The organism is Bradyrhizobium sp. CCBAU 051011, assembly GCF_009930815.1.
Classification (GTDB): domain Bacteria; phylum Pseudomonadota; class Alphaproteobacteria; order Rhizobiales; family Xanthobacteraceae; genus Bradyrhizobium.
Window position 1 is genome coordinate 568,472 of the sequence record NZ_CP022222.1, and the last position, 55,290, is coordinate 623,761.

At 63.1% G+C, this 55,290-nt stretch carries 57 protein-coding genes (1 of these 57 running past the window's edge); 21 read left to right on the forward strand and 36 right to left on the reverse strand.

Annotation, left to right across the window (positions count from 1 at the left end; translation table 11 throughout):
* The 9 genes from ACH79_RS02730 to ACH79_RS02770 all read right to left on the reverse strand — a co-directional run.
* On the reverse strand, positions 1 to 648 hold the 5' portion of the coding sequence (locus ACH79_RS02730) for a phosphoserine transaminase (protein WP_161856177.1). Its footprint begins 525 nt before the window's first position; 648 of the gene's 1,173 nt are visible here — the first part of the coding sequence; its start codon is at positions 646 to 648; its stop codon lies beyond the left edge, outside the window.
* A 79-nt stretch (positions 649 to 727) separates the two neighbouring features.
* Entirely contained in the window at positions 728 to 922 is a 195-nt protein-coding gene (locus tag ACH79_RS02735) for a hypothetical protein (RefSeq protein ID WP_161849649.1), read from the reverse strand.
* A gap of 255 nt (positions 923 to 1,177) precedes the next feature.
* Positions 1,178 to 1,648 (reverse strand): GNAT family N-acetyltransferase, encoded by a 471-nt coding sequence (locus ACH79_RS02740; RefSeq protein WP_161849650.1) that lies wholly within the window; start codon positions 1,646 to 1,648, stop codon positions 1,178 to 1,180.
* A 17-nt stretch (positions 1,649 to 1,665) separates the two neighbouring features.
* Positions 1,666 to 2,256, reverse strand: coding sequence for a glutathione S-transferase family protein (locus ACH79_RS02745; RefSeq protein ID WP_161849651.1), 591 nt, complete (start codon positions 2,254 to 2,256; stop codon positions 1,666 to 1,668).
* 82 nt (positions 2,257 to 2,338) lie between these two features.
* A complete protein-coding gene (locus ACH79_RS02750; RefSeq protein ID WP_161849652.1) occupies positions 2,339 to 3,166 on the reverse strand; it encodes an outer membrane protein in 828 nt (275 codons plus the stop codon).
* Positions 3,167 to 3,380: 214 nt separating this feature from the next.
* On the reverse strand, positions 3,381 to 4,205 hold the full coding sequence (locus ACH79_RS02755; protein WP_161849653.1) for an outer membrane protein: 825 nt from the start codon (positions 4,203 to 4,205) through the stop codon (positions 3,381 to 3,383).
* A gap of 344 nt (positions 4,206 to 4,549) precedes the next feature.
* Positions 4,550 to 5,809, reverse strand: coding sequence for an MFS transporter (locus tag ACH79_RS02760; RefSeq protein WP_161849654.1), 1,260 nt, complete (start codon positions 5,807 to 5,809; stop codon positions 4,550 to 4,552).
* Positions 5,810 to 5,958: 149 nt separating this feature from the next.
* Positions 5,959 to 7,305 carry a phosphoglucosamine mutase gene (glmM, locus tag ACH79_RS02765; RefSeq protein WP_161849655.1) on the reverse strand — a complete coding sequence of 449 codons (1,347 nt, stop codon included), beginning with the start codon at positions 7,303 to 7,305 and terminating at the stop codon, positions 5,959 to 5,961.
* A 219-nt stretch (positions 7,306 to 7,524) separates the two neighbouring features.
* Entirely contained in the window at positions 7,525 to 7,704 is a 180-nt protein-coding gene (locus tag ACH79_RS02770) for a hypothetical protein (RefSeq protein WP_161849656.1), read from the reverse strand.
* A gap of 108 nt (positions 7,705 to 7,812) precedes the next feature.
* Between ACH79_RS02770 and ACH79_RS02775 the strand changes: the two genes are divergently transcribed.
* On the forward strand, positions 7,813 to 8,949 hold the full coding sequence (locus ACH79_RS02775; protein ID WP_161849657.1) for an alpha-hydroxy acid oxidase: 1,137 nt from the start codon (positions 7,813 to 7,815) through the stop codon (positions 8,947 to 8,949).
* Positions 8,950 to 9,202: 253 nt separating this feature from the next.
* Here ACH79_RS02775 and ACH79_RS02780 read toward each other — a convergent pair whose 3' ends face one another.
* From ACH79_RS02780 to ACH79_RS02805, 6 genes are all read right to left on the reverse strand, one after another.
* The gene (locus ACH79_RS02780) at positions 9,203 to 9,643 is read right to left on the reverse strand and encodes a nuclear transport factor 2 family protein (RefSeq protein ID WP_161849658.1); all 441 of its coding nucleotides are present in this window, start codon (positions 9,641 to 9,643) and stop codon (positions 9,203 to 9,205) included.
* A gap of 773 nt (positions 9,644 to 10,416) precedes the next feature.
* Positions 10,417 to 11,043: a hypothetical protein gene (locus ACH79_RS02785; protein ID WP_161849659.1), complete on the reverse strand. Its 627-nt coding sequence runs from the start codon at positions 11,041 to 11,043 to the stop codon at positions 10,417 to 10,419.
* A gap of 77 nt (positions 11,044 to 11,120) precedes the next feature.
* A complete protein-coding gene (locus ACH79_RS02790) occupies positions 11,121 to 11,699 on the reverse strand; it encodes a hypothetical protein (protein ID WP_161856178.1) in 579 nt (192 codons plus the stop codon).
* A 134-nt stretch (positions 11,700 to 11,833) separates the two neighbouring features.
* A complete protein-coding gene (locus ACH79_RS02795; RefSeq protein WP_161849660.1) occupies positions 11,834 to 12,667 on the reverse strand; it encodes a shikimate dehydrogenase in 834 nt (277 codons plus the stop codon).
* 134 nt (positions 12,668 to 12,801) lie between these two features.
* On the reverse strand, positions 12,802 to 14,850 hold the full coding sequence (locus tag ACH79_RS02800) for an elongation factor G (protein WP_161849661.1): 2,049 nt from the start codon (positions 14,848 to 14,850) through the stop codon (positions 12,802 to 12,804).
* A gap of 416 nt (positions 14,851 to 15,266) precedes the next feature.
* A complete protein-coding gene (locus ACH79_RS02805; protein WP_161849662.1) occupies positions 15,267 to 15,749 on the reverse strand; it encodes a DUF992 domain-containing protein in 483 nt (160 codons plus the stop codon).
* A 279-nt stretch (positions 15,750 to 16,028) separates the two neighbouring features.
* Here ACH79_RS02805 and ACH79_RS02810 point away from each other — a divergent pair, with 279 nt between their 5' ends.
* Positions 16,029 to 16,400, forward strand: a complete 372-nt coding sequence (locus ACH79_RS02810; RefSeq protein WP_161849663.1) for a type II toxin-antitoxin system RelE/ParE family toxin — start codon at positions 16,029 to 16,031, stop codon at positions 16,398 to 16,400.
* The gene (locus tag ACH79_RS02815; protein ID WP_161849664.1) at positions 16,400 to 16,738 is read left to right on the forward strand and encodes a helix-turn-helix domain-containing protein; all 339 of its coding nucleotides are present in this window, start codon (positions 16,400 to 16,402) and stop codon (positions 16,736 to 16,738) included. Before ACH79_RS02810 ends, ACH79_RS02815 begins: the two co-directional genes overlap by 1 nt.
* A 73-nt stretch (positions 16,739 to 16,811) precedes the next feature.
* Here ACH79_RS02815 and ACH79_RS02820 read toward each other — a convergent pair whose 3' ends face one another.
* The gene (locus ACH79_RS02820) at positions 16,812 to 17,327 is read right to left on the reverse strand and encodes a DUF992 domain-containing protein (protein WP_161849665.1); all 516 of its coding nucleotides are present in this window, start codon (positions 17,325 to 17,327) and stop codon (positions 16,812 to 16,814) included.
* Between the two features lie 233 nt (positions 17,328 to 17,560).
* Complete coding sequence (locus tag ACH79_RS02825; RefSeq protein ID WP_161849666.1) at positions 17,561 to 18,763, reverse strand: pyridoxal phosphate-dependent aminotransferase; 1,203 nt, start codon at positions 18,761 to 18,763, stop codon at positions 17,561 to 17,563.
* Positions 18,764 to 18,953: 190 nt separating this feature from the next.
* Between ACH79_RS02825 and ACH79_RS02830 the strand changes: the two genes are divergently transcribed.
* From ACH79_RS02830 to ACH79_RS02840, 4 genes are all read left to right on the forward strand, one after another.
* Positions 18,954 to 20,207 (forward strand): glycosyltransferase family 87 protein, encoded by a 1,254-nt coding sequence (locus tag ACH79_RS02830; protein ID WP_161849667.1) that lies wholly within the window; start codon positions 18,954 to 18,956, stop codon positions 20,205 to 20,207.
* A gap of 201 nt (positions 20,208 to 20,408) precedes the next feature.
* A complete protein-coding gene (locus ACH79_RS02835; RefSeq protein ID WP_161856179.1) occupies positions 20,409 to 21,062 on the forward strand; it encodes a glutathione S-transferase family protein in 654 nt (217 codons plus the stop codon).
* Between the two features lie 183 nt (positions 21,063 to 21,245).
* The gene (locus ACH79_RS42840) at positions 21,246 to 21,422 is read left to right on the forward strand and encodes a hypothetical protein (RefSeq protein WP_202639168.1); all 177 of its coding nucleotides are present in this window, start codon (positions 21,246 to 21,248) and stop codon (positions 21,420 to 21,422) included.
* A gap of 75 nt (positions 21,423 to 21,497) precedes the next feature.
* Entirely contained in the window at positions 21,498 to 22,658 is a 1,161-nt protein-coding gene (locus ACH79_RS02840) for a PQQ-dependent sugar dehydrogenase (protein ID WP_161849668.1), read from the forward strand.
* Positions 22,659 to 22,698: 40 nt separating this feature from the next.
* Here the strand turns inward: ACH79_RS02840 and ACH79_RS02845 are convergent, their stop codons facing one another.
* The 3 genes from ACH79_RS02845 to ACH79_RS02850 form a co-directional block, all read right to left on the reverse strand.
* Entirely contained in the window at positions 22,699 to 23,634 is a 936-nt protein-coding gene (locus tag ACH79_RS02845; RefSeq protein ID WP_246738399.1) for a glutamate carboxypeptidase, read from the reverse strand.
* Positions 23,628 to 23,984, reverse strand: coding sequence for a hypothetical protein (locus ACH79_RS43660; RefSeq protein WP_246738400.1), 357 nt, complete (start codon positions 23,982 to 23,984; stop codon positions 23,628 to 23,630). The genes ACH79_RS02845 and ACH79_RS43660 overlap by 7 nt, the downstream gene beginning before the upstream one ends.
* Positions 23,985 to 24,103: 119 nt before the next feature.
* Entirely contained in the window at positions 24,104 to 24,457 is a 354-nt protein-coding gene (locus ACH79_RS02850) for a DMT family protein (protein ID WP_161849669.1), read from the reverse strand.
* Positions 24,458 to 24,657: 200 nt separating this feature from the next.
* Here ACH79_RS02850 and ACH79_RS02855 point away from each other — a divergent pair, with 200 nt between their 5' ends.
* On the forward strand, positions 24,658 to 25,470 hold the full coding sequence (locus tag ACH79_RS02855; RefSeq protein WP_161849670.1) for a PAS-domain containing protein: 813 nt from the start codon (positions 24,658 to 24,660) through the stop codon (positions 25,468 to 25,470).
* Between the two features lie 106 nt (positions 25,471 to 25,576).
* Here the strand turns inward: ACH79_RS02855 and ACH79_RS02860 are convergent, their stop codons facing one another.
* Positions 25,577 to 26,518 (reverse strand): IS110 family transposase, encoded by a 942-nt coding sequence (locus ACH79_RS02860; RefSeq protein WP_161849671.1) that lies wholly within the window; start codon positions 26,516 to 26,518, stop codon positions 25,577 to 25,579.
* Positions 26,519 to 26,916: 398 nt separating this feature from the next.
* Between ACH79_RS02860 and ACH79_RS02865 the strand changes: the two genes are divergently transcribed.
* Positions 26,917 to 27,378 (forward strand): GNAT family N-acetyltransferase, encoded by a 462-nt coding sequence (locus tag ACH79_RS02865; RefSeq protein ID WP_161849672.1) that lies wholly within the window; start codon positions 26,917 to 26,919, stop codon positions 27,376 to 27,378.
* Between the two features lie 31 nt (positions 27,379 to 27,409).
* On the opposite strand, the gene ACH79_RS02870 is transcribed toward ACH79_RS02865, so the two are convergent.
* Positions 27,410 to 28,768 carry an amidohydrolase family protein gene (locus ACH79_RS02870; RefSeq protein ID WP_161849673.1) on the reverse strand — a complete coding sequence of 453 codons (1,359 nt, stop codon included), beginning with the start codon at positions 28,766 to 28,768 and terminating at the stop codon, positions 27,410 to 27,412.
* Between the two features lie 461 nt (positions 28,769 to 29,229).
* Between ACH79_RS02870 and ACH79_RS02875 the strand changes: the two genes are divergently transcribed.
* Entirely contained in the window at positions 29,230 to 30,168 is a 939-nt protein-coding gene (locus tag ACH79_RS02875; protein WP_161849674.1) for an aldo/keto reductase, read from the forward strand.
* 104 nt (positions 30,169 to 30,272) lie between these two features.
* Here ACH79_RS02875 and ACH79_RS02880 read toward each other — a convergent pair whose 3' ends face one another.
* From ACH79_RS02880 to ACH79_RS02890, 3 genes are all read right to left on the reverse strand, one after another.
* The gene (locus tag ACH79_RS02880; RefSeq protein WP_161849675.1) at positions 30,273 to 30,683 is read right to left on the reverse strand and encodes an endonuclease domain-containing protein; all 411 of its coding nucleotides are present in this window, start codon (positions 30,681 to 30,683) and stop codon (positions 30,273 to 30,275) included.
* Positions 30,684 to 30,747: 64 nt separating this feature from the next.
* Positions 30,748 to 31,989 carry a DUF1501 domain-containing protein gene (locus ACH79_RS02885; RefSeq protein WP_246738401.1) on the reverse strand — a complete coding sequence of 414 codons (1,242 nt, stop codon included), beginning with the start codon at positions 31,987 to 31,989 and terminating at the stop codon, positions 30,748 to 30,750.
* Positions 31,989 to 33,554, reverse strand: a complete 1,566-nt coding sequence (locus ACH79_RS02890; protein ID WP_161849676.1) for a DUF1800 family protein — start codon at positions 33,552 to 33,554, stop codon at positions 31,989 to 31,991. The genes ACH79_RS02885 and ACH79_RS02890 overlap by 1 nt, the downstream gene beginning before the upstream one ends.
* 110 nt (positions 33,555 to 33,664) lie before the next feature.
* Between ACH79_RS02890 and ACH79_RS02895 the strand changes: the two genes are divergently transcribed.
* A complete protein-coding gene (locus ACH79_RS02895; RefSeq protein WP_246738402.1) occupies positions 33,665 to 33,859 on the forward strand; it encodes a cysteine-rich CWC family protein in 195 nt (64 codons plus the stop codon).
* Complete coding sequence (locus ACH79_RS02900) at positions 33,856 to 34,545, forward strand: HAD family phosphatase (RefSeq protein WP_161849678.1); 690 nt, start codon at positions 33,856 to 33,858, stop codon at positions 34,543 to 34,545. The genes ACH79_RS02895 and ACH79_RS02900 overlap by 4 nt, the downstream gene beginning before the upstream one ends.
* Before the next feature lie 286 nt (positions 34,546 to 34,831).
* Here the strand turns inward: ACH79_RS02900 and ACH79_RS02905 are convergent, their stop codons facing one another.
* The 4 genes from ACH79_RS02905 to ACH79_RS02920 all read right to left on the reverse strand — a co-directional run bounded on the left by ACH79_RS02905 (position 34,832) and on the right by ACH79_RS02920 (position 38,326).
* Entirely contained in the window at positions 34,832 to 35,044 is a 213-nt protein-coding gene (locus ACH79_RS02905; protein WP_246738403.1) for a glyoxalase/bleomycin resistance/extradiol dioxygenase family protein, read from the reverse strand.
* Between the two features lie 355 nt (positions 35,045 to 35,399).
* On the reverse strand, positions 35,400 to 36,944 hold the full coding sequence (locus ACH79_RS02910; protein WP_161849679.1) for a heme peroxidase family protein: 1,545 nt from the start codon (positions 36,942 to 36,944) through the stop codon (positions 35,400 to 35,402).
* 186 nt (positions 36,945 to 37,130) lie between these two features.
* Positions 37,131 to 37,409 (reverse strand): hypothetical protein, encoded by a 279-nt coding sequence (locus ACH79_RS02915; RefSeq protein ID WP_161849680.1) that lies wholly within the window; start codon positions 37,407 to 37,409, stop codon positions 37,131 to 37,133.
* 209 nt (positions 37,410 to 37,618) lie between these two features.
* Positions 37,619 to 38,326, reverse strand: coding sequence for a glutathione binding-like protein (locus tag ACH79_RS02920; RefSeq protein WP_161849681.1), 708 nt, complete (start codon positions 38,324 to 38,326; stop codon positions 37,619 to 37,621).
* A 300-nt stretch (positions 38,327 to 38,626) separates the two neighbouring features.
* Between ACH79_RS02920 and ACH79_RS02925 the strand changes: the two genes are divergently transcribed.
* A complete protein-coding gene (locus ACH79_RS02925; RefSeq protein WP_161849682.1) occupies positions 38,627 to 39,430 on the forward strand; it encodes a tetratricopeptide repeat protein in 804 nt (267 codons plus the stop codon).
* Positions 39,431 to 39,525: 95 nt separating this feature from the next.
* Here ACH79_RS02925 and ACH79_RS02930 read toward each other — a convergent pair whose 3' ends face one another.
* From ACH79_RS02930 to ACH79_RS02940, 3 genes are all read right to left on the reverse strand, one after another.
* Positions 39,526 to 41,241: a hypothetical protein gene (locus ACH79_RS02930; RefSeq protein WP_161849683.1), complete on the reverse strand. Its 1,716-nt coding sequence runs from the start codon at positions 41,239 to 41,241 to the stop codon at positions 39,526 to 39,528.
* A 177-nt stretch (positions 41,242 to 41,418) separates the two neighbouring features.
* Positions 41,419 to 41,655, reverse strand: a complete 237-nt coding sequence (locus tag ACH79_RS02935; protein WP_161849684.1) for a hypothetical protein — start codon at positions 41,653 to 41,655, stop codon at positions 41,419 to 41,421.
* 29 nt (positions 41,656 to 41,684) lie between these two features.
* The gene (locus ACH79_RS02940) at positions 41,685 to 42,446 is read right to left on the reverse strand and encodes a sulfite exporter TauE/SafE family protein (protein WP_161849685.1); all 762 of its coding nucleotides are present in this window, start codon (positions 42,444 to 42,446) and stop codon (positions 41,685 to 41,687) included.
* Between the two features lie 304 nt (positions 42,447 to 42,750).
* Here ACH79_RS02940 and ACH79_RS02945 point away from each other — a divergent pair, with 304 nt between their 5' ends.
* The 5 genes from ACH79_RS02945 (at position 42,751) to uvrB (ending at position 48,531) form a co-directional block, all read left to right on the forward strand.
* A complete protein-coding gene (locus ACH79_RS02945; RefSeq protein ID WP_161849686.1) occupies positions 42,751 to 43,656 on the forward strand; it encodes a LysR substrate-binding domain-containing protein in 906 nt (301 codons plus the stop codon).
* Entirely contained in the window at positions 43,646 to 44,866 is a 1,221-nt protein-coding gene (locus tag ACH79_RS02950; protein WP_161849687.1) for an NAD(P)-binding domain-containing protein, read from the forward strand. The genes ACH79_RS02945 and ACH79_RS02950 overlap by 11 nt, the downstream gene beginning before the upstream one ends.
* Before the next feature lie 156 nt (positions 44,867 to 45,022).
* Positions 45,023 to 45,262, forward strand: a complete 240-nt coding sequence (locus ACH79_RS02955; RefSeq protein ID WP_161849688.1) for a hypothetical protein — start codon at positions 45,023 to 45,025, stop codon at positions 45,260 to 45,262.
* Positions 45,263 to 45,318: 56 nt separating this feature from the next.
* Entirely contained in the window at positions 45,319 to 45,489 is a 171-nt protein-coding gene (locus ACH79_RS02960; protein ID WP_371419354.1) for a hypothetical protein, read from the forward strand.
* Positions 45,490 to 45,597: 108 nt separating this feature from the next.
* Positions 45,598 to 48,531, forward strand: a complete 2,934-nt coding sequence (uvrB, locus tag ACH79_RS02965; protein WP_161849689.1) for an excinuclease ABC subunit UvrB — start codon at positions 45,598 to 45,600, stop codon at positions 48,529 to 48,531.
* A gap of 41 nt (positions 48,532 to 48,572) precedes the next feature.
* Here the strand turns inward: uvrB and ACH79_RS02970 are convergent, their stop codons facing one another.
* Positions 48,573 to 49,559, reverse strand: a complete 987-nt coding sequence (locus ACH79_RS02970) for an integrase core domain-containing protein (RefSeq protein WP_161849690.1) — start codon at positions 49,557 to 49,559, stop codon at positions 48,573 to 48,575.
* Between the two features lie 142 nt (positions 49,560 to 49,701).
* Entirely contained in the window at positions 49,702 to 50,130 is a 429-nt protein-coding gene (locus ACH79_RS02975; RefSeq protein ID WP_161849691.1) for a hypothetical protein, read from the reverse strand.
* A gap of 331 nt (positions 50,131 to 50,461) precedes the next feature.
* On the opposite strand from ACH79_RS02975, the gene ACH79_RS02980 reads away from it, so the two are divergent.
* On the forward strand, positions 50,462 to 50,887 hold the full coding sequence (locus ACH79_RS02980; RefSeq protein ID WP_161849692.1) for an SgcJ/EcaC family oxidoreductase: 426 nt from the start codon (positions 50,462 to 50,464) through the stop codon (positions 50,885 to 50,887).
* A gap of 116 nt (positions 50,888 to 51,003) precedes the next feature.
* On the opposite strand, the gene ACH79_RS02985 is transcribed toward ACH79_RS02980, so the two are convergent.
* A complete protein-coding gene (locus ACH79_RS02985) occupies positions 51,004 to 51,492 on the reverse strand; it encodes a MarR family winged helix-turn-helix transcriptional regulator (protein WP_246738404.1) in 489 nt (162 codons plus the stop codon).
* A gap of 185 nt (positions 51,493 to 51,677) precedes the next feature.
* Between ACH79_RS02985 and ACH79_RS02990 the strand changes: the two genes are divergently transcribed.
* Both ACH79_RS02990 and ACH79_RS02995 read left to right on the forward strand, forming a co-directional pair.
* Positions 51,678 to 52,592, forward strand: a complete 915-nt coding sequence (locus ACH79_RS02990; protein ID WP_161849693.1) for an alpha/beta fold hydrolase — start codon at positions 51,678 to 51,680, stop codon at positions 52,590 to 52,592.
* A 40-nt stretch (positions 52,593 to 52,632) separates the two neighbouring features.
* Positions 52,633 to 53,847: an ABC transporter substrate-binding protein gene (locus ACH79_RS02995; protein WP_161849694.1), complete on the forward strand. Its 1,215-nt coding sequence runs from the start codon at positions 52,633 to 52,635 to the stop codon at positions 53,845 to 53,847.
* Positions 53,848 to 53,907: 60 nt separating this feature from the next.
* Here ACH79_RS02995 and ACH79_RS03000 read toward each other — a convergent pair whose 3' ends face one another.
* Entirely contained in the window at positions 53,908 to 54,879 is a 972-nt protein-coding gene (locus tag ACH79_RS03000; protein WP_161849695.1) for a tripartite tricarboxylate transporter substrate binding protein, read from the reverse strand.
* Positions 54,880 to 55,290 lie beyond the last annotated feature (411 nt).

Genomic DNA, 55,290 nt, shown 5'->3' on the forward strand with positions numbered 1-55,290 from the left:
GGTCTCGAGCCGCTCCACCGCGCGCGGCGAGAGGATCAGCATGCCATGCGCGGCCTCGCCGCCCAGCGCCTTCTGCCAGGAGAAGGTGACCACATCGAGCTTTGCGAAATCGAGCGGCTGCGCGAAAGCGGCCGAGGTCGCATCGCAAATCGTGAGGCCTTCACGCTTCGCGCTGATCCAGTCGGCGTTCGGCACGCGCACGCCCGAGGTGGTGCCGTTCCAGGTGAAGACGATGTCGGAAGCCTGATCGACCTTGCTCAGGTCGGGAAGATCGCCATACCCGGCATGCAGCTTGGTGACGTCCTTCAGTTTCAATTCCTTGACGATGTCGCTGACCCAGCCCTCGCCGAAGGATTCCCAGGCGATGGTGGTGACGGGCCGCGCGCCGAGCAGCGACCACAGCGCCATTTCGACCGCGCCGGTATCCGACGCCGGCACGATGCCGATCTTGTAATCGGCCGGCACCTCAAGCACTTCGCGCGTCAGTTCGATCGCGAGCTTGAGCTTGCTCTTGCCGATCTTCGCACGATGCGAGCGGCCGAGGGCTGCGTCCTTGAGATTTTGGGGGTTCCAGCCGGGGCGCTTGGCACAGGGGCCGGAAGAAAAATGCGGCACGTTCGGCCGCGAAGCGGGCTTCGCTACGGTCATCATCTATCCTTCCAGATAGTAAGCCTCCCGTTGGGGGGAGGTGTCCCGCCGCGGTCATTAGGGGAATCGGACCCGATCGTCAAGGAACTTCGGGATCTTCACGCTCGATTGATGTGGGCTCGTCCGCGCCGGGAGCCGGTTCGTGCTGCAAAAGTTCAGCCGCATCGGTGACCAGTTTGGCGGCCTCCCGCCTGCTCGAAACCTTCAAAATACTGGTCTCTCCGGCCTGCACGACGTACTCGCTTCCAATCCGTACAATCGAATATTTTTTCATCGGAAATCCCCAAGCTGCCCAAGCCCCATGGGAGACGTCGGCATAGCGGAGACGTTCCGGTCCGTAAAATCACGGACGCACGCGTAGTTTATCGGTTGTTAACCGGATCGCAGAGCGAGGACTACCTCAGGCATTCGTCGCTCATGCGCTTCAACTGCAGTTGGCTGACCTTTATTCCGACGCGTTTTCTTCGCGCGAAGATCCCACCCCCCGGATCAAGTCCGAAGGCATGCTTGCTCGAAAACGCGATGGCGATCAAAATCGCAACGTCATGCCGACATGGCTGCGCGCGAAGCCCAATCGCTCGTAAAACCGCTGCGCATCGACACGGGTGTGATGCGTCAGCAGTTCGACCAGCTTGCATTCCCTCGCGCGCGCTTCAACCACCGCCCATTGCACCATCTGCTCGCCGATGCCGCGGCTGCGGCAGCGGCTGGCAACGCGGACGTCCTCGATCAGGCCGCGCGAGGCGCCCTGCGAGCTCAGCCCTGGCAGAATGCATAGTTGCAGGCAGCCGACCACCGTGCCCTCGCCGTCCTCGGCGACGACGAGGAGAATGTTCGGATCGCGCTGCAGTTTCTCAAATGCAGTGAAATAGGATTGCGGCAGCGGGTTTTCGATCCGCTCGCGGGGCCCGCCGAGTGGATCGTCCGCCAGCATGGCGACGATGGTGCCGACGTCCTCGCGACGCGCGGGGCGAATGGTGATCTCCGAGATGGCAGACATGGCAATTTCCGGTGAAGTCAGCGCGCCGGCGGCAGGCCGAGGAATTTTTCGGTTGCCCCGATCCAGCGGCGCACCGCGGCATAGCCGTCGAGATGGAAGCCGCCCTCATGCGCCACGCGCGTATAGGCCAGCAGCGAAACGTCAGCCAGCGTGACGGCGTCCCCGACCAGAAACGGCGTCAGCGCAAGCTGATGCTCCATCCGCGCCAGCGCTGCATAGCCGCGCTTGACCTTTTCGGGATCGAGGTCGGAGACCGGCTTCTTCAGGTAGAACATCTGGAAGCGGCACACCGCGATATAGGGCTCGTGACTGTACTGTTCCCAGAACAGCCACTCGTCCATCTTGCCTTCTGCGAACGCGTCCGCGGGGATCAGGCCGGAACCGCGGGCGAGGTAACGGATGATGGCGTTGGATTGCGCCAGCGTGCGGCCGTCGTCGAGTTCGACCGTCGGCACCTGGCCGGCGCCGTTGAGCTTGAGAAATTCCGCTGTCCGCGTCTCGCCCTTGAGCGTATCGACCGCGACCCAGGTGTAGGGCAGCGTGAGATGATCGCACACCCACTTCACCTTCAGGCAGTTTCCGGACTTGGTGTCGCCGTAGACCTTCATGCGTCGCCCCTTGTTAGGGCGGCAGTGCAACAGGCGGCGGCAATTCTGTCAACGGCGCCGGAGCGGCGCCGCCATCACGCAATCAGAATTTGTAGCCGAGACCGGCGCGGACCGTGTTGATGGTGGTATCGACCTTCGAGGTGAACCGGAGATATTCCCACTCGGCGCGCAGGAAGAGGCCCGCGTACAGCATCACGTCAACGCCGACACCGCCAGCGAAGCCGGTGATGAAATGAGCGTTGGCGTTGTCGGTCAGGTTACCGCTTCCCTGGTAGTCGGGAAGCGGTGGAACGGCCGCGCCGACATATTCATAGTAAGCGGAATAAGAGGCCCAGCGATTGATATTCGCCCGCCCCATTGCAATGCCGGCAAAGCCATAGGGCAGAAAGTTGTCGATCGCGTATCCGCCGCGCACCCGCAGCGAGCCGTAGTCGGTGACCTTCATCGTGGCCGCCGAGGCGACGGCAGCGGTGGTCACGTAGTTGGTCGGAAACTGAAACGAGCGGGCTTGCGAGCCCATGTTGGACCCAAAGAAATTGCCGTGGGTATAGTTCAGTTCGATGCCGACGACGGCTTCGGTCCACTGCCAGTTATAGCCGACGAACCCGCCATAGCCGCTGTTCTGCATATGGGCCTTGCCGAGCAACGGCCACTTCGAGATGTCGAACTCCGCTTCGATATCGAGATTGTTCATGAGCTTGGCGAGCAGGTCCTGGGCGGAATTGGTGAAGTCCATGTCCGCGGCGCCGTGAGAAGCGTGGGCGCCGACATAGGCGCCGCTCCAGTTGACGCTGCTTCGGCTCAGCCCCTCGGTGAAGCTGCCGCGTAGAAAAGGAAGGTCCGGCATATCGGCCGCCTGCGCGCCGCTTACCGCCCCGTACATCACAGCCACCAACAACAATCGACGCATCGCAACGCTCCATTCCCACACTCTGAACTTGACGCTGATCATCGCCTGTTAACCTTAACCAATCGTTGTTGCGCCCTGCGATTGGCGCATTCTTGCCGAAAAGCAGTCGAAGATTTTTCGCGCGCGCCTTCCGCATCGCCATGCGAGCCAAAAGCAAAACGGCGCGGGAGATACCCCGCGCCGTTCGGCAGTCGTTAACGAATGAAGGTTGCGATTAACCTTTGCGGATCAGCGGCGGCGGTGCGTAGACCTGCGGGCTGGTCAGATCCCAGCGCACGCCGAGCTTCAGGTCGTGCGAGGTGATGTGCTTGAAGGTGGTCGGGTTGTAGATGGCGTTGGTGCCGTCGAAGGTACGCAGATCGCCGGTCAGGCCATCGCCCATGTCGAGATAGCGGTAGGCAAGTTCGACGGTGAAGTTCGGCGTGACCCTGTAGGCGAGACCGGCATGCGCGGCCCAGGCGAAATTCCACTTCGCGACGTTGTCGCCGAAGGCGAGACTCGATGATGTGACGCCACCAAAATTGGTGATGCCATGGTCGGTGAAGTTTGCAATCGAAACCCGCGCGCCGCCGACACCGGCGCCGATGAACGGGGTGACACACCACCAGGTGCCGAGATCGACATAGGCGTTGGCGAGGACGACCCATTCCGACTTGGTGGCGTGATAGGTATCGGTGCCGAAGCCGCCCGGGAAGGTGATGACGTCTTTGCCGAGGAATTGCGAATTGCCGCGATACTCACCGGTCACGTCAGCGCGGAACCAGTTGTTGACCTTGTAACCGACGCCAAGGCCGAAGATGCCGGCGGTGCCGAAGGTGTTCGTCTGCCTCGACGTAGTAGCGTTGGCGTCGAGCGCGTTGTTCAGCCGATCGACGCGCTGATTGCTGAAGCCGATGTCGCCGCGCAGATACCAGCCGCCGAAATCCTCGACCACCGGGGCCGCGTATGGAGGAGGCGCGATGGGCATATCGGCAGCCAACGCCGCCTGCGACAATAAAGTGGCCGCACCGGCGGCAATGAAAGACTTAACGCTACGCATGGGCTTCGTCCTTTGTCCGGTGAGGCTGACTGCAAAACGCCCCACTTCAAAAACTCACGGACGGACGATGGCATTAAATGCTTAAGCGGCGCTTAACCCTAATTTTTAAGGTTGACAATCTCTCACTTTTCTCGCGACGCCGTCTGCGACGCGAGTCGCAACGCCTCTACAACGCGGGAAAAAATAGCAAAGCCGCCCAACATCCTAACGATGTATTGAAGAAATCAGGCGCGCGATCGCGGCGTTAAGATTTTGTTGACGCGAGCGGCAGCGCCCTCGCCCGCTTGGTTTTCCCGCAGGCGCACCTTGGCATTCGAGTACACCGTACCGCTCCCCGGATCTGCTCAACGCATGTGTCTGGGCATTTTCGGCAGAAACACCGCAAGCAGACCAAGCGCCGGCAGGAAGGCGCAGAGGTGATAGACGAAGGCGATGCCGGTGTGATCGGCAAGCTTGCCGAGCACCGCCGCACCTAGTCCGCCGATACCGAAGGCGACGCCGAAGAACACGCCCGAGATCATGCCGAAGCGATGCGGCATCAGTTCCTGCGCGAAAACGATGATCGACGCCGTCGCCGAGGAAATGATCAGGCCGATGAAGATGGTGAGCACGGCGCTCGCGTAGAGTCCCGCATAGGGCAGCGCCAGCGTGAACGGCAGCGCGCCTGCTATCGAGAACCAGATGACGTATTTGCGCCCGAAGCGATCGCCGAGCGGCCCGCCGAAGAACGCGCCCGCGGCATTGGAAGCGAGAAAGAGGAAGAGGTAGAGCTGGGCTGCCTGCGTCGACACGCCAAACTTGTCGATCAGGTAGAAGATGTAATAGCTCGACAGGCTCGACACGTAGAGTTGCTTCGAGAACAGCAGCGCGACCAGCACTGCGAGCGCTATTTTGACGCGCCTTGAATCCGGCAGGTCCGGATGATGTTCCACCGCGGCCGATTTCCTGGTCGCGATCTGCGGCTTGTACCAGGCGCCGATCCGCCACAGGATCACGATCGCCAGAAACGCGATCGATGAGAACCAGGCGATAGAGGGCTGGCCGAACGGCACCACGATCAGCGCCGCCAGCACCGGCCCCATCGACGTGCCAAAACTCCCGCCGAGCTGAAACACCGATTGCGCCATGCCGTAACGACCGCCCGAGGCGAGCCGCGCGATCCGCGCCGACTCCGGATGGAACACCGCCGAGCCGAGGCCTACCAGCGCCGCCGCGATCAGAATGATGGGAAAGAGATGCGCGACGCTGAGCAGCAGCAAGCCGAAAAATGTAAAACCCATGCCGATCGCAAGCGAGAACGGCTGCGCCTTCTTGTCGGTGAAATGCCCGACCAATGGCTGCAGCAGCGACGCGGTGAACTGAAACGCCAGCGTGATCATGCCGATCTGCGAATAGTCGAGCGCGTAGGCGTCTTTCAGGATCGGATAGACGGAAGCGATCAACGACTGCATGGTGTCGTTGAGGAAATGCGAGAAACTGATGCCGGCGAGCACGATGTAAGCCGGCCCTGCCACGGCCGCTTTCGCAGCGAGGCCAGGTGCCGCGTCCGACACAACGACCGGCGCGGTCTCGGTTTCCTCACTGACGATGACGGGCTTGTTCAACGGCGCATTCCGAAGAAGGATTGGCGGGACGGCAATGCTTGTTTTTCTACGGCCGGAATCCCCTCGCGACCAGCAGCAATAGCCGATGGCTGCGATGCGCTGCTGCGCACCGCCGATCAACAGTTACATCTATGCCGGATAAAACGCGCCTATGCGGCTGCGGCGTGGCCGAGCGCGTTGACGATCTGGTCGACAACGTCCTCGACCAGGTCACGATCGTCGCCCTCGCCCATCACGCGAATGACGGGCTCGGTGCCGGAGGAGCGGACCAGCAGGCGGCCGTGGCCGTTGAGGCGGTTCTCGCCGTCCATGATCGCCGATTTCACATCGGCATGGTCGAGCGGCTTGCCGGAGCGATAGCGCACGTTCTTCAAAATCTGCGGCAGCGGATCGAACCGATGGCAGACCTCCGACACCGGACGGCGGAGTTTTTGCACGACGGCCAGCACCTGCAGCGCGGCGACGAAGCCGTCACCAGTCGTGGCGTAGTCGGACAGGATGATATGGCCCGAGGGCTCGCCGCCGAGATTGTAGCCTTGGCTCAGCATCTGCTCGAGCACGTAGCGATCGCCGACCGGCGTGCGCACCATGCCGAGGCCCTGCCCTTCGAGGAAACGCTCGAGCCCGAGATTGGACATCACGGTGGCGACGATGCCGGGCTTGGCGAGCCGGCCGTCTTCCTTCCAGCTTTGCGCGATCACCGCGAGCAACTGGTCGCCATCGACCACATGGCCGCGCTCGTCGACGAGAATGACGCGATCGGCGTCGCCGTCGAGCGCAATGCCGATGTCGGCGCGCATCTCGCGCACCTTCTTGGCCAGCGTCTCCGGCGAGGTCGAGCCGCATTCCTTGTTGATGTTGAAGCCATCGGGTTCGACGCCGATCGCAATGACGTCAGCGCCCAGTTCCCACAGCGCTTCCGGCACCACTTTGTAGGCCGCGCCATGCGCGCAATCGATCACGACGCGGAGACCCTCGAGCGAGAGCTCGCGCGGCAGCGTGCGCTTGGCGAATTCAATGTAGCGGTCATGGACGCCGTCGATGCGGCGGGCGCGCCCGAGGCTGGCGCTCTGCGCCAGGCGGCGGTCGATCGGCTCGTCGAGCAACTGCTCGATCTGCTTCTCGACATCGTCGGAGAGCTTGAAGCCCTGCGGGCCGAACAGCTTGATGCCGTTGTCCTCGAACAGGTTGTGCGAAGCCGAGATCATCACGCCGAGATCGGCGCGCATCGACTTGGTCAGCATCGCAACCGCCGGCGTCGGCATCGGGCCGAGCAGCAGCACGTCCATGCCGACCGAGGTGAAGCCGGCTACCATGGCGTATTCGATCATGTAGCCGGAGAGGCGCGTATCCTTGCCGATGACGACGCGGTGGCGATGCTCGCCGCGCTGAAACACCAGGCCGGCCGCCTGCCCCACCTTGAGCGCGAGCTCCGGCGTGATCAAACCATTGGCGCGGCCCCGAATTCCGTCGGTACCGAAATATTTGCGGCTCATCTAACCCCCCGGCCATTCCAGGGTCTTCGTCAGGCCATCACGGCCACGAATCCCCGAACGCCCACCATCGTAGCGTGCAAGGTGCTTATAATCCCTCGACGACTAAAATGGCTTCAAAAAATGTGATTAATCATTACGGCTGTAAGGGGCCGCGGCCAACCTATAAGCGATTGGTATAACTGGATATTCCTGCGAAAGGCAGATCTGGAACCGGGGGCGCTAGTTCCCCCGCTTGGCGTGGTGATCGCCTTTGGTCGGCGGCGGCTGGGTGACGCTGACGGGGTCTGACGCCGGAAAGGTCGCTTCCAAACCTTCGTGCAGGGCGTCGTCGAGCCGGCGCTTTTCCTCGCGGTCGGCCCAGCGGGGCTCGTCGTGGGCACCTATGCGCGGTCCGGTCATGGGATGTCCCTCCCAGTCGGAATGGCCCTGCGAGATGCGATTTGGCTCGCCATCCAACCATGCTAGATGACGACACGACTACGAAATTCAAGAAGGGCCGGGACGTCCATGAAGCACATCACCTGCATTGAGGATCTGCGCCAGTTGCACAAGCGCCGGGTTCCCAAGGCGTTTTTCGACTACGCCGACCGCGGCTCCTACACCGAGGACACGCTGCGCGCCAATTCCGAGGATCTGCAGCAGATCAAGTTCCGCCAGCGCATCCTGGTCGACGTCTCCAAGCGCGATCTCTCCACCACGATCCTCGGCGAGCCGGCCGCGATGCCGTTGATCCTCGCGCCGGTCGGCCTGCTCGGCATGCAACATGGCGACGGCGAGATCCATGCCTGCCGCGCAGCGCAGGCGGCCGGAATTCCCTTCACCCAGAGCACGATGTCGATCTGCTCGATCGAGGATATCGCCTCCGCCGTCGACAAGCCGTTCTGGTTCCAGCTCTACGTGATGAAAGACCGCGGTTTCATCAAGGCGTTGATCGAGCGCGCCATCGCCGCGAAATGCTCGGCGCTGGTGTTGACCGTCGATTTGCAGGTGATCGGCCAGCGCCATCAGGACATCAAGAACGGCATGACAGTGCCGCCGGAATGGTCGCTGGCGAAGCTGATCGACTTTGCGAGCAAGCCTTCATGGGTCGCGGGCGTCTTGCGCGGCAAGCGCCGTACCTTTGGTAACATCGTCGGCCACGTCAAAGGCACCGAGGATCTCACCAAGCTCTCGGAATGGACGGCGTCGCAATTCGATACCTCGCTGAACTGGAAGGACCTTGATTGGATCCGCTCGATCTGGCCGGGCAAGTTGATCCTAAAAGGCATTCTCGACGTCGAGGATGCCGAACTCGCGTCAAAAACCGGCGCACAGGCGATCGTCGTCTCCAACCACGGCGGCCGGCAACTCGACGGCGCGCCATCGTCAATCGAGGTGCTGCCGGAGATCGTCGATACCGTCGGCTCGAAGATGGAGATCATGTTCGACGGCGGCATCCGCACCGGCATGGACGTGGTGCGCGCGCTCGCGCTCGGCGCCAAATCCTGCATGATCGGCCGCGCCTATGCCTATGGCCTGGGCGCTGCCGGCGAAGCCGGCGTCGCCAAGGCGCTCGACATCCTGGCCAAGGAAATGCTCACGACGATGGGATTGTGCGGCGTCAACACGATCGCGGAGATCGACGACAACGTGCTGGCGGTTTAGACGGGCTCTTCCCGTCGTCCCGGACAAGCGAAGCTGCTTTCTTCCTTCTGGAGAAGGTGCCTTGCCAAAGGCAAGGCGGATGAGGGGTCTCTATCCGCGAAAACAGCCACCTCACCCGTCTCGCCGCCGCTACGCTGCGTAGGGAGTGGCAGCGCGGGGCGAAAATGCCGAATTCAAGGCCGCGCGAACTGTGGAGATGATGCGTCGCGCTCAGTCGTCTTCACACCACCGAGGGCGGGTTGCGGACGTCACCTCAGTTGAAGGTCTGAAGCCTCAGCTTCAGCGCGCCACCCGCTTGGCGCTCGAATACATGCATGGCTAGCCCGCTAAAGGGCGTCGGCTTACCCTCCTTGTCCTTGCCCGTAGCGCTCCACTTGGCCGTGCCGAAGACGACCTTGTCGTCTCCGCCAGCGTCAATGACCTCCAGCTTGTGGCCGGTCACGCCGTTCGCGAAGAGCCCGGCCCAGAATTTTTCGATCTCCGCTGGACCCGACACCACCTGGTGCGAGGGCGGCATCAGCTTGGCAGTCGACACATAGTCGGCAGCGAGCGCCTTAGCGTCCTGCTTGTTGAATGCGGCATCCCAGGCCGCGTACGCCTTTTCGACATCACTCTTGGCGTCGGCCGCGATCGAGACCGCCGGAGCGGCGGTTAGCAGACAAAAAAGCAATGCTGATGTTTGAGCCAATTTCATAGGATGCTCCTCTGTTGGACTGATGCGTTTCGCGCTCCCAAACGTTCAGACGATGGAATCGTTCGGATACTGCGACGCTTCCGGTACGGCCACCGATGCCTCCGGTAATGGACTTCCTCCTGTCGTGCGTCCCTCAGACCGGGGGCATTGCAATGCAAACGCGGACGCGGACGCGCCGAGCATTCAGAAAGGCGGAAGTTTTGAAAGGCCTGCCGATGGCAACCAGCGCTGCCACTTTGAAGAAACGGAGATTTCGGTACGTCGCCGTTTAACGGACAGCAGATGGCAAGCAACGTTTGCCTGCAGCGCTTAATGCTCTCGGCCCAAGGGAAAATCAATATGACGGAAAGCGTACTCAAGGAGGATTACTGAGTTCCATCGATTCTAGCGTGCGATTGCTCAGGACGACATGCTCCCCTTGCCGCGGCAAACAACGTGATGATTGAAGAGACGGATCACGACACCTCGATACAGCAACTCTCATTGCCTCCTCTCGTCGCCCTCGCATTACCAACGCAAATCCGCGCGTGCTTGCGCTGTGCGCCAAGGATCATGAGCCTGTGCGGCGTAAACACCATTGACGATCGCGTGCTCGCGGTTTGAGGCAAGCTCTATCCCTGTCGTCCCGGACAAGCGACGTGCGATCCGGGACCCATAACCACCGATGCTTATAATGTGTGGAGCTGGAGTCCCAGCTTGTCCAACAACAAGCAGTCGTGGTTATGGGTCTCCGCGTTCGCGGGGACGACCCGTTGAGAGAGCTGCGCCTACTCTCACATCGGCGGCGTAATTCCGTCGCGGCCGACATTGACGCGCGCGGCTTCCAGCGTGCCGTCGTCCTTCTTCACCGCGCCGAAGATGATGATCTTGGCGCCCGGCTTCAGCTCGGACCTGTCGCCGGCGACGAAGGTGACGACAGGCGTACCCTCCGGCACCACGACTTTCTTTTCGCCGTCCTTGTATTTGACCAGGATGTTCTGGCCATCGGTGCCCTTCACGGTCTGGGCTACGGTGGCATTGGTCATGGTCGAGTTCGGCCGCGCGTCCCAGGGCCGGAAACCTTCGGCCGCGCCGCGCTGGTTTTCGGGGAAGATATGCACCGCGACCGCCTTCTGGGTGCCGTCCGGCTCCGGCATGCCGGTGACGCCGATATAGGAGCCTTCCTTGATCTCGGACAGCTCGGTCTTGGCCACGCCGAACACGGCGACATTGTCGGTAACACGCACTTTCATGTCGGTGCCGTCGCGCGACTTGATCGACAGCATCGGCCCCTCCACGGCCTCGATGGTGCCGCGAATCCGAACTGTCGGCGGCTGTTGCGCCCAAGCCTCCGTCGCAAGCAGAGCGACAAAGCCCAGCGAGGCCGCGAGCACGCGCGGGCCTGAAGAAGATTTCAGCATGGTATTCCTCCCGAGATGTATTTGGCGCCCAACTCAACGCAAACACCGCGCGGGATTAGCTATTCCACGAGGCGACTTCACATCGGCGGGGTCAGGCCGTCGCGGCCGACGCTGACGCGGCTGGTCTCGAATGAGCCGTCGGGCAGCTTCTTCATGAAGGCAATCACCTTGGCACCTGGCTTGAGGTCGGACTTGTCGGCGGGAACGTAGGTCACAACCGGCGTCTCCGGCGATACGACCACCTTCTTCTCGCCGCCCCGGTATTTGATCGTCAGGGTGTGACCGTCATTGCCGACCACCGAATCCGCCACCGTGGCGTTGGTCATCGTAGAGTTGGGGCGGAGATCATAGGGTCGCGAGCCCTCGCCGGTGCCGCGCATGCTTTCCGGAAACACATGCACCTCCACCGCGTTCTGGCTGCCGTCGGGGCCCGGCACCGTGGTGGTGCCGATGAAGGAGCCGACCTTGATGTCGGACAGCGCAATCTTGCTGATCCCGACGACGTTGAGGTCGCGGGTCATGTTCAGCCTGACATCCTCGCCGCCGCGCGACTTGACCGCGAGCACGTCGCCATCGACTGCCTCGATGGTGCCGCGAACGCGCGTCGGCGTCGGCGGCTGCTGGGCGATCGCGAAAAGCGTGGAGCCTGCCACCATCGCGATGGCGACAAGCGGGCGAACGAGCTGATAGCGAGGGATGGACATGCGGGGGTCTCCGGTGGCGGCACTGACGTAGCCATTGACCCCGGCTATTCAAAAAAATTCCGGCTCAATAGTTCGCGATCAGCCGATCATGTATTCGTGAGGTCGGCCTCGACCAGCGCGCGCAGTTCCGCCGTCACCTCGGGGCGTTGTCCGAACCACAGTTCGAAGCCGCGCACCGCCTGATGCAGGAGCATGCCGAGCCCATCGGCCGTCTTCAACCCGCGCGCGCGTGCGGCCGCAAGCAGGGGCGTGTCGAGCGGGACATAAACGAGATCGGCGACGACGGCGTGTGACGGCAACTGCCCGACATCGAGTTCGAGCGGCGGCTGCCCCTTCATGCCGAGCGAGGTCGTGTTCACCAGAAGGCCGGCACGCGGCAGGATATCGCCGAGCGCATCCCACGCCACGGGCAAGACGCTCGCGCCGAACTGGTCCGCCAGCGAGCTCGCGCGCGCCATGGTACGGTTGACAAGATGAACGCGCTTGATGCCGCGCTCGCGCAAGCCGAACACCACCGCGCGCGACGAGCCGCCGGCTCCGAGCACCAGCGCATCCTCAGTTCTGTCCCAGCCGGGCGCGCTGGCGTCGAGATTGTTGATGAAGCCTTCGACGTCGGTGTTGGTCGAGCACAATTCGCCGTCCGCGAACCACAGCGTGTTGGCCGCGCCGACGGCGCGGGCACGCTCGTCCGGCTTCGACAGGACAAGCGCTAGCTCCTTGTGCGGAATGGTGACGTTGGCGCCGACGAAGCCGCGCAGCGACAGGCGGAAGATGAAATCCTTGAACTCGTCCGGCGGCACCGCCTCGATGACATAGCCGCCCTCGATGCCGAGTGTCCGCAGCCAGTAGTGATGGATCAACGGCGAACGCGAATGCGCGGCCGGCCATCCGATCAGGCAGGCGGCAGGGGGCTTAGACACGAAAAACAACCTCCTCAAAGACGTCGATGGCCGGGATAAACCCGGCCACGACGATCAATTTATCTTCCCTGGAGGCGTGTCAAGCCGAACGCGGGTCACCGCGGCCGGTTTGGCCGCGGCGATCCTGCCGGGAGCTACGCCGCGACGCGATGCGCGGCGATGATCTGGTCGGCGGCGCGGCCGGTGACCTCGGCCATGCGGTCGAACTGGCGGGTGAAGCCGCCGGCGCCGGCGGTGGCGGATCGCAGCTCCACGATCAGATCGCCGATCTCCGCCTCCGGCATGGTGGCGCGGACGCAATCCCAGCCCGCCCAGCCCTCGCGGGTGTCGAAGCCGAGGATCTGGCCGCGCCGCGCCGACAGGATGGCGTTGATCTTCGCCGTCGCTTCCGTCGGGCAGACGATCTCCACCATGTGGATCGGCTCCAGCAGCACCGGCTGGCACTGCGGCAGCGCCTCGCTCATGCCGATCCGCGCCGCCGTGCGGAAGGCGAGATCGGAGGAGTCGACGCTGTGATAGGAGCCGTCAGTCAGCGTCACATCGACGTCGATGACGGGGAAGCCGAGCGGGCCCTTGGCAAGGCCGTCGATCACGCCCTCTTCCACCGCGCCGATATAGTTGCGCGGCACCGCGCCGCCGACGACCCTTTCGTGGAACTCGAAGCCCGAGCCGCGCGGCATCGGCTTGATTTCCAGCACCACGTCGCCGAACTGGCCGTGACCGCCGGACTGCTTCTTGTGGCGACCGCGCTGGGTGATCGATTTGCGGATGGTCTCCTGATAGCCGATCGCGGGCGGCTGCGACTTGACGTTGACGCCGAAGCGATCCCGCAGGCGTTCCAGCGCGACGCGCAGATGCATCTCGCCCTGCCCCCACAGTACGATGTCGTGGGTGCGCGGATTCTGGATCATCGTCAGCGACTGATCTTCCTCGTTCAGCCGCAGCAGCGCCTGCCCGAGCTTGACGTCGTCCTTGCGGTCGGTCGCCGCAAGCGACATCGCCAGCACCGGTGGCGTCGGCGCGACCTGCACCAACGCGGCCGGCGCGGTCTTGCCGCCAGACAGCGTGTCGCCGGTCTTGACCGCGTCGAGCTTGCCGAGCGCAACCGTCTCGCCGGCTTCCGCCGCAGGGCGCTTGGTGTCGTGCGCGCCGTTGACGGCAAGGATGCCGGAAACCCGCCCGGCTTCGCCGGAGGAGGATTGCAGCGTCGCGCCGTCTTCGAGGCGGCCGGCAAGCAGCCGCGTCAGCGACAGCTTGCCCCCGTGCTGCAGATGCACCGTCTTGAACACAAAGCCCAGCGCTTCCTTTTGCGCGGATGCGCCGAGGCGTTTTGCCGTCTCGGCGACGCCGGGCGATTCATGCCGCAGCGCCTTCATCAGCCGCAGCACGCCGTTTTCGCGCGCGGCAGCGCCCAGCAGCACCGGGCAGATCAGGCCTTCGCGCAGCTCGCGGGCGAGATCGTCGAACACGGCGTCGCGCGGCGGCTGGATGTCCTCCAGCAACTGCTCCATCAGCGCGTCGTCATGGTCGGCGAGCTTCTCCAGCATCGAGAAGCGCGCTTCCTTCTCGCGGTCGAGATCGCCGCCTTCCAGCGCAATGACTTCGGAGGGCTTGTGCTCGCGATAGACGAAGGCGCGCTCCAGCGCGAGATCAACGAACCCTTCGATCAAGTCGCCCTTCCAGATCGGAATCTGCCGCAGCACCAGCGGCACGCGCGAGGCCGGCTGCAGCGTCGCCAGCGTTTCGCGGATGCGCTTGTTGGCGCGATCGATCTTGTTCAAAAACAGAAAACGGGGAATGCCGAGATCTTCCAGCTCGCGCAGGATGATCTGCAGTTGCGGCAGCTTCTTCTCGTCCGCCTCGCAGACCACGACCGCGGCATCGACCGCGGGCAACGCGGCGCGCATGTCCTGCGCGAATTCGATCGAGCCGGGACAATCGATAAACGTGTAACTGTCGCCCATGAAGGTGGTGGTGGCGGCGCTTAAGCCCACCCCCATCTTGTGATGGCGCGCTTCGGGACTGGCATCACCTACGGAAGTTCCGGCATCGACGCTGCCGGCATTCTTGATGGCGCCCGTTCGGGCAAGGATCGCTTCGAGGAGTGTGGTTTTACCGCTTTGGAAAGGGCCCACCAGCGCGATGCACCGTGGACCTCGGGGACTTCTGACGTCTTGTCCCATTGCCGCCTCCCTGTTTGGAGCTCGGCCCGTGATTGGGTCGGCGACCTCTGATGCTCCGCCTGTCGCGACGATTTGGCAAGCGGGAAAAATTCGCTGCGGTGCGATGTGAGGTGCGGACCAGATCCCAGCCGCGTCATTGCGAAAAAGCGGTTTAGGGTTCGGAGTCTTTCGGCCGTATTCCAGATAGCAATTGGATGTGGATGTCCTGTGCAACGATCTCTCGCGCCCAGTCCGCCTTTTCTTCCGAGATCAGCTTCGCAACCAGGAGTTCGTCGACCGCTGATGCGGCAGTATGCTTACTCCACTCCAAATCTGGGAGATAACGCACATAAGTCATTGGTACCTCAGGCGATAGCAGAAGGAACTAGGATGTCATGCTTCAGCGAGCCTGAGCATAGATTGCTTCGCGGGGAAAACTAACGCCCCGGCCGCAGTTCCAAACTTTCCAATCCGGCAGCAATGCTGACACCGACCTGGCCCTGCACGCTGAGCGGCTGCAGCGCGATCGAATTGGCGGAGCCGCCGACCAGCACGTTGCCGCCGACACCGACGCCGAGCGTCGCGCTGCCCTGCGCGCCGACATAATCGCCGGACAGGCCGCCCGGCCCGAGCCGCGCCACCGGTGCAAACACGCCCCAGGCCAGCGCCGATTCCTGGGTGATGCCGAGATCGAGCCCGACTTTGCGGATGGTGGCGATGTAGCGGTCCTCCGGCATCCCTTCAGCGCGCAGCACGCAGCCGAGATTGGTGACGGAACCCACGATGAAACCGACGCTGGCGCCGCCGCGGCACTCCAGCACGCCGACCTGCACGCGCTGCACCTGCTGCGCATTGGCGCCGCTGATCGACGAAGCCAGCGTGGCGAAAGCAGCTGCGGCAAGGAAGAGGGAACGGCGCATGAAGTAATCTCCGGCTGAAAAAAGTGATGCGAGCAGAGAATTAAAACAAGGCCGTGCCCGCAACGCTCGCATTTCTATGCCATAACGTCGCAGGCCGTGCCAGATTGGCAGGAGGGTGCTTAACCATCAGAGACAAACATCATCCCGATGCGAGCGAAGTGAGATTTGGTCTGCGCATTTGCCTATCTGGAATTGACCCATCGAACTTCGCTGATCGGTCGCCAGCCCTAGCTTCAAAACACCCTTGACAGATGAATATAGGTATATATCTATAGATCTGTGAAAGATCTGCTCCGCGCTATTAAGCCTGCGATTTTTGTGGGCTCCAGCCGAAAGGACCTGCAAGGATTTCCAGCGGCCATCCGCAGCGGGATCGGGCAAGCTCTTTTCGAAGCGCAGATCGGGGAGCATCCACACAACGCCAAGCCTCTGAAGGGTTTGAGCGGAGTGTTGGAGATTCGCGACAATTTTGATGGCGATACCTATCGCGCCGTCTACACGGTGCGTCTTGAGGGTGTCCTGTACGTCCTGCACGCCTTCCAAAAAAAATCCACCAGTGGGATAGCCACCCCTCAGCGACACATGGATCTGATACGCCAGCGCCTGCGCGACGCCGAAGCCATTCACAAAGCAGCCAGGGGAGTTCGATGATGAGCGCCAAAAAACTGCCCGCCCATGAAGTTGGAAGCGGCAATATCTTCGCTGATCTTGGTTTACCTAATGCAGAGGAGCACCAACTCAAGGCTGCACTGGTGGTGCAGTTGAAGCGACTGATCGCCGAACGTGGTCTCACCCAGGTCGCGGCGGCCAAGCTGGTAGGGATGAAACAGCCCGACCTCTCGAAGCTGCTGCGCGGCCAGTTCCGGCTGGTGTCCGTGGAAAAGCTGATGCGGATGCTCACCGCCTTCGATCAGGATGTGGAGATTACCTTGAAGCCGCATCGCAAACGCGGCACGGCCGGCCGGATCACCTTCATTCGGGCCGCGTAGCCCAAACGAAGCTGAACGTAACAATCAACAAAAAAGGCCCGCTTGCGCGGGCCTTTTCCTTAACGTGTCATCCTCAACCGCGTCGGTGATGCCGGCGAGCGTGCCGGCGCGGGCCGTTGCCGTAGAACGGCTGCAGTTCGAGGCCGGCGATGCCGGCGGTGACGTTGAGTCCGGTCTGTCCCTGCAGGCTGATCGGCTGCAGCGCGTAAGCGTTGGCGGGACCGCCGACCAGGAAGTTGCCGCCCCCGCCGATGCCGATCGATGCGTTGGCGCCGACGCCGCCATAGGAGCCAGCGAGTTCGCCGCGGCCGAGCCGGCTGGTCGGCGCATTGACGGCCCACTGCAACTGCGTCTGCTCGGTCACGCCGAGATCGAGACCGATGCGCTGCACCTTGGCGATATAGGGTTCAGGCCGGCGGCCTTCGCTGCGGAACACGCATTCGAGGCTGGTCACCGAGCCGACGACAAAGCCGACATTCTGGCCGCCCTGGCATTGCAGGATGCCGGCGCGAACCGGCGGCGCCGCGTTGGCGCTTGCGATCGGCGCGATCAGTGCCGCCGTGGCGAGTGTCAGTGTCAGAAGTCGCATGTGTCCCAGTCTCCGCATCATGATGATGAACAAATTTAGCGGAGCGGACAGGATGGAAGCGCCGTGTCGAAAACATGGCGCTTCCTCAAGAAGCCGTCAAAAGCCGTCAAAACATTGCGCTTCAGTTTACACGCGATGTGATTTGACGGCCGTCTTTTTGACGCGATTGCTTTTTGCGAACCGGACCCATCCCGCATCATGTGCGGAATGGGCCGGTGCGTGCGAAACGCCTGTTATCGCAAATTGCCGCAGAAGCGCTGGATGCGCTTGCAGGCGTCTTCGAGGTCGGAGGTTTTGGTCGCATAGGAGATGCGGAACGCCGGGCCGAGGCCGAACGCGGACCCCTGCACGACGGCGACGCCTTCGTTCTCCAACAGCTCCGTGACGAAGTCCTCATCGTTGGCGATCACCTTGCCCGACGGCGTGGTCTTGCCGATGGTGCCGGCGCAGGACGGATAGACGTAGAACGCGCCTTCCGGCCGCGGACACTCGATGCCGTTGGCCTGGTTGAGCATCGACACCACGAGATCGCGGCGCTCCTTGAACACCTTGTTGTGCACCGGGATGAAGTCCTGCGGACCGTTCAGCGCCTCCACCGACGCCCACTGCGCGATCGACGACGGGTTCGAGGTCGACTGCGACTGGATCGTCGCCATCGCCTTGATCAAGTCGGCCGGGCCGCCGGCGTAACCGATGCGCCAGCCGGTCATGCAATAGGCCTTCGAGACGCCATTCACGGTCAGCGTGCGCTCATACAGTTTCGGCTCGACCTGCGCAGGCGTGGCGAACTGGAAGTCGTCATAGACCAGGTGCTCATACATGTCGTCGGTCATCACCCAGACATGCGGATGCTTCACCAGCACGTCGGTGATCGCCTTCAGTTCGGTACGCGTGTAGGCGGCGCCGGTCGGGTTCGACGGAGAACAGAGAATGATCCACTTGGTTTTCGCCGTGATCGCCTTTTCCAGATCCTCCGGGCGCAGCTTGAAGCCGCTGGAGGCCGGGCACACCACCGGCACCGACTCGCCGCCGGCGAGCGCCACCATCTCGGGATAACTGACCCAGTACGGCGCCGGGATGATGACCTCGTCGCCGGGGTTCAACGTCGCCATCAGCGCGTTGTAGAGCACCTGCTTGCCGCCGGTGCCGACGATGATCTGGTTCGGCTTGTAGGTCAGGCCGTTCTCGCGCTGGAACTTGGCGATGATGGCTTCCTTCAGCTCGGGAATGCCACCGACATCGGTGTACTTGGTCTTGCCGGCCTCGATGGCGCGGATCGCCGCCAGCTTGATGTTGGCGGGCGTATCGAAATCCGGCTCACCGGCGCCGAGACCGATGACGTTGCGACCCGCCGCTTTCAGCGCGCGCGCTTTGTCCGTGACCGCGATCGTCGCGGACGGCTTCACACGGGCGAGCGAGGCGGACAGGAAGGGCATCATGATCTCCTGGCAAACGTCGTGACCACTGAAATTCACGACTCTTTTTGATGGGAACGCCGCACCCTACGGCGCTCCGCGCTGCATCGCAAGAAGCTTGGCCGGAAACGGCCGAACTTTAGGGAACGTTAAAGCGGGCTCGGTACGGTCGGAGCAATACGGCGCAATATTCGTAAAGTTCCGCGGTAAAATGGCTCATATCTGGCAAGCGCTGCGGTCCGGCGAATGGCTGACGGCTTCGCGCGTGCGCGCCTATTGTCTGATCTTGCTCGCCTTCGCCGGCCTGGCCGTCGTCGGCTGGATCGCGTTGTCGCATGACCTGGTCGACCGTAACGGCAAGCCGATCGGGACCGACTTCTCAAGCTTCTACGCGGCCGGCACGCTGGCGCTGGAGGGACGAGCGGCGGACGCCTACAACATGGCCCTGCATCATGCCCGCGAGCAGCAATTGTTCGGGCCCGATACGCCGTTCTATAGCTGGCTCTACCCACCGAGCTTTTTTCTCGTGGCGGCGCCGCTGGCGCTTTTGCCGTACGCGCTGGCACTGGCCGCATGGCAGGGTCTTACGTTCGCGTTCTATCTCGTGGTAATCGGCGCGATCCTGCGGCCGGCGCGGCAGCAGCACGGCGCGATCGACCGGCTGTGGCTGCCGGTGGCCGTCGCCTTCCCCGCCGTCTTCATCAATCTCGGCCATGGGCAGAACGGCTTTTTGAGCGCCGCCTTGCTGGGTGCGGCGCTGGTCGCGCTGCCGCAACGGCCGCTTGTCGCAGGCGTATTGTTTGGCCTTCTGTCGTACAAGCCGCAATTCGCGCTCGTAATTCCCATCGCGCTGGTCGCCGGCGGACAATGGCGCACGTTTTTTTCCGCAGGCGTCACCGTGATCGTCCTCGCCGGCGCATCCGCAGCCTTGTTCGGGGTGGATGCCTGGACGGCGTTCTTCGCTTCCACCGAGATCTCGCGCAAGGTGCTGCTGGAAGAAGGCAATGTCGGCTTCGAGAAACTGCAGAGCACGTTTGCCGCGATCAGGCTGTGGGGCGGCGGCGTGACGCCCGCCTATATGGCGCAAACAGCGGTGTCCGTGCTCACGATCACCGCCACCGCGTGGATCTGGTATACTAGCCGCGATCACGCCATCAAGGCGGCGCTTCTGATTGCCGCCACCGCACTCGCCTCCCCGCACGTCCTCGACTATGACCTGATGCTGCTCGCGCCGGCGCTCGCCTTCTTCGTCGCGGCGAGAGCCGATGCGCGCTTCGGCGACTATGAGATCAGCCTGCTCGCGTTTGTCTGGATCGCGCCGCTGCTGTCGCGCAGCATCGCCGGCGTCAGCTACATACCCCTGGGCCTGTTCGCGGAGCTGGCTTTCTGTGCACTGGTATTGCGGCGCGCGGCCCTCGATCGCGCCAGCCATGAGCTTGGCGCGCCCCGCGTCGCGCAAGCGTGATCTTTGTTGTTCCGCCGTGTTGGTGAAACATTCTGCGCGCGTGCAGTGCGGTAGAGGTTTTCGACTTTTTCCATTCCCCGGGACTTGCGACACCGTGATATCGGCATCATTGTTTGGCCGCGTTGCGCGTGCGAACCGCTGATGGCGCGGGCGCGCAACTGTTGCGTGCGTGCTTTCTCGATCGGGGTGAAATCCAGGACGATGTACAAGCTCTATTCGATGCAGCGATCCGGCAACAGCTACAAGGTCCGCCTTGCACTGGCGCTGCTTAATGCGCCGTATGAGGCCATCGAAGTCGACATTCTCCGCGGCGAAAGCCGCACGCCGGATTTTCTGGAGAAGAATCCGAGCGGACAGGTGCCGCTGCTGGAAGTCGCCGAGGGCCGCTATCTCGCCGAGTCCAACGCCATCCTCTGGTATGTCTGCGGCGGCACCTCGCTGGCGCCGGAGTCGCGGGTCGAGCGCGCCGAAGCGCTGCAATGGATGTTCTTCGAGCAGCACGCGCTGGAGCCCAATATCGGCGCCGCCTATTTCTGGCTGTCGTTGGTCAAGGGCGGCCGCGACCTGCAGACGCATGCGCTGGAGGACTGGATGGAGCGCGGCTATGCAGCGCTCCAGGTGATGGAAAACCACCTCAAGACCCGCGCCTATTTCGCCGCAGGGCAGCTCACGGTCGCCGATATCGCGCTGTACGGCTACACCCATGTCGCCGACCGCTGCGACTACGACCTCGCCACCTTCCCCGCCATCCGCGCCTGGCTGCGGCGGGTCGAACAGACCCCGGGCTTCGTCACTATGGACTGGCGGCCACAGACCGAGGTCGACGACCAGGCCGGCATCGTCGCCGGCGCATAGCCTGCGAGCTTCCTCACTTTCGCGCGAGCAGGCGGCCAAAAAGTTAACAATAGCGGGTATAAGTTAACCTTTGCCGCTATTCCGCCATTTTCAGCGACCGACCGCCGCATTGTTGCCGGTGATCATTGCAAAGTTTTCCTGACGTCGCGGGTGATTCGCCCCGCACTACAAGGATTTTGACCAATGATTCGGTCGCCCGGCTCGGTCGGCTTCGAAAGCCGCCGTACGCCCGTTGCTTCTTCCCGATTGACGAACGCGATCGCCACCTCGCTCGCGATCGGCACGCTGTCGCTGTGCTTCGTGGTGGCGCTGACCATCCTGTCGATCAAGGCCTCGATGGCGCTGCCGTTTGCCGGATAGCTGTTAAGCTTTTTTTGTTTGCATCATTTGCATCATTAGCGAACCCGCGATGATCGGCATCGCGATTGGATGCGCATGAAGACACCTGTCGGCCTTGTCACCGTCGCGCTGACGGTAGCGATCCTGCTTGCGGTCTCGTTCCTGATCGCCACCGGCACGCGCGGCCAGGAGCAAGCGTTCGGTTCCTCGGCCGGCGAACTCGAGGTGCGGACCGTCGCCAGGGGCCTCGTCAATCCCTGGGCGCTGGCGTTCCTGCCGGATGGGAAGATGCTGGTGACCGAGCGCCCCGGCCGCATGCGCCTCGTCAGCGCCGAAGGACAAATCTCGCCACCGCTCAAGGGTGTGCCCGAGGTATGGGCCTCCGGTCAGGGCGGCCTGCACGATGTCGTCACCGACAAATCCTTTGCGCAGAACAAGACCATCTATTTCTGTTACGCCGAACGGACCGAGGGCGGCGGACGCACCACGGCCGCCCGCGCGAAACTGAACGACGCCAACGGCCGCCTCGACGAGGTCAAGATCATCTTCCGCCAGCAGGGGCCGCTGTCGTCAGGCAATCACTATGGCTGCCGCATCGCGCAGGCCGATGACGGCAATCTGTTCGTGGCGCTCGGCGATCACTTCACCTATCGCGACCAGGCGCAAAGCCTCGGCAATCACCTCGGCAAGATCGTCCGGATCGCGCCCGATGGTTCGGTGCCATCGGGCAATCCGTTTGCCGGCCGCGCCGATGCCAAGCCGGAAATCTGGAGTTACGGGCACCGCAACGTGCAGGCGCTTGCGATCAATCCGGCGACCGGCGAGCCCTGGGAAATCGAGCACGGCCCGCGCGGCGGCGACGAAGTCAATGTCGCCGGCAAAGGCAAGAATTACGGCTGGCCGGTGATCGGCCACGGCATCGATTATTCCGGCGCGAAGATTCACAACGCAACGAGCAAGGACGGCATGGAGCAGCCGCTCAAATACTGGGTGCCGTCGATCGCGCCGTCAGGCATGGCCTTCTACACCGGAAACCTGTTTCCGAAATGGAACGGCAGCCTGTTCCTGGGCGCGCTGCGCGGCGCCATGCTGGTGCGGTTGACGTTGAACGGCAATGCCGTGACGTCGGAAGAACGCCTTTTGCAGAACCTGCACGAGCGTATCCGCGATGTCCGCCAGGGGCCGGACGGCGCGCTGTGGCTTTTGACCGACAGTTCGGCAGGTCGAATATTGCGGGTGACGCCGGCCGCCAAATGATTGTGCGTACTGCCGACATTGATAGCGCAAGGCGCTGGCCTCACTTCAGCTTGCCGCTCGACAGATCCATGATCATGCGCGTGGTCAGGTACAGGCGCGGCACGATGGTGTCGACCTTCACATACTCGGCATCGTTGGAGTGCGCGCCGTAGCTCGACAGGCCCATGCCTTCGACCACCGCCCCCTTCGCCTTGAGGCCGGCAAACGCCGCATCGGTGCCGCCGCCCGTAGCCTTCTCGGCCACGTTGAGCGACATGCCCAGTTCCCGATAGATCGTCTTGCCGTGATCGGTGACGCGGCGCGAGGCGTCGGTGGCCTCAAGCGGCGGCCGGCGCACCTCGAATTTCAGCTCCACCTTGGAGTCGGGCAGCAGCTTCGTCTTGATCTTGTCGCGCAGCGCCTTCTCGAGCCCGTCGAAATCCGCCACCTTGAGCGCGCGCGCATCGGCCTGTGCCGCGGCTTCGGCCGGAATCACATTGCGGTTGGTACCGGCCTTGGCAACGGTCCAGTTCAGCTTCAGGCCCTGCTCGCGCTTGGACAAATCCTTCAGCTGCAAGAGCTGGTGCGAAAGCTCGTACAACGCATTCACGCCGTCTTCAGGCCGGGCGCCCGCATGCGATGCCTTGCCCTGCACCGTGAGATAGGCTGAGCCGATGCCGCTGGTGGCGAGGCGCAGCGCGCCGTCGGTGCCGCCGCCCTCAAACGAGAACACGGCATCCTGCTCGGCGGCGAGGCGCGTGATGGTGCTGCGCCAGCCGGGCGAGCTGATCTCCTCGTCGCCATTGATCAGCACCGAGAGCTCGCCGTACTCCCTGAAGTTCAGCTTCTGCAGCATGGCCACCGCGTGGATGATGATGGCGATGCCCTGCTTGTCGTCGGCAATGCCGAGGCCATAGGCCTTGTCGCCGTCGATGCGGAACGGCTGATCCTTCAGCATGCCCTTGAGGTATACCGTATCCATGTGCGCGATCAGCATGACCTTCGCGCGGCCCGTGCCCTTGAAGACGGCGTCACGGCCGGGCCCACCTTCTCGGGTGTGTCGTCGAGGCGGTAGATGTCGCTGGGCTGCAGGATTTCCACGGCGCCGCCGAGCTGCTTGAGCTGGCCGGCAATGCGCTCGGCGATGCGGTTCAAGCCCTCGATGTCCCCGCTGCCGGATTCGATCTGCACGAGGTCGCGCAGCGTATCGAGCAGGGGCTGCTGCTCCTTTTGCGCCAGCGCATGGACATCGGCCACCGGCGCGGCGTGCGCCACGGCGGCAAATGCCAGCGCGAGTGATGCGATCAATGGACGAACAAAGGACAAGGCAGCGTGCGGTCGGGGCATGGCGCGGCGGTCCGTGAGGCTGGAAGAAGGAAGGTGATAATGTAGCACTGAAGCATCGTGGCGGGCAGGCTACAACCCCGGTTCGACAGCCTTGTTCCGAATATTCAACAAAAGAGCCCTCAGGACCATTTGTGAAAAATCAGAAACGCACCAGCGGCGATGAAGAGAAAGCCGAGCGCGTGATTCCACCCCAGCGGCTCCTTTAGGTAGAGCACCGAGAAGGCGGCGAACACCACCAGTGTGATCACCTCCTGGATGGTCTTGAGCTGGGCTGCCGAATACACCGCGCTGCCCCAGCGGTTGGCCGGCACCGCCAGCCAGTATTCGACGAAGGCGATCCCCCAGCTCGCCAGCACGACCGTCGGCAGCGCGCTTCCCTTGAACTTCAGATGGCCATACCAGGCGAAGGTCATGAAGACATTGGAGGCGAACAGCATCAGGACCGGCAGCAGCGTGGGCGAAACAGTAGGCATTGATTTCCCTTCTTGAAAAATGTCGCGCGCTAATCGTCGGGTGTGGTACCCGTTCCCTGGATCGATATCATTTGATTTCAAAAATACGAAAACTCTACGCATTCCTGCAGCTCTCTCTTAGGACTGGCGGCAGAAAGGCGTGCACAATCGCAACAATCAGGCATGCTTGCGTCGTATTCCCGGCAAGTGACGAGAACGGCATGCAGTTAAACTGGCGCGCAATCTCCGGTCCGGCTCTTACAACGGCGACGGCGTTGATCGCCCTCCTCGTCGACCGGCATTTCGTTCCGGTCCCCAATCCCGCGCCGCTGTTCGTCTGCATCGTCGCCCTTGCCGCTTCCATCAGTGGCATCGCCTCCGGCATGGCCAGTGCCGTCATCGCCGTGGCGTCTTCCGCGCTGTTCTTTCTCAACCACCGCACCACCCCCGGTTACGACATGTCGGATCTGGCGCGCATGCTGCTGCTGGCCGTGACCGCCGGCGGCACCGCGCTGATCACCGGGCTGCTCAGGCAGAAATGGGTCGACGCTTTCGCGTGGGAGAAGAAGCATCATGCCACCGCGGAACGTCTGTCGGCCGCGCTCGACCAGGTTGATATCGGCATTGTGCTGCTCGATTCCGACACCCGCGCCGAATTCATCAACCGCGCCTTCCGCGATTACTTCAAGCTGTCCGACGCGCAGGCCGACAGCAAGCCGCCGTTCATTGCGCTGATGTATCACGGCCGCGACACCGGTGCGTGGCAACTGCCCGAGGACGAACTCAGCGCCTTCATCGCCAAGCGCACCGAGATGATCCGCACCGGCGATTCCACGCCGATCAACATCGAACTCGTGGATGGAGAGGTGCTGCGCTTCACCTGCACCGCACTACCCGATGGCGGACGCATGCTGAGCTACACGCCGATCACCGACCTCGTCCGCCACACCGACGATCCCGGCAGCGCGGAGTACTATCGCGCCTTGCGCGGCAGCCACCGCAGCCTCGCCCGGCACCTCGGCGCGGCGGAGTAGCGGCGAAGATAGCCTACAGGGCCGATGACTCTCTTTCAAACCTCTCCCCGCCTGCGGGGAGAGGTCGACCCGCTCTTGCGCGGCGGGTGAGCGACTATCTGGTTTGTCAAGTTGCATTGGCATACGCGGTTCGCGCGTCGCGAGCTTTTGCGTTGAGCCTGACGAGGAGCTTGCGGGCAAGGGCAATGCGAACGACCATTTTCTCCTTGCCGGCCTTGAGCAGCCTGTCGCGGAACTCGGCAAGGCTTTTGTCGTAGCGGGCGGCGATGGCCGCGACGAGGAAGAGGATCGAGCGGACGCCGGCGCGACCACCGCGGGTGGGTCGCTTGCCCTTTCGCTTACCGCTGTCATTGGCGATCGGGGCAAGGCCGGCAAGCTTGGCAATGGCTTTGTTGGAGAGCGTGCCAATTTCCGGTAGTTCGGCATGAAGGCGCGCAACGGTCCGCCCGGCGACGCCCTTCATCTCGCGCCAGGTCTCGGCGAGCTTTGCCCACAGCGGATCGTCATCGATCATGGAGGCGATTTCCCCCTCGAGCGAGCGGGATTGGCGCTTGAGCAGGGCGATCACTTCGTCGAGGCTGGCCAGCATCTCGGGGTTATCGAGCAGGCTTGCGCGACGCTGCTTCTGCACGGTGAGATCGTCGGTGACCTGCCGGAGCCTTGCCACAAGCGCCTTCAGGCGCTGCTGGGCTTGGCTTGGCAAGGGGGTCGGAGCCAGGTTCTTGGCATGGGCGAAGCGGGCAATGACGGAGGAATCGATCCGGTCGGTCTTTTCCAGAATGCCCATCGCCTCGGCGTAGCGGCGGACGTTGCGTGGATTGGTCAGCGCGCAGCTGATGCCTTTTTCCCACAGCTCGACGAATGCCCGTCGCTCGTACCCGCCACTGGCCTCCATCACCACCAGCGTGACGGCATGTTCACGGCAGAACGCGGCCAGTTCCGCAATGCCTGCCGTATCGTTATTGAAGCTCGCAAGCCGATGCCCGGGCTCGATGCAGACATCGAGCTTGGCTTTCGAAACGTCCACTCCACAAATTGTGTTCTTCACGGTAACCTGCCTTGTCCATGCGATCGGAGCTCAAGCGACTGTTCGGTCGTGCGTGACATGGCGAAGATCCCAAAGCTCACCCACGGTTGTAGCCGGAGGGGGAACGGGCGACATCGCCACGCGTCTTGGCCGGTGGCCACCGGCCAAGACGCTAAGTCGCTTCCATCGCACAAATCTTGGCCGTGCAGATACAAGGGGGTACAGGTATCACATCGTTCACAGCTCGCGGAGAGAGCCCCTCACCCCACCCTCTCCCCGTGAAGAACGGGGAGAGGGAGCCGATCGAGCGAGAAGAAAAATCCTCGCTGCAAAGTTGATGGCTTCCGGATGTGTCTGTACTAATGAACAGACACTCCTCCAGCGTATCCAGCGCGTCAGCCCACAAGGGAAATCGCTTAATGCCCGGCGACCTCATCATCCGCTTCATTACCCGTCAGGACTACGCGCAATGGCTGCCGCTGTGGGACGGCTACAACGCCTTCTACGGCCGCTCGGGTCCGACCGCGCTGGCACCGGAAATCACGGCAATGACCTGGGCGCGCTTCTTCGATGCCTACGAGCCGGTGCATGCGCTGGTCGCCGAGAGCGGCGGCGAGTTGATCGGGCTGACGCACTACCTGTTTCACCGCTCGACGACCATGATCGAGCCGAACTGCTATCTGCAGGATCTGTTCACGAGCGCCGACGCGCGTGGCAAGGGCATCGGCCGCGCGCTCATCAACGGCGTCTACGAACAGGCCAAGCTCGCCGGCGGATCGCGCGTCTATTGGCAGACGCACGAAACCAACCACACCGCGATGCAGCTCTACGACAAGGTGGCGGAGCGTTCCGGCTTCGTCGTCTACCGCAAGCTGTTCTAACTCGATCGAGCGGAGGACCGATGGAGATTTCTCACCTGGTGAGCGTGTTTTTGTAGATCATGCCGTCCTTCATGATGATCTTGAAGTTTTTGGCGGCATCGGCAATCAGGCCGATGTTTTCCAGTGGATTGCCGTCGACAAGGAGCAGGTCGGCGAGCGCGCCCTGCTCCACGACACCGAGCTTTCCCGGATAGGGATTGCGCTTTCCGGACAGCGCCAGCAGTTCGGCGTTTGTCGATGTCGCCATGACCAGCACTTCAGCGGGCGTGTACCAACGGGCAAGCGAGGCCAGAATTGCCCCTTGTTGTTGCGCCAGCTCGCGGGAGAACAGCACATCGGTGCCCCACGCCGTCTTGATCTTGTACTTCTTCGCCAACTCGTAGGACCTGGCTATGCCGGGCCAGACCTCCTCCGCCTTGGCCCGTTGGACGGAACCCTCGGGAAAGCCCAGCCTCAGGGCGTCGGGGAGCGGCTGCTGGCTGAGCCAAACGCCCTTATCGGCGATCAGCTTGGCGGTAGCTTCGTCCATCAGGGTGCCGTGTTCGATACATTTCACGCCAGCCGCTATAGCCCCCCGGATCGCATGCGGCGTAAAGGCGTGCGCAGCAACGTACGTGCCCCAATTCTCGGCCGCTTCGACCGCGGCGCGCAGTTCGGGCTCGGTGAAGGTGGTCACGTCGATCGGACTGAAGGGTGACGACACTCCGCCGCCTGCCGTCAACTTGACCTGGGAGGCGCCCTGCATGAGCTGTTCGCGCACGCGCACGCGCACCTCGTCAGGGCTGTCAGCAACTACGGCGCCACCGATCTGCTCCATGCGCGTGAGCATGCCGCCGATCGTCCGCGGCAGATCGGTCAACTGGCGAAAATCCCCGTGCCCGCTCGTGACAGTGATCATGGCGCCGGACGGATAGATACGCGGTCCCTTGACGATGCCCTCATCAATGGCGCGCTTGAGACCGAACGCCGGCCCACCAACGTCACGAATGGTGGTGAAGCCGCGCATCAGGGTGTCTGTCGCTTCGTCGCCAGCCACGAGATTGTTGAAACCGACGTCACCGAACGCCTCTGCCGGGGTGGTGCGCGCCAGCATCGCGTGCCAATGATTGTCGATCAGACCCGGCATCAACGTGCGCCCGCCGCCTTCGATGACGCGTGTGTCGGCGCGCCGGTCAACCGCGATCTGCGCTCGGGAAATTGTTTCGATCAGATTGCCGCGAACCAGCACGTTCGTTGGTTCTGACAACGATGTGCCCTTGCCGTCGAATATTCTGACATTGTTGAAGAGCGTGGTTGCGCCGTCGCCCTGCTGGGCTTGCGCCGCACCTGCCGAAAAAATTACCGCACAGACCTGAGCCGCCGATAAAAGGCGGAGATAGCCGGAGACCATTTGACCCTCCAAGCGCATTCGCCCTTGGTCATCCTAGCATAGGCGGTACAACCTGTATCGTTGCTTGCCGCCAGGCGTATCATTTGAATCTTTTTGAGACGCCTGAGATTCAAGAATTCGTTGTGCCGGAATTGTCAGAGCTGCCGATCGTGGGTCGTGAACGGGTTAGCCGTCCTGTTCGCTGTCCTGGGAGTTGGCTGGCGACATCGAGCCTGTGGATAAGTCCCGGTGTCACGGCGGCGTAACAAAACGCGGCTAGCCTGCCCCTGCGTCTGATCAGGCCCCCCGTCTCAGATCACGCGCCCCCAGCGGTCCCCGTCAGTCGCCGCGTCTGACCGGGGCCGCATCTTTTTGTGCCGCATAGCTGCCAAGCGTGGGCGCCGGGGGCACCGCTTCTTGCGAGGCGAAGTGGCGCGGGCCACAATGCGCCCCCTCCCTCGACCATCCCACAGGATCGATCCATGCAAATTCGCAACCTCGGCGGCTCCGGCCTGCGCGTTTCCGCCGTCGGCCTCGGCTGCAACAACTTTGGCCAGCGCACCGATCTCGAGACCTCGCGCAAGGTGATCCACAAGGCGATCGACCTCGGCATCACCCTGTTCGACACCGCCGACATCTATGCCGGCATGGGCGGCTCCGAGACCGTGCTCGGTACGGTGCTGGGCGACCGACGCAAGGACATCGTGCTGGCGACGAAGTACGCCAAACCGATGGCGACCGATGGGACCAAGCAGGGCGCCTCGCGCCGCTACATCATGTCCGCGGTCGAGGCCAGCCTGACGCGGCTGAAGACCGACTACATCGATCTCTACCAGCAGCATGACTACGATCCCCTGACGCCGATGGAAGAGACCTTGCGAGCGCTCGACGATCTCGTCCGCCAGGGCAAGGTCCGCTACATCGGCAATTCAAACTTTCCGGCCTGGCGCATTGCGGAAGCCGAAATGCTGGCGCGGCAGATGAACGTCAGCCGCTTCGTCTCCTGCCAGGACGAATACAGCCTCGTGGTGCGCGGCATCGAAAACGATCTGCTGCCGGCAGCCACGGAATACAAGCTCGGCCTGTTGCCGTTCTTCCCGCTGGCAAGCGGGCTTCTTACCGGCAAATACAAGCGCGGCGCTGCTGCCCCCGCCGACACCCGCTTCGCCAAGGCACCGGCGCTGAAGGACCGCTACGTCACCGCGCGCAACGAGGACATCGTAGAAAAGCTGCAGGCTTTCGCGCAAGCGCGCGGCCACACCATGCTCGAACTCGCCTTCTCCTGGCTCGCCCAGCGCCCTCAAGTCGCAAGCGTCATCGCCGGCGCCACCCGCGTCGAACAGGTCGAGCAGAACGTGAAGGCGATCGGCTGGACGCTGAGCGCGGAAGAGATGGCGGAAGTGGATCGGATCACGCAGTGAGCGGAAACGGCTCCCTCCGCTCCCTCTCCCCGTCCTTCACGGGGAGAGGGTCGGGGTGAGGGGCTCTCTCCACGAGTTCTGAACGACGTGAGACCTGTACCCCCTCACCCGGATTGCTCCGCAATCCGACCTCTCCCCGCAAGCGGGGCGAGGTTAAGGGGACCGCTACGCTCTCTCGAAAGCTCAGTTTGAATTACTGTCAGAACGCCTTCGGTATTCCCAAGGACATCGTTGTTCCAAAAGCGAAGCACCTTGTAACCTTCCTCGGTCAAGCGGCGGTCGCGTATTGCATCGGCGGCTGATTCATTGTGCTGACCGCCCGTCCACTTCACGATCAGACGTTTTTCACGGCAGACGAAATCGCATATGTAGCCGCTGATCGGTTTCTGCCTTGCGAACTTGTTTCCGTCGATCTGACGATTACGGATGCGATTCCAGAGGACCTTTTCAGCGTCCGTCTGATTGACGCGCAGCCGTCTTGCGATTCGGATGGTCTTTTCATTGCGGCCACGCATTGCTTGCCCCTCACCCGCCGCGCAAGTGCGCGGCGACCTCTCCCCGCAAAGGGCGGGGGAGAGGTTAGACCACCAGTCCCTGCATCGGCTTCACCGCGCCACTATCCGGAAACACATTCTCCGCCAGCACCTTTTCCGCCAGCCCGAACTGGTCCTTCAGCACGCCCTTCATCACCGCGCGCAGGTCTGTGGTCGGCGCGAGATCGCGGTCCTGGTAGAGATTGGCCGGCTTCAGCCCCGGCCAGTCCGCGATCACCCGGCCGCCTTTCACCGCGCCGCCGGCGAGCAGCGCGACCGTGCCGGTGCCGTGATCCGTGCCCTGCGTACCGTTGATGCGCGCGGTGCGGCCGAATTCGGTCGCGACCACAATCACGGTGTCGCGCCAGCGCGGTCCCATCTCGGTTTCGAATTCGGCGAGAGCGCCATCGAGGCCGCCGAGCAGTTGCGCCAGCCGCCCCACGGGCCCGCCTTCATTGGCATGGGTGTCCCAGCCGTCGAAGGCGAGCGCGCCGATCCGCGGACCGTTGTCGGCCCCCATCAACCGGGCGGCGCCGCGCGCCGCCAGCCGCATCGCCGCCACGCCGCCGGCGCCGGGTTTCGGCTTCATGTCGTCGCCTTGCGCGGCCTTGTCGAGCGCGAGGCCCTGCTTCAGCGCTGATGCCAGTGCGGCATCGCGGTGCTGATAGAGCTCGACGAGCCGCATCGCGGTGTCCTCGCTGGCTTGCGGCACCACGAGCGGCGCCCAGCCGACGGTCGGCGCCGCGCCGCGCAGCACCAGCGGCGTGACCGGCCCGACCGCGAGCGCGCTCGTCACCCGCTCGCCTTTCGGCAGGCCTTCCAGCGCGCGGTTGAGCCAGCCGGACTGCACCCGGCCGGGGCCGGCAAAGCCGCTTTCGAGCACGTCCTGCCCGTCGAAATGCGAACGGTCGCGGTAGGGCGTTGCCACCGCATGGATCACCGCGGCCTTCTTGTCGCGATACATCCGCGAAAATTCCGGCATCGCCGGATGCAGCGAAAAGAAATTGTCGAGCGGCAGCGCCGCGTTCGGTCCGCCCGACGACAACGCGATCGCCCCATGCAGCCCGGCATATTCGGGGTCGCCGATCGGCGCGACGGTAGCGAGCCCGTCCAACGCGCCGCGAAGGATAATGACCACCAGCCGCGGATCGCGGCCGTCGGCCGCGCGCGCGAATTTCGGCAAGTAGGCCCACGCCGCAAAGGAGGCGCCGCCGAGCAGCACGGCACGCCGCGACGTCACCGATGACCGCATGTCCTCGCAGCAATTCATGCTCGTTTCCATCGACATCATCTCCTCTGGAATTCCGGCGACATCAGCAGCAGCGCCAGCGCCTGCTGCCGCGACTCCGCCCGCTCGATGGTGCGCCGCGTCTCCACCGACGCGGTGTCGGCGGCGGCAAGTTCGAGCAGGTCGCGCGGATCGACGCCCTCGGCGAGTCTGGAAGCAATCTGCGTCGAGATATCGAGCCTGAGCTTTATGCCTTCCGGCGCCAGCCATGCGGCGTTGGTGTCGGCAAAACCGTTCGGCCCGGACGGCGACCATAGTGGCTGGCCCAGCGTCCTCAGGCCGCCGAGATAGAGGTTCGGGTTGTTCGGAATCTGCGCCAGCAGCCGGCCGGCCGCGATCAGGAATTCATAGGGCGAGCGGATCTTGGAAAGCGGCGTTTTCCAGGCCTCCTCGGAATCGACCAGCGCCAGTGCCAGCGCCTTCAGATCGCCGTCGGTTTTGGTGAAGACATCCGCCAGCCGCGCCACCAGCGCCGGCGGCGGTTCGTCGGATACAAAATGGCGCGCGAATTTTCCCGCAATGAATTTCGCGGTCGAGGGGTGGCGCGCGATATCCGCCAACACCGCCTCGCCCTGCGCGACGCCTTCGGCGTCGTAAGTTTTTCCCATCACCCGCTGCGCGCCCGGCTGGTGCGCATTGGCGTTGAACACGAACGTGCCGGGCGCGCCGAGCTGGCCCAGCCTCCCGGCAAAGGTCCAGCCCGTGATGATGTGTGCGAGCGCCGTCACGTCGTCCTGCGAATAGCCGCCGCCGACGCCGAGCGTATGCAGTTCCAGAATTTCGCGGGCGAGGTTTTCGTTCAGGCCGCGGTTGCGGTTCTTGCCGGCGCGCGAATCCGGGCCCAGCGATTGCTGATTATCGAGGAAGAACAGCATCGCCGGATGCTGCTCGACCGCCTTCAGCATGTCTGCGAAGCGCCCCAGCACATGCGGCCGGATCGCCTCGCGCTCGAACGAGCCGGCCCACATCTGCGCCAGCCCGCCCTTGGCCGCGGAAATGCAGAAATGATTCGACCAGAACACCACCAGCCGCTCGGCAAATCCGCCGTCGGCGATGACGGCGCGCTGCAGCCGCGCCAGCGCCTCAGTGCGAAAGGTTTTCTGGATAATGTTGAGCTCTGCGGTGCGCGGCGGCGACGGTTTTGGCGGTGCAGGCTGCATCGTCTCGACGCCCGCCGTCGTCGCATTTTCCGGCGGCTTCGCGGGCGGCTCCTTCGGCGCCATTTCCATCGCGATGCTGTTGAGCGAGAGGTTTCGCCGCTGGCCCTTGGCTTCCGGTGACTGCGGCGATGCGCCCTCGCCTGCTGCCGGCGGCGCGGCCGATTTGGCGGCCGCATCGCGCGCCCGTTGAACTTCGAACTGATAGTCGAACGCCGCCCTGCCGAGCGCCGGCGTCGACTGCAGTCCCGGCACTTCGAGCAGCGCGCCGTTGGGCCGGCCGAGTTCTGCCTTGACGAAGCCGCGCGGATCGGATGCCGCATTGAGAAAATCGCCCGAGGCCCCGCCACGCGCGCCGAAGCCGAAGCGATTGAGGGCAACGAGGGCGGCTTGCGAATCGCGGGCCATCGGATTTCCCTAGAATTCTTCCCGGCGTATAGTGGCGCAATATAACGTGCTTCGGCGTGAACCCGGGATTAATTCCGCGTCAGGATGCGGCCTCATTGATGACAAATCGCATGGAACATCAGCCATCCTCGCGCCGTCTCGTCTGCGCAAGCTGCGGCACCGAATTCGGCTGCAATCCGTCCGGGCCCTGCTGGTGCAGCGACGAGGCGTTCCGCATGCCGATGCCGGTCGACGGCAGCGATTGTTTCTGCCCGGACTGCCTGCGCAAACTCGCCAAACAGCGCGCCGGCGCGGGTGCGGCATGAACGGCAAATGGAATGTCGGCGCCGTCCTGCTCGACATGGACGGCACGCTGCTCGACACCGAGAAAGTCTATTTCGAGAGTCTCGTCGCGGCGCTCACGGCCGGCGGCTTCGCCGATGACGCGGTCACGCTGTGCCATGCCATGGTCGGCCTCCCCGGCCCGGCCTGCGAGGCGATGCTGCTAGATCGTTACGGCGCGGACTTTCCGCTCGCCGACATCAACCGCGCCTTCCTCGCCAACCGCGACCGGTTGATGGAAGCTGGCCTGCCGCTCAAGCCAGGCACGCTGGAATTGCTCGATGCGCTTGCCGCCGCCGATTGCCCGATGGCGATCGTGACCTCGTCATCGCGGCGCTCCGCCGAACGCAACCTTTCGCTCGGCGGCATCCGCGCGCGATTCGACACCGTCCTGACGCTCGACGACGTGACGCGCGGCAAGCCGAGCCCGGATTTGTATCTCCTCGCTGCGACACGCCTAGGCTTTCCACCGCAAGCCTGCATCGCCGTGGAAGATTCCAATCACGGCGTCGCCGCCTCCCATGCCGCCGGCGCGATCACCATCATGGTGCCGGACATGACGCCGCCGACGGAAGACACCCGCGCGAAATGCGCGGCCGTGCTGCCGGATCTGAATGCGGTGCTGGCGATGCTGCGCGAGCGCGCCGGATTTGGACGACGCTCGTCGTAGCCGTCATTGCAAAAATGCGTAGGGTGGGCAAAGGCGCTCTTGCGCCGTGCCCACCATTTATCACCGCGCTTGTGATGGTGGGCACGCTTCGCTTTTCCCACCCTACGAAACTTCCGGCAACCGTCATTGCGAGGAGCTCGCGACAAAATTGCAGAGCAATTTTGCGCCGAAGCGACGAAGCAATCCATCGCGCCGCAAGCGGAGGCGTGGATTGCTTCGCGGAGCCTGTCATCGGGCGGCGCTTCGCGCCGACCCGTTGGCTCGCAATGACGCCGGAGGACCAGAGCTATTCCGCAGGCCCTGCGAATAACAGCAGATTCCCGTCCGGATCCCTCACGATGAAATTGCGCGCGCCCCAGGGCTCCCGCCGCAGCGTCTGGAAGAACGTCACGCCAGCCGCCTGAAGCGTGAGAAAGAGGTTTTTGATCTCCTCCGCACGCGCGACCGTGAGCGACGCAGCGAGCAATTGCTCGCGGTCGCGCAGCTCCGGATCGATCAATGGCGCCGCAACGCAGCGCAGGTTGATCCGCGCCCGTAACAGTGGTCAAGAACGAGCCCGTCACGGGAAAAGGCTGTCAAGGCTGAGCGCGGCCTCGGCCTACTCGAGATATGCCGGCGACTGGCGCGCCTGCCGCAAGAACCGCGCGCTCCTCACTAGCGTCATGCCCGGGCTTGTCCCGGGCATCCACGTCTTTCTTTTCCATCATTCCGAAGACGTGGAAGGCCGTGACGAGCCCGGCCATGACGATGGATGCAGACGTACGAAACATCATTGCGATTGCGCGAGCCTTGTGCGCAAGCCTTGGCGTCGCGCAATCGCAGGAGCTCCTCAGACGAAGGCAGGCGCCGAACGCCTAGACCGTGGAAATGCCGTCGATCGGGCTGATATCACCGACGAACCGCAGCAGATCGGCCATCGTGAACTCGCCAGGAGTCTTGGATGGCAGCGTCGGCTTCCAGTTCTTGCCCTTCAGCCACAGATACGACTGATGGTCGCCGTTGACGAGGCCGACGAAGACTTCCGCCACGATCGTGGCGCCGACCGGTCCGAGCTTTTCACCGCCGCCGCGCTGCTCCGCCTCCTTGAGGATGTAGTACCAGAGCGGTGTGTGCTCGTGCAGGCCGTGCTTCTTTGCCACGGCGCCGTCGGTGCCCTTCGCGATCTCGGAGGGAGTGAGCGGATGCTTGATTTTCATCGCCCTGGCGACATCCTGTCCCGACGGCAGCCCGAGCATGACGCCGCGTTTGAGGTTGCGGAACGGCAGGCTGCCGCCGCCGCCGGGCAGATTGTGCAGCTGGGGTATCAGGAACGGATCGATCTTCCGCGAGGGATTGAGCCGCACATCCGGGGGATTGGTCGCCAGCACTTCGTAGTAGCGGCGCCAGTCGATGATCCAGTTGCTGGAGAGCACCGGTATAGGCAGCGGCGGCTGCACCGGATCAGGCGCGAGATCGCCGATGATTCCGCCCGACAGGCCGGTGAACCTGAACAGCAGGTCAAGCGAGGCGGGAATGCCGCCGCCCGGCGTGAACTTGCGATTGTGGCTGTAGATCTCGCGGACCATGCTGTGGCCGAACCGGTACGCCGCCGCAGAGAACTCGATCGGCATATAGGGCGTCTTCCTGAAGCGGTAGAAGCGGCGCCCCTGATCGAGGATCTTGGCGACAATCCCCTTCTCGGTGATGCGCTCCACGAAATCGTGTAACACCATCCATTGGTAATGCCAGGTCACCGTCTGGCGCGCCTGCGCGAACAGCTCGCCGGCCGGCACCCCTGACGCGGCAAGGTGGTCGCACACCTTGTTGTGAAACTTCAGCATCGCCAGGTGCGTCTGGGCAACCACGAGATTTTCGTCATTGCGATGGTCGCCGATCAACGCAAAACCTTCCGGATTGCGCGGCAGGTCGTTGCGCGGCGTGATGGTTACATCGTCGACGCTGATGGTCTTGCCGAGCAGCAGTTTCGGCCCCGGCGTCTTGCCGTTGGCCTCGCCGGGATTGCGTGCGTAAAGCTGGCGGCTGCCGTCCGGACCAAGACCATAGACACTGTCGAGATCGAGCGCCGGCGTGCGGAAGTTCTCGATCCCCAGCGGATCGGCTACCTTGTCGCCGAGCGAGGTGAGATCGAGCGTGATGTCGTGATCGACAAACTGGCCGAGATAGGTGAAGCCGGCCGGGACCTTGGTGTTGTTACCGGTGGCGTCACCCGGATTGGCGTCCTTCATCGCGTCGGCAAGCTCCTTCAGCGGAGCGTCGTCGACAGCGAGCGGTTCGAGATTCGGAAACATCCGTCCGAACATGCCGGGATCGTCATGCCCGGAAAGTGAATCAAGAAATTGTCGGGTCGGTTGACGGCCGGCCGTGCCATGGCCGGGCTGGACATTCACTTGAGTTGCCATCACTTCCTCCAATCAAAAATGTTGGGAGAAGAGGGGTACCGGTGTGTCGCGGTGTCAGGTCAATAAAGGTTCAGGTAAATTAGCTCGATACCCCTCGAGAGGGTTCAATCAGCAAAACCCATCCGCAGATTGTGACCAATCGGAGCGTGGTGCCAGCGGTTTATTTTTCGATTTGTGTGAGCAACTTCACTGACGTGGCGCGATGTCGAACTCTTTGCGCAACTCGGCTTCGGTGTAAGAGCACACACCGCCATCGAGATCCCGCACCAGCCACTCCTCCAGATACACGATCTGCGTCCCGCTTTGTCTTTCATGTCGAAGCTCGAGGTGCCCGTCCTCACTTCGCTGCAGCGAGCAAGTGGATTGTACCCAGGTCGGCCATTCGTGCAGCGGCTGTCCGGTGAACTGCCAGGCGATCAACGCCACGTTGGTCGGGCGCGGCTTCAACTTCAGTGTGGTGTCCACAATCGTCTCCGAAAGAATGGTTCCTGCAGTTTGACAACGCCCGAGCCCGGCAAAAGTTGGGCGTTCGGGGGCAATTCTCGCCCCGATTCGCCGATATTGCCTATGCGTCTTTGGGATGGATATCCGGTGAATCCCCGGCCTATCGGGCCGGGAAAGGACACGCGGGCCGGGCCCCGCATGTCCATGACTGCGTCGCCGCGCGCCCCTGCTTATCGCACCACCGCCGCGGTCTGGCCGAACAGGATTCTGCGCTCCTCCTCGGTGCGGTTCACCGGCTGGCCGAAATTCGGATTGACCTCTTGCGCCTTGGCGTAGGCGCGCTCGGTCGCGGGCCGCGCGCGGATGGTTTCCAGCCAGCGCTTCAGGTGCGGGAAGTCGTCGATGTTCTGGTCCTGGTTCTTGTACGGCACGATCCAGGGATAGCTCGCCATATCAGCGATCGAATAATCGCCGGCGATGAATTCGCGATCCGACAGGCGCTTGTTCAGCACGCCGTAGAGCCGGTTGGTCTCGTTCACGTAGCGGTCGATAGCGTATTTGATTTTTTCGACCGCGTAATTTCTGAAGTGATGGTTCTGTCCGGCCATCGGCCCGAGCCCGCCCATCTGCCAGAACGTCCACTGAATCGCGTCATAGCGGCCGTAGAGATCGGCGGGCAGGAATTTTCCGGTCTTCTCGGCGAGATACAACAGCATCGCACCGGACTCGAAGATCGAGACCGGCTTGCCGCCGCCCTTCGGTTCGTGATCGACCATCGCCGGAATGCGGTTGTTCGGCGCAATCGCCAGAAACTCCGGTTTGAACTGCTCGCCCTTGCCGATGTTGACCGGAAAGATCTTGTAGGGAAGCCCGGTCTCTTCGAGGAACATCGTGATCTTGTGGCCGTTCGGCGTGGTCCAATAATGAAGGTCGATCATGCGGCGATCCTACCGTGCATTGATTTGTTGTTTTCGCAAGAAAGATGCGACTGCATGAATTTGGGCGGATCACGCGCTCAAGTCAATGGCATTGGCACCGCGCGCGCGAAAGTGATGACCACCCACGCGACAACAGACGATCAGCCCAAACGGCGATTTGCTGCCGCTTCAGTGATGTCCACTTAACCATTGGCGTTGCTTTGGTCCGTTGCCTGATGAGTCCGGCGATCAGCAACCCCTGCATTAACGATGTCGCTGGTAGGATTATCGAGCTATTTGATCACCTGGAGGACATCCCCAATGAGGATCAGCCGCGCCATCAGTTTCGTGTTATTTGCCGGCCTGACTGGAATGATGTTTGTGTCAACACCCGTCAGCGCAACTGAATCGCTCCAATCCAGAGTGGATGACCTTGTCACGCGAGGACGGGAGGCACTCGCGGCACGAAAGCCGGACGAGGCGATCGCTGCATTCGATTTCGCGATCGCGCTTGATCCCGCAAATGCGATCGCCTTCCATCATCGCGGATCCGCCCGGATGCAGAAACAGGACAGGGACGGAGCATTGGCCGACGTCGAAAAGGCGATATCGATCGATCCGGGCTACGCCATGGCCTATCGGACACGCGGCGCGATGTTGTCCGCGAGAAACGACAATGCCCGGGCAATCAGTGACTTCAATCGGGCGATAGAACTCGATCCGAATGATGCCCTGGCATATTTTGTACGCGGCATGTTTCGGGCGAAGGAACGGAACTATGCCGAAGCCATCCTGGATTTTGGCCGGACGATCGCACTGAACCCGAAATATGCGGAAGCCTACATTCAACGCGGCCAGCTTTATCAGCGCGACCAGAAGGTTGAACTCGCGTTTGCCGACTACGACGCAGCAGTAAAAGCCGAGCCGAACAATGCCCGGGCTTACACTAAACGCGGTGAGATCTGGCTGTCGAAGGAACCTGCAGGCCAGAATTTCGATCACGCAATCGCGGATCTTGAGCAGGCGTTGAAGGCCAGTCCAAATGATCCGCTGGCGAAGCAGCAATTGGAGGCCACGAAAGGCCTCAAGGAGTTTTTCTTGAAGACGGAGGCCGAAAGGAAATAGCCGCAATCGACTGCATCTTCCCGGATCGTCAAACGCAGAAGAGGAACTCCGCTTCGCCGCGCTTTCGCTTCGCGGCGAGGCGTGATCCGTTCGGCTCAGGCGTGCAGCCAGAACGCACTTTCGGCGAACTGATCGCCTTTCCACCAGTTGAGCGTACCGGTGCCGCGGCGGAAATTCCTGGCTCCGGCCTGGCTTTGCAGCGGCTTGGTGACTTCGCCCGCGGCGTTACGCGTCGCACGATCGTCATTGGTTTCCGGCACCACGGCGACGATATGGCCCGATTTGCCGTCCTGCTTCCGGCGCGCCACGATCAGGCCGACCGCACCGATATTCGCCTCCTGCTGCAGCTTGGTCAGCGTGCTGGTCTGACGCCAGCCGAAGCGCGGCCCGAAGTCGCGCAGCCAGCGGAACAGGGCGTTGGCGCGCATCTCCATGATGGTGTTGTCGATCAGCGGCTCGACCTTTTCGCCTCGCGCCAGGCGCTCGATGGCGCCGGGCGTCCACCACACCCGCGGCAGGTACACGCCGGCCAGGATACAGTAGTCGTGCGCATAGATGTTGCAGAAGGTCAGGCCGCTGCGCGGCTTGTAGCGCTTGTGCGCTGCCTTGTCGGAAGCGAGATAGTCGATGATCGCGTTAAGGCTGCTCCGCAGTTCCTCGGGAGTCTGGCCCTTGCGGGTCGGCACGTCGGGCTCGTTGAGCGAATGGGCGCCCGCGATCTCCGTCCGCCTGGTGATCAGGCCCCGCCGGCGCGGCATGATGACTTCGACGATGCCGCTCACGGGCGCGTCCATCATCAACGCCACCGCCGGGATCTCGGTCACGTCGGCCGGCGCCGGAGCAAGGAATTCCGCCGAGGCGAAGCCGCGGATATGCGCGCCGGCCAGGCTGGTTTCGATCTCGATGAACTTCTTCACCGGGGTGCCCGTGACGGCACGCACCGCATGACCGTCCGGCAGTTGCGCGATCACATTCCTGGTCGCCGGCGAACTGATCTTCGGCTCGCGGCGCACGCGTAACGGAGTGAGCTGCGTCTTGACCACGAGGAGCGGCCCTGTGGCCTCGACCGGCGTCGGCGGCGGCACGATGGCGCTGTTGGGCGGCGGGGGTGGCAATACCGACGAGCCGCCCGGCACCGGGACGGTGTGCGCCATGCGGATGAAGTCGAAAATATGCTCGCCGTAGAATTTATGGCCGTCGAAATGGCCCTGCTTGAGGCCCTTTCTCGGGATGAAGTTGCCGGTGTTGTAGGCGATCGCGACCGCCGTCAGCTGCATGTCTGACAGCGACGGCTTGTTGAGCAGGCCGATCTTCTTCGCCTTGTCGGTTAGTTCGCCGATGCACTTGCCGAGCGTTTCGCTGAACTTCTCGTAGCGCTTCTCGAGAAAGTAGTCCGGATCTTCCTTGAAGAATTGCAGATCGAGCTGGAACATGCCGAAGCCGCGGCAGAACTTGTTCGGGTTCGACACCGGGAATCCCGGAATGAGCTGTCCCATCTCCACCAGCGCCTGGCGGGCGATGGCGAACATCTTGTCGCCTCTCGGGACCGACAGCAAGTGAGCCTTGTTCCTCGGAAATGCCTTGCGGCCCTTGTTGGGCGGCTTGAAATCGATCGTGTCGCCGACGCAAAGCGCGAGGATGCGGTCCAGTGTCAGGTCCGGCTTCCTGCGCAGGATCGGCCAGACATCGCCGGTCTCCTGACAGGCCAGCGCGACCAAGAGATCCAGCGTGAACGGCGTTCCCGCGACCGCGCGTTCGACTTCAGCGTGAAAATTCTCCTTGAACCATTTCATATCCGCAATATTCGGCATGACAAACTCCCTTGCCTCGCGCCGGCGCAATATTTGGTCAGGTGCAATTACTGATTGCAGAGATCGCAATGGCTCCCCGCAACCTTACGATGTCAAACTGAATAGGCGATCGGAGGGCGGCCGCATGTTGCCGCGCCCACATTCACGAAAACTTGTGTGACCGGCAGTCCTCGGGAATCAGCGGCCGCGCCGGTTGTCGCGCAAGAACTGCTCGCCGCGCGGGGTAATTGCAATCCGCACGCCCTCGCCTGCCACCGGCTGGCGCGCGACATAGCCGCGATCGACCGCGTCCTCCCAGATCGTCAGGCGTGGGCATGAGGTGCGCCAGGTCTCGATCACCTCGGAATAAAGCCTCGGCTCGCGCGCGATCCATTCGACGAGATCGAGAACCAGGGGATCCGTCGTCTCGCGCATCAGCGCCTCCGCGTCAGAAGCGGTCCAACTCAGAACGCCAGCGCACTGTTGCGCGTGAACAGCAGCCAGCCGCCGTACAGGATGTAATAGCCGGCCACCGTCGTGATCAGCCGGTTCGCCCAGGTGCGAAACTGCGCATCGCTCATCGCTTCCAGGATGCGCCGCGCCAGCGTGGTGCCGAGCATCGAGGCGGCAATGGCAACCGCTGCCAGCACCGGATCGAGGGTTGCCGCCTGGTCGACGATGCCGCCGAAATAGATCAGTTTGGTAAGATGGCTCGCGACCTGGCAGGTCGCCTTGGTGGCGACCACCTCGCGGCGGCCGAAATTGCCGCCGAGAAAGAACGTGTCCATCAAGGGACCGGAGACGCCGGTCATCAACATCAGCCCCATGCAGATGAAGCCGTAGAACGACCCCTGCGCAATGCTGTCGGGATTGGGCTTCAGATTCTTCGGCATCAGCCGCGCCATGAACGGCGTCGCCCCGAGCAGCAACAATGCAATGGGCTTGTCCGGCACGTAGCGGGCGAGCGACCAGGCGCCGAGCGCGAGCGCGCAGCCGATCAGATAGACGAACACCGGCCGCCACCGGATATGCGCCCGCCACAGGAACGCGCGCCAGCCGTTGGACGCCATCTGCGTGATCGCATGCAGCACCATCGCGGTGGGTAGCGGCATCAGCACCAGCAGCACGCCGATCAGGATCATCCCGCCGGCCATGCCGAACAGCCCCGACAGAAACGCCGTCGCGACCATCAGGGCACCGAGGGCTGCAATCATCAGCGGCGTCACGCGAAGTCTCCTGCGCAGGCTGGGCCCGATCTTGAAAACGCGTTGCCCCTTCTCCCTCTCCCCGCCTCTTGCGGGGAGAAGGTCGGGGTGAGGGGCTGTCTCCGCGAACTCGCTCACAGTTGGACTCGCGGAAGCAGCCCCTCACCCGGCGCTACGCGCCGACCTCTCCCCCGCGAAGAGCGGGGCGAGGTTGAAACCGGCCGCACCGATTCAACCCAGGCTCTTGTACCCATCTTGTGCCTCGCTTGTCGCGCCTGCGCAAACTGAGTTATCTTGCTCTGGCATCAGTTTTCCTGAGGGTTATGTGCGGCGGCTGCTCTTTCTCAACGGCATCAAGGCGTTCGAAGCGGCGGCGCGCAGCGGCAGCTTCGCCGCGGCCGGCGCCGAGCTCAACGTATCAGCCGCGGCGGTCAGCCGGATGGTGCATCTGCTGGAGGAGCGGCTTGGGGTGGCGCTGTTCGAGCGCAAGGCCAACCGCCTCGTCACCACGGCGGCCGGCCGCGCCTACCAGAGCGGGCTGACACCGATCTTCGATGCGCTGGCGAGCCTGACCGCGCAGGTGACGGCGCCCTCAAGCGTGCGCGTGCTGACCATCGGCGTCGGGCCGACCTTTGCGATGAGATGGCTGATCCCGCGGCTGGCGGACTTCCGCAAGGAAGAACCCGATATTGACGTCCGCATCACCACCGGCGGCGCCGCGGTGCCGTTCGGCGAGGACTGGAGCTGCGGCATCAAGCTTGGCGGCGGCGATTGGCCCGGCCTGATCGCCGAGCCCCTGTTCGCCGCCGACCTGCTGCCGGTGTGCGCGCCGCGGCTGGCCAACGCGCTCAAGCGCCCGTCCGAGCTGAAGGGGCCGACCCTGCTGCGGGTGGCCCATTCGCCCGACGACTGGCCGGCATGGCTCGAGGCCGCCGGCACCGCCCGCATCACCGCCCGCGGGCCGGAATTCGAGTTTTACGGCCAGGCGCTGCAGGCCGCGGTCGACGGCCTCGGCGTCGCCATGGGCATCCGGCCCTATATCGACGACGACCTCGCCGCCGGCCGGCTGATCGCCCCCTTTGCGTTAAGCGTGCCGAAAGGCATGCGCTGGTATCTGGTCTATCGGGGGTTCAGCACAGGGCAACGCGATTTCGCCGCGTTCCGGCGCTGGATTGTTCGCGCGGCGGCAGAACCCGCCACGCGCCGCAGGGGCCAGAGACATGCCGGATGAAACCATAAAGACGCTCGTCATCGGCGGCGGCCAGGCCGGGCTGGTGATGAGCCACCGCCTCAAGCAGCGCGGGCTTGCGCATCTGGTGGTCGAGCGCCACCGCATCGCCGAACGCTGGCGCAGCGAACGCTGGGACGGGTTGAAATTCCAGTTTCCCAACTGGTCGGTGCGGCTGCCGGAGTTTCCGTTTCCGCACAGTGATCCGGACGGGTTTTCGGACACTGCCGACATCATCCGATTCATCGAGGCCTATGCCGCTTTCGTCGCGCCGCCGATCCGCTGCGGCGTCGAGGTGACGCGACTGTCGCAGCGCGAGGACGGGCGCTTTCTCGCCGAGACCACGGACGGCACGATCGAGGCGCGCAATGTCGTCGTCGCCACCGGTCCCTATCAGCGCAATGTCATCCCGGACCTGCTGCGCGATCTGCCGGTGTTTCAGGTTCACGCCTCCGCCTACAAGAATCCCGAACAGCTTCCGCCGGGTGCGGTGCTGGTGGCCGGCGCCGGCGCGTCCGGTGCGCAGATCGCAGAGGAATTGCTCGAAGCCGGCCGCCGCGTCTATCTCTCGGTCGGCCGGCACCGCCGCCTGCCGCGCCGCTACCGCGGCCGCGACCTGATCTGGTGGCTCGCCGAAATGCAGTTCGACCAGATCACGCCGGAGGAGCGCGGGCCCGCGCGCCTCGGCCCGGTGATTTCCGGAGCCTATGGCGGCCGCAGCATCGATTTCCGCGACTTCGCCGCCCGCGGCATGATCCTCGTCGGCCATCTCGACACCGCCGTTGGCAGCGTGATCGAGATCGCGCCGGGTCTCGACAAGGCGCTGCACGAAGGCGACATCGCCTACACCACCTTCCTCGACACCGTCGATGAATATGTCAAACGGCGCCACCTCGATTTGCCGGAAGAGACCGGCGCCCGGGCCACGCTTCCCGACCCACCCAGCGTCACCGCGCCGCTCACCCGGCTCGACCTTGCCGCCGAAGGCATCTCCTCGATCATCTGGGCCACCGGCTACGGCGTCGATTTCAGCTGGATCGATATCCCGGTAACGGATGCACGCGGCGAGGCGGTTCACCGCAATGGCATCTCTCCGGTGCCCGGCCTGTATTTCCTCGGCCTGCAATGGCTCTCGAAGATGAACTCCTCGTTCCTGTCAGGCGTCGGCGACGACGCCGCGGTGCTGGCGGATCATATTCTGGGATACCGGTGAAGGACCTCATCCAACCTCTCCCCGCCTGCGGAAGAGGGAGTGGACCGCCGCATCCGGGGAACTCACCGAAAAACGCCATCAGATGTGAACCCCTTCACATCTCATCTCGCCGCGCCGTGCTGTTGTCGCGCCATGGGCAATTCCGGGGGTCGCACCATGATCTATGGCGGCTTTGAAATACAGTCGTTCGAGGCAGGGAGAGGGCTATGGCACGCCAGGATTCAACGGGCCGATCAGGAACCGGTGGTGATCGATGGCATGGCGTTTCCGACCCTCGAAGTCGGTTTCGCGTGGTCGGATCCGGAAGCGGCGATCGCGGATGCGAAGGCCCATATCGACCGCTTCGGCCCGCGGTTCGCCGTGCGCCCGGCAACGCCGGCGGAAAGCCGGACCTAACCCTGGTCGGCCGACTGGCCGTCCCCACTGCCGAGCAGACGCTGCAGGCGACGCCGGTGCTCTCGACCTGTCCGGATTGCAGCGCGCCGCTCTCCGTGCTGCGCATCATCCCCGGCCGCGCCGGCGCCGAATACTGGACCATGCGCTGCACGCGCTGCGGCGGGATCCATCTGGATATCATCAAGGCGGCGTCGGTCAGAAAAGACACCAACGACCTGCTCGTTTAAGATTGCGCGGTTCCTGATCTTGCTGACATCTGCTGACAGGCGGAAGCGCACGCTTTTGCGCGGCCGTTTGCCCTTTTCTCGCTGGCTGACTCGTCCCATATTCGCCGCATGGCGAAGAAACCCGACACTCCCAAAAAGCCCGGCAAATCCCCGAAATCCAAGGCGCACCGGCCGGACGTTCAGCCGATCGGGCCGGCGCTGGCGGAACTGCTCAATCCCGCGCTCAACCGCGGCGATGCCGGCATGGGCTCGGGCACCGGCCTGCAGCCGCCGCCCGACAATTCCTGGGACCGCCGCGCCGGCGGCGAGGCGGCGGCGCATCGCGCGCGGGCCTCGACCAAGGGGACGAGCGACGACGTTGCCAAACGCGATGCCACACAGGGCCTCGACGAAGCCCCGCAAGCCAACTACGGCACCTCGGCGACCATCCCCACGCTCGACCCCGAACTCGCGCGCCAGCTCGGCCTGCCCACCGCGGAAGACGACGACGAAGCCCTCGCCCGCCCGCCGCGCAACAAGATGGAAGCGCTCGGCGTCAAGGCCACCGCCGACGCGCTGGAAAACCTGATCCGCGACGGCCGTCCGGAATTCCGCAAGGACGACGGCTCGATGAAGGTGTGGACGCCGCACCGGCCGCCGCGCCCGGAGAAATCCGAAGGCGGCGTGCGCTTCGAGATCAAGTCCGAATACCAGCCGAAGGGCGACCAGCCGACCGCGATCGCCGAACTGGTCGAGGGCATCAACCGCAACGACCGCACCCAGGTACTGCTGGGCGTCACCGGCTCGGGCAAGACCTACACCATGGCCAAGGTGATCGAGGCGACACAGCGCCCCGCCATCATCCTGGCGCCGAACAAGACGCTGGCGGCCCAGCTCTATGGCGAGTTCAAGAACTTCTTCCCCGACAACGCGGTCGAGTACTTTGTCTCGTACTACGACTACTACCAGCCCGAAGCCTACGTCCCGCGCACCGACACCTACATCGAAAAAGATTCCTCGATCAACGAGCAGATCGACCGCATGCGCCACTCGGCGACGCGTGCGCTCTTGGAGCGCGACGACGTCATCATCGTCGCCTCCGTGTCCTGCATCTACGGTATCGGCTCGGTCGAGACCTACACCGCGATGACGTTTGCGCTGAAGAAGGGCGAGCGCATCGACCAGCGGCAATTGATCGCCGATCTCGTGGCGCTGCAGTACAAGCGCACACAAGCCGACTTTACCCGCGGCACGTTTCGCGTGCGTGGCGACGTCATCGACATCTTCCCGGCGCACTATGAGGACCGCGCCTGGCGCGTGAACCTGTTCGGCGACACCGTGGAAAATATCGAAGAATTCGATCCGCTCACCGGCCACAAGCAGGACGATCTCGAATTCATCAAGATCTACGCCAACTCGCACTATGTGACGCCGCGCCCGACGCTGGTGCAGGCGATCAAGTCGATCAAGTCCGAGCTGAAACAGCGGCTCGATGAACTCAACAACCAGGGCCGCCTGCTGGAAGCGCAGCGGCTGGAGCAGCGCACCACCTTCGACCTCGAAATGATGGAAGCGACCGGTAGCTGCGCCGGCATCGAAAACTATTCGCGTTACCTCACCGGACGCCGCCCCGGCGAGCCGCCGCCGACGCTGTTCGAATACGTGCCCGACAACGCGCTGGTGTTCGCCGACGAGAGCCACGTCACCGTGCCGCAGATCGGCGGCATGTTCCGCGGCGACTTCCGCCGTAAGGCGACGCTCGCCGAATACGGTTTCCGCCTGCCCTCCTGCATGGACAACCGTCCGCTGCGGTTCGAGGAATGGGACATGATGCGCCCGCAATCGATCGCGGTCTCCGCGACGCCGAGCGGCTGGGAGCTGAACGAAAGCGGCGGCGTGTTCGTCGAGCAGGTGATCCGCCCGACCGGCCTGATCGATCCGCCGGTCGATATTCGCCCCGCCCGCACCCAGGTCGACGACCTCGTCGGCGAAGTCCGCGCCACCGCAGCGGCCGGCTATCGCTCGCTGATCACCGTGCTGACCAAACGCATGGCGGAGGACCTCACCGAATATCTGCACGAGCAGGGCATCCGCGTTCGCTACATGCACAGCGATATCGACACCATCGAGCGCATCGAGATCATCCGCGACCTCCGCCTCGGCGCCTTCGACGCGCTGGTCGGCATCAACCTCTTGCGCGAGGGCCTCGACATTCCGGAATGCGCATTGGTCGCGATCCTCGACGCCGACAAGGAAGGTTTTCTGCGCAGCGAGACCTCGTTGATCCAGACCATCGGCCGCGCCGCGCGCAACGTCGACGGCAAGGTGATCCTCTATGCCGACCAGATGACCGGCTCGATGGAGCGCGCCATTGCCGAGACCAACCGCCGCCGCGAAAAGCAGGTCGAGTACAATGAGGCCAACGGCATCACGCCGGAGAGCGTGAAGAAGTCGATCGGCGACATCCTCAACTCCGTCTACGAGCGCGACCACGTGCTGGTCGAAATCGGCGACGGCGGCATGGCGGACGACGTCATCAGCATCGGCCACAATTTCGAGGCGGTGCTCAACGATCTCGAAACCAGGATGCGCGAAGCCGCCGCCGATCTAAATTTCGAGGAAGCGGCAAGACTCCGCGACGAAGTCAAACGCCTCCGCGCCACGGAAATGGCTGTCGTCGACGACCCCACCGCCAAGCAGCGGAATGTGCAGAAACAGGCCGGCGCGTATGCGGGAACGAAGAAGTATGGCGAATCCGCGAACTTGCCGGTGAGCGCGATGAAAAAGAAAGGCGTGCAGGCCGCCCTAAAATCCAGCCGCAGCGGCGCGCCCTCCCCGAGTCCCGCCAGTTCCAAAGTCCACAAACCCCACCTTGACGAAATGCACGGCCCGGAATCCCTGCCCTATCGCCCCGACGCCACCAAGCCGCGCAAGCCGGAGCTCGGCGGCGGCAGCAAGATCTTCCAGCCGACCGACTCGCGACAGTCAGGGCCGGAGTTCGGCCCGGCGCCGCGGTCGAGCGGCGGCGCGCCTGGGCATCGGGGCGGGTGGAAGAAGCGGTAGCTGCCTCTCTCGTCAATAGCCGTCATTGCTGTCGATGTTCACTAATTCGCTGATTGGATCGCAGTGGTCTTGGTAGCGGCGAAGGCCTTGGGAGTTTGCCCCGCCAAGGCCTGATGGGGCCTGTGGTTGTTGTAGTAGATTAGGTACTCGAACAGTTCGTTGGCAAAGTGATCGAGATTGTCGAAGGTGGCGCCCTCGATAACGTCCTCGTCGAGGGTGCGCCAGAAGCGTTCGACCTTGCCATTGGTCTGCGGTCGATAGGGCCTGGAGTAGCGGTGTTTGATGCCAAGCTCGAGCAGCATGGCCTCGAACGGATGCTCGTCCGGCTTGGTGCGGGCGGCGAACTCGGCGCCGTTGTCGGACAGGATTTCCTGGAAGACGAGCCCATAGGTGACGTTGAGGGTGTTGATCATCTTCAGGGTCTTGAACATGACCGGCAGCGCCTTCTTGGACGTCAGGACCTCGGCCCAGGCCAGCCGCGAGCAGCTGTCGATCAGGCTGATGATGTAGGCCGTGACCGGGGGTGGCGCGAGGAACATATCGCGCGGCAATTGATGCAGATCGACGTGGCCCAGCTCCCCGAGCTTGTCCTTGATAATGCGACGTTTCTCCTCACGCATCGCCACCGTGCGGCGGTTCAGCTGGTAGCGTCTCAGCACCCGGTAGATCGTTACGGGCGAAGGTACCGTGTCGCGCTTCTCACGCAAGACGGCATGAATCTCGTAGCGGTTCATCCCCCGCCTGCGGTGGGCGACGATCTCCGCCTCGATCCCCTCCGGCTCGCGCCGTTCCCGCCATTTGGGCCCGCGCCGGCGCGGCAGCAGGTCCGCTTCCTCACCGCTCTGCAGATAGCGATTGTAATACTTGCGGAAGGTCTGCGAGCAGGTCCCGTGATGGCGGTAGAAGTCGCCGACCCGCTTGAACAGCGGGGATCGACCAGCCTTCACCGCCTCATATTCCGGGATCAGAAACCGCCACTTCTGCAGATAGTTGCGTTCAATCGTCCGGTCGTAGCTATTGTCGCGCATCGGATCGTCCTCCAGAGGAGCGATCCAATCAGCGAATTAGTGAACATGCACAATTGCGAGCCAACGGGTCGCACGAATGCGCGCCCCGATGACAGGCTCCGCGAAGCAATCCATCTCACCACACGTGGAAGCATGGATTGCTTCAGCACGGTCGATACATCTGCTGCAGCGGCCTTCCGCTCAGAAAGATAGTGTGAGGACTGAGACCGCCCCTGCGAGCGATCCAGCGGCGCACCGGTGTCGGATAGGTCGAGTACAGCATCACGGTTGCTTCGGGATCGGTGAAGGCACGACCATTGGGGCCGAAATTCCAGGCCGCATGGAAGCCGAGCGTCGCGCGCGAGGTTACGCAGATCCTGTCGTGAGGGAGCGCGCTGAGCACCATGGTGCATGCCGAGGCGCACAGACCGTCGATGATCACGGATTCGCCCGATGAGGCCAGGCGCTGATACTTGACGATGTAAGTCGCGATCCGACCGCCTCGATCATTCGTAATGCGTACTGCAGAACTTGCCTCTGACGCATTTAGCATCAGCAGAATTGCCGCGAGGAATCCGGTCATATACTTCATGTCCCACCCCTGGGTTCGAGCAAATCGATTTGGATCGCTTTGCGTGATGCGCGAAGCTGCAACAGGCTTGTTCAAGTTCGTGGCATTGTCTGGGCGCAAGGCGCCGACAGCAACGGTTCCCTCGCTGCAACCCGTGAACTGAACCGCACCTGGAACGAAAAAAATACCGCAAAGACGCCGCGCTGCTCCGGTTCGTCAATGCTGCTGACGGTAGTTCCCCGGAGTTGCTGTTCCACCAAACCCGGTCTGGGATGCGGCAGTCACTGCATCCACTTCGAGTCAGGACAACCACCGCCCCTGCATTCGCATCGTACATTGGTTGGAGATGATCATGCGCAGCATAGCCCTGGTGATTGCATTCGTGATCTCGTTGACCGTGCCGGCTTCGGCTCAGAAGGCCGAGATTGAAGCAATCAACACGAAATTCATGGAGTACTTCAACAAGGGCGACTTCTCCGGGATTGCGTCGCTCTACACCACTGATGCGACTGCATTGCCGCCCGATTCTGCGATGGTGCAGGGCCGGCCAGCCATCGAGGTAATGTGGAAAGGCATGGCGGAACAGGTTGGCGATCCGAAGCTCACAACCGTCGACGTCAAGCCGCTTGGTCCTTCGGCGGCACGCGAGATCGGCACGTTCGTCCTGAAGACCAAGGGAGCGACACCGCAGGAAGTGACCGGAAAGTATGTTGTTGTCTGGGAAAAGGTCGGAAACGACTGGAAGCTTGCCACCGACATATGGAACGCGGGCAAGTAGGATCGCTCGGGCCTGCTTCGCGCAATGGACGGCTGTGCATTTCGTGTTCGGCACGCGCCAGGCGCGGGCAGACCGTCGAAGATCGACGCCTTCCATTCCTCGCTGGAGCCTCAGCGTTACAGCTCGTCGAGAGCGGCCCAGTGCGGCACATGATCTGCAAGCTTGTCGAGGAGCCGTTCGAATTCCCTGCGCTCGGCCCGCGTCAGGCAAGCCAGCATCGCCTGCTCCCGCTCGCGCAAAGCCGGGATGTATTGCGCGTAAAGCGCCCGGCCGGCCGGCGTCATGAACAATAGCTGCCGGCGATTGTCTGACCTGTCGGCATCGCGGCGTAACAGCTTCTTCTTCTCCAGCGCAATGATCCCGCGGCTGATATTGGCCTTGAGGTGGCCCGAGAACTCGCAGATGTCGCTCGCGGTGACGCCCTCGCGGAAATTCAGGAAGATCAGGGTGACGATCTCCGGCCGGGTCAGGCCAAGCTCCATCTCGATCTTCCGAAACGACGGCTCCCGGTAGAAGTTCAGCACATAGCCCATCTTGTAGGCGATCTTGATCTCGGTGCCGCCACGCACGGCGGCGATCGCGTTCGCCTCCCGTTCCTGCGCCATTCGCGCGGACGCTCTGCCCCTGTCGGCTTTCCCGAATGGTCTCATATGTGACTTTATTGGTCTCATATGTGACTTTCTATTTGCTTTTCCGATTCGCGTCATCTTAAATCGCGGCCAACCCACAGGAACGGCCGGCGCTGGCCGTGGAAGATCGGGATAACAGGGAGCCGGCTCGGCGGAAGATCATGGGCGCGTTGGATGGACACGGATCCCGGTGCTTCTACTCGGGCACGCAAGCGCATCCGGTCTATGTCGATCACGTGCGGCCGCCTCACGGCGCGGGCAAACTTCCGATCGTGGCGGTGCACGGCGGCGGCCACACCGGCAGTTGTTATCTGGCAACGCCTGATCTGAGGGTCGGATGGGCGGATCGCTTCGCGGCCGCGGGCCGGCAGGTGTTCGTGCCGGACTGGCCGGGCCATGGCCGCTCGCCACAGCGGCCGGACTTCCCGCGGCTTGGAACTGAAGATGTCGCGACATCGCTGCTGGCGCTCCTGGAGGAGATCGGCCCGGCCGTGCTCCTCGTGCATTCGGCGAGCGGCCCGATGGCCTGGTGGATGGCAGAGCGGCGGCCCGACCTTGTCAGCGCGGTTGTCGGTATCGCGCCCGGCCCGCCGGCCAATCTGCTGAGGGATCTGCCGGAGAATCCGGCCGCCATCCTTGCGCTGCACGACGATGCAAGCGCCGGCCGTCCGGTCTATGCGGCCGAAGACAGGCCGGTATGGCTGAGCGCCGATTTTGCCGCCGCCTCCTGGGCGAACGCGCCGCGTTTCCCAAAGCCCGCATTCGAACGCTATTGCGCTTCGATCGTGCCGGAAAGCCCACGCATCCTCAACGAACGTTTCAACATCGGGGGCCGCGGGCTCAAGATCGATGATCCGAAGAACCTGCGCGGCACGCCTATCCTGATCGTGACCGGGGAATCTGATCCGCGCCATCCGCGCGAGGTCGACGAGCGAACCGCCGCCTATCTCGGCGCCGAATTCGTCTGGCTTCCGGACCGCGGCATCAACGGCAATGGCCACATGATGATGATCGAAGACAACAGCGATGAACTCGCCGCAATCGTCCTTGCCTGGCTCGATGCGGTCGAGCGCTGACGCCGATCACGCGAAATACACGGATTAGAGGAAACAAGGAATGAGATGGAATGTCCTCGGCAGTGCGCTTCTCGTTCTGATGCTTCCCCTCGCAGCTCAGGCCCAGATCAGTGGCGATGTCATCCGGATCGGCGTCTTGACCGACATGGCGGGCGTCACCGCCGACATCACCGGCAAGGGTTCGCTGGTCGCCGCCGAGATGGCCGTGCGGGAGATCGGTGGCACGATCCTCGGCAAGCCGGTGGAGGTCATCTCGGCCGATCATCAGCACAAGGCGGATGTCGGCTCGGCGATCGCCCGCCGCTGGTTCGATGTCGAAGGCGTCGATACCATCGTGGACGTGCCGAATTCGGGCGTCGCGCTCGCGATCCAGGGTCTGGCGCGCGAGAAGAAACGGATCGTTCTCTATTCCGGCGCCGGCACGACCGCATTGACCAATGAGCAGTGCTCTCCTTTCGGCTTCCACTGGACCTACGACACCTATGCGGTGTCGCACGGGACCGCCTCTGCCGTCGTCAAGAACGGCGGCACGTCCTGGTTCTTCCTGGCGTCGGACTACGCATTCGGACATCAGCTCCAGAACGATGCGACCGGGGTCATCACTGCGGCCGGCGGCAAGGTGCTGGGCGCCGCGCGCCATCCGCTCAACACATCGGACTTCTCGTCATTTCTGCTGAGCGCGCAAGCCTCGGGCGCCAAGGTGGTCGGCCTCGCCAATGCCGGCAACGACACCGTCACCGCGATGCGGCAGGCAGGCGAGTTCGGGCTGGTGCAGGGCGGGCAGAGTCTCGCTGCACTGATCCTGTTTCTTCAGGACGTGCACGCGCTCGGGCTCAAGGCTGCGCAAGGCACGTACCTGACGACGTCATCCTACTGGGACATGAATGACGCGACGCGCGCATGGTCGAAGCAGTTCATGGCGAAGACCGGCATGATGCCTTCGATGCTGCACGCCGGCGTCTACGGCGCGGCGCGCCACTATCTCAAGGCCGTCGCTCGCGCCGGCACCGACGATGCCGAACAGGTCGCGGCCGCGATGCGGAGCATTCCGATCGAGGACGTCTTCTCCGAAGACGCTGTTATCCGCGAGGACGGCCGCATCACCCGCACCATGTATCTCGTCCGGGTGAAGAAGCCTTCGGACTCGAAGCATCCCTGGGACTATTTCGAGATCCTCCGCAAAATTCCTCCCGAGGAGACCGTGTGGCCGCTCTCGGCGAGCAAGTGCCCTCTTGTCGGCAACGCGAACCGGTGATCCCCTGGTCCGATGTCGCGCCTGTTTCGCGACAGAGGCGGGTGCGCAGCCCCCTGCTGTTCACTCCCGTTTCATATCGGCCGCCAAAATCACCCTGCTCCACTTCTTGACTTCGTCAGCGATCAGCTTGCCGAAGTCAGCGGACGACCCGCCAAGAGCTGTGCCGCCCAGATTGGCAAGCCGCGCCTGGAATTTTGGATCGGCGATGCTGACGTTGATTTCCCTGTTCAGTTTTTCGATGACTTCTTCCGGCGTGCGTTTTGGACCGCCAATGCCGAACCATGCACTTGCCTCGTAACCGGGCAAGGTTTCGCCCAAAGCTGGAACGTCCGGCAATATCGGCGAGCGCGCCGCTGTCGTCACCGCCAGGGCGCGAAAACTGCCGGCCCTGATATATTCGATCGATGAGAGCAGCGGGCCAAAATAGACCTGCGCTTCCCCGGTGAGAAGGGCAGGAAATACCTGCGCACCCCGATAGGGCACGTGAAAGAGATCGAGGCCGGCCATCGTTTTGAACATTTCGCCCGCCACGTGGGGCAGCGATCCGATCCCCGCTGACGCCATATTGACCTTGCCGGGATTGGCCTTCGCGTAGGCGATGAACTCCGCGACTGTCTTGGCGGGAACCGACGGGTGAACCTCCATGACCAGGGGCACACGAACGATACTTGCGATCGGCGCGATGTCGCGGATGACGTCGAAGCTAAGCTTGAACATTGTCGCATTTATCGCATTTCCTGCGCCGACCAACAGCAGCGTGTAACCGTCCGGCGCTGCTCGCACGACCGCCTCAGCCGCGATGTTGCCGGTAGCGCCGCTGCGGTTCTCGATGACAAATGACTGTCCAAGTCGCTCCGACAGCGATTGACCGATCAATCGCGCGACGACGTCGGGCGCCCCGCCGGCGCCAAAGCCTTCGAGCAGATGCACCGGTCGGGTCGGGTAACTCTGCGCGAAAGCGAACCGAGATGATATTGGGAGCGTGGAAGCGGCCACTGCCAGATGCAGGAATTGACGGCGCGGAACGTTCATTGCGGCCTCCCCGAACTGTTGGGATGCGAAGCCCTGCGGAGCCGCACGGGACCCGCATACATTCAGATGTCAGTTTAATTCTGATGCGCGCCCGCCGACGGCATGAGCGCTGCGGCTAAATAAAAGGGACTTCGGCACGTCCCGCTCTGCAGCTCCTGATCAGGCTACATCGGTTGCACGGCCGGCGAAAGACATGAATGAGAGCCAGGTTGCACCTCATGTATCAGCAACTTTACAAAGCTGACGAGCCGACCGCTCCATGAAGCATAAGCGGACATCGCGGCCGCACGTTGCATCGCCTTGGGTTCCCCTGACCGCTGCGGTACCCAAGGGTGGGCGGGAGTCGAGCCCGCCAAAATTTTCTACCGGATTTCGCTGGCCCGACGCGCAATGAGGTGCGAAAATCGCGCC

Excerpts from the sequence above, each read along its gene's own strand:
- ACH79_RS02895 (WP_246738402.1), top strand. The coding sequence starts at position 33,665 with ATGGAACATCAGCCATCCTCGCGCCGTCTCGTCTGCGCAAGCTGCGGC.
- ACH79_RS02920 (WP_161849681.1), bottom strand. The coding sequence starts at position 38,326 with ATGATCGACCTTCATTATTGGACCACGCCGAACGGCCACAAGATCACG.
- ACH79_RS03000 (WP_161849695.1), bottom strand. The coding sequence starts at position 54,879 with ATGAACGTTCCGCGCCGTCAATTCCTGCATCTGGCAGTGGCCGCTTCC.
- ACH79_RS02955 (WP_161849688.1), top strand. The coding sequence starts at position 45,023 with ATGATCTATGGCGGCTTTGAAATACAGTCGTTCGAGGCAGGGAGAGGG.
- ACH79_RS02995 (WP_161849694.1), top strand. The coding sequence starts at position 52,633 with ATGAGATGGAATGTCCTCGGCAGTGCGCTTCTCGTTCTGATGCTTCCC.
- uvrB (WP_161849689.1), top strand. The coding sequence starts at position 45,598 with ATGGCGAAGAAACCCGACACTCCCAAAAAGCCCGGCAAATCCCCGAAA.
- ACH79_RS02865 (WP_161849672.1), top strand. The coding sequence starts at position 26,917 with ATGCCCGGCGACCTCATCATCCGCTTCATTACCCGTCAGGACTACGCG.
- ACH79_RS02800 (WP_161849661.1), bottom strand. The coding sequence starts at position 14,850 with ATGGGACAAGACGTCAGAAGTCCCCGAGGTCCACGGTGCATCGCGCTG.
- ACH79_RS02990 (WP_161849693.1), top strand. The coding sequence starts at position 51,678 with ATGGGCGCGTTGGATGGACACGGATCCCGGTGCTTCTACTCGGGCACG.
- ACH79_RS02805 (WP_161849662.1), bottom strand. The coding sequence starts at position 15,749 with ATGCGCCGTTCCCTCTTCCTTGCCGCAGCTGCTTTCGCCACGCTGGCT.
- ACH79_RS02970 (WP_161849690.1), bottom strand. The coding sequence starts at position 49,559 with ATGCGCGACAATAGCTACGACCGGACGATTGAACGCAACTATCTGCAG.
- ACH79_RS02870 (WP_161849673.1), bottom strand. The coding sequence starts at position 28,768 with ATGGTCTCCGGCTATCTCCGCCTTTTATCGGCGGCTCAGGTCTGTGCG.
- ACH79_RS02735 (WP_161849649.1), bottom strand. The coding sequence starts at position 922 with ATGAAAAAATATTCGATTGTACGGATTGGAAGCGAGTACGTCGTGCAG.
- ACH79_RS02930 (WP_161849683.1), bottom strand. The coding sequence starts at position 41,241 with ATGCCGAATATTGCGGATATGAAATGGTTCAAGGAGAATTTTCACGCT.
- ACH79_RS02745 (WP_161849651.1), bottom strand. The coding sequence starts at position 2,256 with ATGAAGGTCTACGGCGACACCAAGTCCGGAAACTGCCTGAAGGTGAAG.
- ACH79_RS02925 (WP_161849682.1), top strand. The coding sequence starts at position 38,627 with ATGAGGATCAGCCGCGCCATCAGTTTCGTGTTATTTGCCGGCCTGACT.
- ACH79_RS02890 (WP_161849676.1), bottom strand. The coding sequence starts at position 33,554 with ATGGCCCGCGATTCGCAAGCCGCCCTCGTTGCCCTCAATCGCTTCGGC.
- ACH79_RS02880 (WP_161849675.1), bottom strand. The coding sequence starts at position 30,683 with ATGCGTGGCCGCAATGAAAAGACCATCCGAATCGCAAGACGGCTGCGC.
- ACH79_RS02820 (WP_161849665.1), bottom strand. The coding sequence starts at position 17,327 with ATGCGACTTCTGACACTGACACTCGCCACGGCGGCACTGATCGCGCCG.
- ACH79_RS02750 (WP_161849652.1), bottom strand. The coding sequence starts at position 3,166 with ATGCGTCGATTGTTGTTGGTGGCTGTGATGTACGGGGCGGTAAGCGGC.
- ACH79_RS02900 (WP_161849678.1), top strand. The coding sequence starts at position 33,856 with ATGAACGGCAAATGGAATGTCGGCGCCGTCCTGCTCGACATGGACGGC.
- ACH79_RS02825 (WP_161849666.1), bottom strand. The coding sequence starts at position 18,763 with ATGCCCTTCCTGTCCGCCTCGCTCGCCCGTGTGAAGCCGTCCGCGACG.
- ACH79_RS02950 (WP_161849687.1), top strand. The coding sequence starts at position 43,646 with ATGCCGGATGAAACCATAAAGACGCTCGTCATCGGCGGCGGCCAGGCC.
- ACH79_RS02830 (WP_161849667.1), top strand. The coding sequence starts at position 18,954 with ATGGCTCATATCTGGCAAGCGCTGCGGTCCGGCGAATGGCTGACGGCT.
- ACH79_RS02885 (WP_246738401.1), bottom strand. The coding sequence starts at position 31,989 with ATGTCGATGGAAACGAGCATGAATTGCTGCGAGGACATGCGGTCATCG.
- ACH79_RS42840 (WP_202639168.1), top strand. The coding sequence starts at position 21,246 with ATGATTCGGTCGCCCGGCTCGGTCGGCTTCGAAAGCCGCCGTACGCCC.
- ACH79_RS02935 (WP_161849684.1), bottom strand. The coding sequence starts at position 41,655 with ATGCGCGAGACGACGGATCCCCTGGTTCTCGATCTCGTCGAATGGATC.
- ACH79_RS43660 (WP_246738400.1), bottom strand. The coding sequence starts at position 23,984 with ATGCCCCGACCGCACGCTGCCTTGTCCTTTGTTCGTCCATTGATCGCA.
- ACH79_RS02835 (WP_161856179.1), top strand. The coding sequence starts at position 20,409 with ATGTACAAGCTCTATTCGATGCAGCGATCCGGCAACAGCTACAAGGTC.
- ACH79_RS02910 (WP_161849679.1), bottom strand. The coding sequence starts at position 36,944 with ATGGCAACTCAAGTGAATGTCCAGCCCGGCCATGGCACGGCCGGCCGT.
- ACH79_RS02740 (WP_161849650.1), bottom strand. The coding sequence starts at position 1,648 with ATGTCTGCCATCTCGGAGATCACCATTCGCCCCGCGCGTCGCGAGGAC.
- ACH79_RS02845 (WP_246738399.1), bottom strand. The coding sequence starts at position 23,634 with ATGCTGATCGCGCACATGGATACGGTATACCTCAAGGGCATGCTGAAG.
- ACH79_RS02815 (WP_161849664.1), top strand. The coding sequence starts at position 16,400 with ATGAGCGCCAAAAAACTGCCCGCCCATGAAGTTGGAAGCGGCAATATC.
- ACH79_RS02855 (WP_161849670.1), top strand. The coding sequence starts at position 24,658 with ATGCAGTTAAACTGGCGCGCAATCTCCGGTCCGGCTCTTACAACGGCG.
- ACH79_RS02770 (WP_161849656.1), bottom strand. The coding sequence starts at position 7,704 with ATGACCGGACCGCGCATAGGTGCCCACGACGAGCCCCGCTGGGCCGAC.
- glmM (WP_161849655.1), bottom strand. The coding sequence starts at position 7,305 with ATGAGCCGCAAATATTTCGGTACCGACGGAATTCGGGGCCGCGCCAAT.
- ACH79_RS02790 (WP_161856178.1), bottom strand. The coding sequence starts at position 11,699 with ATGGTGGCAGGCTCCACGCTTTTCGCGATCGCCCAGCAGCCGCCGACG.
- ACH79_RS02755 (WP_161849653.1), bottom strand. The coding sequence starts at position 4,205 with ATGCGTAGCGTTAAGTCTTTCATTGCCGCCGGTGCGGCCACTTTATTG.
- ACH79_RS02775 (WP_161849657.1), top strand. The coding sequence starts at position 7,813 with ATGAAGCACATCACCTGCATTGAGGATCTGCGCCAGTTGCACAAGCGC.
- ACH79_RS02975 (WP_161849691.1), bottom strand. The coding sequence starts at position 50,130 with ATGAAGTATATGACCGGATTCCTCGCGGCAATTCTGCTGATGCTAAAT.
- ACH79_RS02875 (WP_161849674.1), top strand. The coding sequence starts at position 29,230 with ATGCAAATTCGCAACCTCGGCGGCTCCGGCCTGCGCGTTTCCGCCGTC.
- ACH79_RS02840 (WP_161849668.1), top strand. The coding sequence starts at position 21,498 with ATGAAGACACCTGTCGGCCTTGTCACCGTCGCGCTGACGGTAGCGATC.
- ACH79_RS02980 (WP_161849692.1), top strand. The coding sequence starts at position 50,462 with ATGCGCAGCATAGCCCTGGTGATTGCATTCGTGATCTCGTTGACCGTG.
- ACH79_RS02850 (WP_161849669.1), bottom strand. The coding sequence starts at position 24,457 with ATGCCTACTGTTTCGCCCACGCTGCTGCCGGTCCTGATGCTGTTCGCC.
- ACH79_RS02785 (WP_161849659.1), bottom strand. The coding sequence starts at position 11,043 with ATGCTGAAATCTTCTTCAGGCCCGCGCGTGCTCGCGGCCTCGCTGGGC.
- ACH79_RS02780 (WP_161849658.1), bottom strand. The coding sequence starts at position 9,643 with ATGAAATTGGCTCAAACATCAGCATTGCTTTTTTGTCTGCTAACCGCC.
- ACH79_RS02985 (WP_246738404.1), bottom strand. The coding sequence starts at position 51,492 with ATGGCGCAGGAACGGGAGGCGAACGCGATCGCCGCCGTGCGTGGCGGC.